We start from the raw sequence: 57,671 nt of genomic DNA on the forward strand, positions 1-57,671 counted from the left end.
TTGCTGTTGCTGTTGCTGTTGCTGTTGCTGTTGCTGTTGCTGTTGCTGTTGCTGTTGCTGTTGCTGTTGCTGTTGCTCGCGAGCCTGTGCTTGCTGCTCTGCCTGCGCAAGTAACTTTTCAAGTGGCTCAAGTTTATTTGCCTCAGGGGATTCAGTGATGACCGGCTTAGCTACCCGCCTAGGCTCTGCTTCTTCTTTAAGTAGCGCGCTGAGGTACTCCTTCATCACCTTTTCATTAGGGCCACTCATGCATCCACCTGCTTGTTTTGCAAATAGTCTAACAGCGCACGATAGGCTTGTACGCCTCGCGCCTTAGCACAGTGCTTACTAGGCACCTGCTGCGCAAGGCTGGCATCGCGAAACTTAGTATCAATGGGGATCACACCCGGCCAAACACTGTCATGATACGTAGCGCGCAGTTTTTTGTATGCATCCAAAGAGGCATTGGTGCGCTTATCATACATAGTCGCTACCACCGTGTATTGATAGCTATAGGTTTGTGCACTTTGCTGCATCAGCTCCATGGTGCGCATCATGCGATCTAGTCCTTTGAGCGCAAGAAATTCAGTTTGCACAGGTATGAGCACGCGCTCGCTTGCTGCCAACGCGTTCACCATTAACACCCCAAGTACCGGCGGACAATCGAGAATGGCATAGTCATAATGTTCGCTGATTTTCGCTAATACCTTTTTAAGTATTAACCCCATGCCGTTTTTATTACCCATGCTTCTATCAAGCGTGGCAATGGCCATGGTAGCAGGCAGAATATCAATATTTTCGACACCGGATGGACACAGCGATTGCAGTATTTCCTCGCTCGCCATATTTTTACCGCGAGTGAAAACATCGTAAGCACTCACTTCGATGGCCTCTGAATCAATACCAAAATAGTAGGTAAGCGACGCGTGAGGATCAGTATCAATTAATAAGACACGCTTTCCTTGTTCAGCCAATAGACCGCCTAAAGACACCGTTGTGGTGGTTTTACCCACCCCGCCTTTTTGGTTCGCGACCGTCCATACCTTCATTATTGCTGTTCCTCATTGCGCGTCGTAATACGAATACCGCCATGGGGTAGTTGTATTATTTTTATTGTATTGTCAGTGCTTGGCAGCTCTTGCTCCACTTCGGGCTCAACTGATTCAACGGCACCGTCTTGTTGCGAAGCCTCTTGCAGTGGCAAGGCAAACTTTGAAATTGCGATGACCACTTTACGATTTTGCGCCCGCCCTTGGGCAGTATCATTGTCAGCAAAAGGTGTGTACTGTCCATACCCTTCCAACGCCATTCGCGCAGGGTTTATGCCCAGGGTTTGCAACTCTTTGACTACGGCCGCTGCACGGGCCGCTGATAACTGCCAATTGGAGCGGAACATTTCGTTATTGATACTGCGGTCATCGGTATAGCCACGCACACGCAAGTAATTGCGCATTGGCGAAATAATCTCAGCAATACGAGCCACCACTTGTTCGGCGCGATTAGTCACTGTGGCGCTGGCGCTTGGAAAAAGCAGCCCCGAACTCATCTCAATAGTAAGCCAGTTCTCATTCAGTTGGAGCTGTGCATCACCTTGGCGAATTTCATTAAGCAAAGTACCAGTTAACTTATCTAACAAAGTTTCTAAAGGCTCTCCGAGCTCTTTTTGCTCGATAAGACTCACGTCTGCTTGCTCTGGAATCAACTTTGAGCCACGAATAGGCTCTTTGACAATACTTTCACCTTCTAACACATTCTCATTAACGGGCAGTGGTTGTTGCAACACTCCGTCCCCTGTAGATTGCTGCTGCTCAGTTAATATGGGTTGAGTCACTTGGGTAGCACGGTCAAAAAATTGCTCCAAAGTCTGCGAGAAAATAGCAAACTCTTCATCTTTTTTATTAATAGCAATCGCGTACATGACCACAAACAAGGCAAACATAATGGTCATATAGTCAGCGTAAGAAACGAGCCAACGGTGGGTATGTTGCGACTCCTTTACATGACCTCGGCGGTGACGAATGCGCATCATATTAGTACCCTGCACTAACATGGCGCTCAGCGCAGTAAGCCTCGAGTTTCAACTCTATATTTGCGGGCGTCTCTCCCTGCTGCATTGCCATGATGCCCTCAGCGATGAGCTCATGATAGAGCATTTTTTCTTCAATCACTTGCTTTAGCTTGTTGGCAACGGGCAGGAATAACAAGTTGGCAAAGCCCACACCATAAATCGTAGCCAAAAACGCGGTGGCGACCCCAGCACCCAATTTATCGGGTTCGCTAATGTATGCCATCGCCTGAATGAGCCCGAGCACAGCCCCTAAAATACCAATGGTCGGCGCATATCCTCCCATGGCCTCGTAAACCCGAGCTGCATCTAGCAACCGCTCGCGCTCTAACATAAGCTCGATTTCTAGGGTGTCACGCAAGCGCTGCTCATGAGAGCCATCAATCAGCAAGCTTAAGCCTTTAGCGGCATAAGGGTCTTCACTTACGAGTGCTTGTTCCTCAAGAGCCAGATATCCTTTTTGACGTGCGGTACTGGCCCACGATTTAATTTGCTCAATCCCAGCTTGAGTATCATAAAAAGGGGGAACAAATACCCACTTAAAGACTCCCAAGGCCTTTTTGAAGGTCGCTAGTTGCGATTGCAACATTACGGCACCTAAAGTGCCACCAAGGACAATGATCAGTGCCGGTCCATCAATCAGCCCTGAAACCATACCGCCCTCAAGGCTATAGCCTAAGGTAATGGCGATAATGGCAACAGCAAGGCCAATTATGGAAAGTTTATCCACAGCCGACTTCCTTGAGTAAATGCGCGGCAACATCGTCAAGAGCCACTTGGTGATCATTCAAACCGGCGCTGGCTATCGCTTGCGGCATGCCATACACGACACAAGACTGCTCGTCTTGTGCCCAAACCCGTGAGCCTGATTGTTTAAGCATCCGCGCACCTTCGCGACCATCAGCACCCATGCCGGTCAGCACAATGGCTAATACATCACCGCCGAATGCTTTTGCGCTACTGGCAAAAGTAACATCAACACTAGGTTTATAAGTAATTCTTGGGTTGTCGTCTTGAAATACCTTCAGGGTTTGCTGTTGAGCGCGGCCATCAAACATCATTTGCTGACCACCGGGTGCAAGGTACGCTGTTCCAGGTTGTAAACGGTCTCCCTGTTGCGCTTCTTTCACCTTGATTTTGCAAAGGTTATTCAAACGCTGCGCAAATGCAGGAGTGAATGCCGCCGGCATATGCTGAATAAGCAAAATAGGATGAGGAAAATTGGCTGGCAGCTTGGTCAGAATCGTTTGCAGCGCCACAGGCCCCCCGGTAGAGGTGCCGATAGCCACTAGCTTGTACTTTTTGCCGCTGGGCTTGAATTGGCTGGCGCTTTGAGGCCGAGTCGACGCTCCTTGGTTAAAGCTTCTATCAGGTTGCGCTGAACTGCGTGTCGTGACACTGGGGCGCGCTGGTGATGATGCCGTTGTCGAGGTCGTTGGGCGATTAAAACGCGAAAGGCGACGGCGTCCTAGCTCGCGCACCTTTTGTCGGAGTATCTCAATCGCATCTTGGTTGTTGCGCGCGATGTCTTCAAACTTTTTCGGTAAGAAATCCAATGCCCCAGCATCAAGTGCATCCAGTGTGGCGCTGGCTCCTTCACGCGTCAGTGAGGAAAACATAAGAATAGGTGTTGGCGATTTCGCCATGATTTGTTTCACCGCAGAAATACCATCTAACACTGGCATTTCCACATCCATGGTGATCACATCTGGGCGTAACTTAACTGCTTTTTCCACCGCATCGGCGCCATTGACAGCTGCGTCAATGACTTCGATATTGGCATCACCTTCAAGAATTTCAGTAACCCGGCGACGAAAAAAGCTTGAGTCGTCAACTATTAGAACTTTGACAGCCATTTAATACTCGATTTTAGTTAACGCTGGAGCGCCCAGCGTAATGTTTTAGCATGCTTGGCACGTCTAGAATTAAGGCTATGCCACCGTCTGAGGTAATTGTCGCCCCGGCCATACCTGGTGTGCCTTGCAGCAGCGCATCCAGAGGCTTTATGACTACTTCCTCTTGACCAATCAGCGAATCCACCACAAAGCCGACCTTTTTAGTACCAATTTGAACGATGACGACATGGCCTTCGGCTTTACGTTGAGTGCGGTCCGCTCCTTTGACTAACCAATGCTCTAAATAAAATAGTGGTACAGCTTTTTCACGCACAATAATGGTGAGCTGACCATCAACAATGTTGGTTTTGGTCAAATCAAGGTGGAAAATCTCACTAACAGCCGCCAATGGCAGAGCAAAGGTTTGTTCACCAACAATCACCATCAGCGTTGGCAAAATAGCAAGCGTCAACGGTACTTTGATATCTAGACGGGTACCAACACCGAGCTGTGAGTCGATATTAATGGTGCCGTTAAGCTGGCTGATCTTGGTTTTCACCACATCCATACCCACACCACGCCCAGAAATATCAGAAATTTCCTCTTTGGTGGAGAATCCAGGGGCAAAGATAAGGTTATAGGCTTCCGTGTCACTCAACCGAGCGGCTTGGTCGTGATCAATAACCCCTTTGCTAATAGCGATTTTCTTCAGTTTTTCGGCATCCATCCCAGCGCCATCATCGTGGATGCTCAGGAGAATGTGGTCGCCTTCTTGAGAAGCCGATAAGCGTACCGTTCCGATGCGAGGTTTACCTGCTGCTTCTCGAACATCAGGCATCTCAATACCATGGTCCACTGAGTTACGTACTAAGTGCACAAGTGGGTCAGCGAGGGCTTCGACAAGGTTTTTATCTAAATCAGTCTCTTCCCCTTCAAGGACCAAGGAAATATCTTTTTGTAAGCTGCGGGCAAGATCACGTACCACACGTGGGAAGCGGCCAAATACTTTCTTAATTGGCTGCATCCGAGTTGCCATCACCGCACCTTGTAGGTCGGCGGTGACCACGTCAAGATTCGAGATAGCCTTACCCATAGCTTCACTGTTGTTATTATTCGCTAAGGTAATAAGACGATTACGCACCAATACCAGCTCACCCACCATATTCATGATCTGATCTAGTCGTTTGGTATCGACACGCACTGTCGTTTCTGCTTGTGGCGGTGGTGCGGCTTTAGGTGCCGGTTTTTTGGCATCCCCACTGCTAGGCGGGGTGCTCCCCTTAGCCGTGCTTGGCGCTGGTTTTGCGGCCGCTGGTGCTTGACTAGGCGCTGGCGTTGCCGGCGGTGTATCTTTAGCTTTACTTTGGCTTACTGGCGCTGCAGGCTTTTCAACCGGCGCTGGCGAAGCGTCTGCCGAGCTTGCTTTAGGCGCATTGCCTTTACCATGCAGCTCATCAAGTAGCGCATCAAATTCATCTTCGGTAATGTCTTCATCATCACCACTGGCCGACTCTGATTGGCCCGATGCAGTCGGTGCACTCTGCTGTGCAGTCCCCTGCTCGTCGGCGCTCGGCGCGGAACCATTATCGCTAATGGCACCAAAGCTGCCTGCGCCATGTAATTCGTCTAGTAGCGAGTCGAACTCATCATCGGTAATATCTTCATCATTACCGGATGCTCCAGCATCCGCTGAGCCTTCACCCACAGACGGGCCTTTGCCTTGGCCGTGTAATTCATCGAGCAAGCTTTCGAATTCATCTTCGGTGATTTCATCAATCGCTTCGCCTTCGTCACTGCCAGCACTTGGCGCATCGAACAAAATATCATCGCCAAAATCATCGGCCCCTGATGCGTCATTTTCAGGCACGGGTTCGGGTTCAACAACAGGTTCACTGGGAGTTGCGGCAGGTTCAGGCACTGCAATAGGTGCCTCATCTTCGGATTCAGGTTCGCTCAGTTTATGCAATACAGCAAGTAACTCAGGGTCTGCAGGTTGCGGCTGCTCTCGTGCTTGAATAAGCGCAAACATATCGTTAATTGTATCGAGCGCTTGCAGGATCACGTCCATCAGTTCTGAAGTAACCTGGCGCTTACCTTGGCGCAGAATATCAAACACATTCTCAGCACCATGGCAGGCATCCACCAGCTCATTCATGCCGAGAAACCCAGCTCCCCCTTTAACAGTGTGGAAGCCCCGGAAGATAGCGTTGAGCAAGTCTTTATCATCAGGGTTATTTTCAAGCTCTACTAACTGCTCAGAGAGCTGCTCCAATATCTCACCTGCTTCGACTAAAAAGTCCTGTAAAATATCTTCATCTACTTCAAAGCTCATGCAGCCGCTCTCCTCTTTAGAAGCCTAAACTAGACAACAAGTCGTCTACTTCATCTTGGCCTGAGACCACGTCATCACGTGATTCTGTGTCTATAATTGGCCCTTCTGGACCTTCTGCGTTCACAGCTGGTTTTGCTTTTTGTTGTTCAACCACCGGTTCTTCACCTTCGTTGCCCGCAAACACAGTTAATAAATTAATAAGGCTGTCTTCTACCTCGCGCACCAGCTCGATTACGCGGCGAATTACTTGCCCTGTTAAATCTTGGTAATCTTGCGCCATCAGCACATTGTTAAGTAGATCGTGCAGCTCCACTGTGCTGCCTTGAGAGCGGTTCATAAAGCTATCGAGCTGATGACACAACTGCTTGAACTCACCTAATTCGAGATCACGACGCATCAATTTATCCCAAATGGGTTTAATTTGATGTAGTTCAGTGGATAGCTGCTCAGCGATGGGCAAACTGGCTTCCACGGCATCCATGGTTTTGTTTGCCGCCTGCTCGGTCATTTCCATCACATAATTAAGACGCTGCTTAGCATCGGGAATGGCTTCTTGCGTGAGGTCGTTCAAGCGCGTATCGAGTTGGAAATTCTTCAACGACTCGTGAAGCTGCCGCGTCAACTTGCCAACCTCAGCAAACAGTTCGGACTGTTCCTTGGAAGCAGCATCGAGGATCAGCTGATCGGCTTTCTCCTGCTCACCTTGCTCAAGAAACGATACAAGCTGTTTGGCTTGCTCTAGGGTAATGTGAGGTGCAGCGGGAGCTGACATAAACCTCTCCTTCTCGGTTAACCTAAGCGCTCAAATACTTTATCCAGCTTGGTTTTTAATGTAGCTGCGGTAAAGGGCTTAACAATGTAACCGTTCACGCCAGCTTGGGCAGCGGCAATGATTTGTTCTTTCTTCGCCTCTGCAGTTACCATCAGTACTGGAATGTGCTTTAAGCTGTCGTCGGCGCGAATTGCACGGAGCAAATCGATACCCTGCATACCTGGCATGTTCCAATCGGTAACCACAAAGTCAAACTCTTGGTTTTGCAACATGGGCAGCGCGGTACTACCATCGTCCGCTTCTTGCACGTTGGTAAAGCCTAAATCACGCAATAGGTTTTTAATGATTCTTCTCATAGTGGAAAAGTCATCGACCACGAGAATTTTCATGTTTTTATCCAAAGTATCCTCCAGTGAGGTATGAACCTTTATTCTTACTACTAATTGACCCAGTCATTGACTTTCGCTTTGAGCTTAATCATTGCCTGACCATGTATCTGACTCACACGGGACTCACTTACGTCCAGTATTTGCCCAATTTCTTTTAAATTCATTTCATCGTTATAATACAACGATAATACCAATGCATCACGCTCGGGGAGAGAATTAATTGCCGCTACTAATGCTTGGTTAAAGCGTTCATTGTGAACGCTGATGTAGGGCCGCCCCGTTTGAGATTGTTCACAGCTCGGGGTGAGTACATCTTCATCGACACCTAAGTCTTCGATACCGAGCACTTTAGAGCAATTAACATCGTTTAAAATATGATGGTATTCATCGAGCGAAATATCAAGTTTTTCAGCTACTTCAACATCCTTTGGTTCCCGACCTAGGGAGGTTTCTAATTCATGTACAGCGGTAGCTACAGCGCGGCTATTGCGATGTACCGATCGTGGAGCCCAATCTCCTCGTCGTACTTCATCAAGCATCGCACCACGAATACGAATACCAGCAAACGTCTCGAAACTGGCGCCTTTACTGGCGTCAAAGGTTTTTGATGCTTCAATGAGGCCAATCATGCCGGACTGAATGAGATCATCGAGCTGCACACTCGCCGGCAGTCGAGCCAGCAAATGACATGCAACACGCTTGACCAGCGCGGCATGGCGCTCGACCAGAGTGTTTAATTGTAATTGATCTTGATATCCAGCCACTTTATTCATAAATCCGAACAACAGTTAATTATTGACCAGCTTTTCAATGAAGAACTCCAAATGCCCCGATGGTTGATTCGGGGTTGGCCACTTTAATGCCTTGCCAGCGAGACTTTTCAACGATACCGAAGCGGGTGAGTTAGGGAATAACTCCACAACGGCTTTCTGGCGACGCGTTGATTTTCGCATGTTTTCATCATAGGGCACGGTGGCCACTAATTCGAGCGCCACATCTAAAAACCGGTCGGTTACTTTGGAGAGTTTGGCAAATAAGTCTTGCCCTTCACGCTGGCTGCGTACCATATTGGCAACGACTTTGAATTTGTATACGCCATGTTCACGACTAAGCACCTTGATCAACGCATAGGCATCGGTAATTGAGGTTGGCTCATCACAGACCACCACCACAACATCTTGCGCAGCACGCGAGAAGCTCAGTACCATATCGGAGATACCGGCGGCGGTGTCGACAATAAGGACATCAAAGTCGTTATCGAGCTCGCTAAACGCACGGATTAAACCTGCATGCTCTGCAGCACTCAGTTCAACCATGCTCTGTGACCCCGATGTTGCCGGAGCAATACGAATGCCCGCAGGCCCAGTTACCAGTATATCGCGCAGTTCGCACTCACCGCTTAGAACATGAGAAAGGTTCTTTTCAACACGCAGACCAAGCATAACGTCACAGTTTGCCAGTCCTAGGTCAGCATCTAACACTAAGACACGTTTGCCTTGCTGACCCATGGCAATAGCTAAATTCAAAGAGACATTGGTTTTACCGACGCCCCCTTTGCCACCGGTCACGGCGATTACTTTTACGCCTTGGCTATTGTTTTGATTCATTTTTCGAAGGCCACTTGCTTGATCGTGCACTGTGTTAATCATACATTCCTACTGCCTGAGACGCCACTGTTTGGCGCCCTGCTGGTGCCGCTGATTTTTGTGTTTTTTGGCGTTTGATAAACAATTGTTCAGCTTTTCTAACCATTTTTTCTGAGTTAGCAACGCGAATATCTTCTGGAACGCGTTGACCGTTAGTAAGATACCCTATTGGTAAGCGATTTTGAATCGCTACACTAATAATCTCGCCTAAACTTAGACTTTCATCAAGTTTGGTGAAAATACAACCACTTAAGTCAACTTTTTGGAAGTGCCTTACGGTTTCTTGAAGCACTTCATGTTGTGCTGTGGCACTGAGCACTAAATAGCTACGAATATCGACTCGCGTACTGCGCATGAGCGTGTTTAATTGCTCACTTAAACGTAAATCGCGCTGGCTCATTCCCGCAGTGTCAATTAATACTAGACGTTTATTGCGTAATTGATAAAGCACATCGGCCAATTCATTGGCATCTTTTACTTGCTTCACAGGGCAACCAATGATGCGTCCATAAGTTGCTAGCTGCTCGTAAGCACCGATACGATATGTATCCGTGGTGATCAGCGCAACCTTGTCAGCGCCGTATTTTTGCGCCCCTAATGCGGCCAGTTTTGCAACCGTCGTGGTTTTGCCTACGCCGGTAGGACCGACTAACGCATAGACGCCGCCATGACGTAAAATTTCATTATTGGTGGTGTGTAGCTGCTTTTGCACCATATCCAGGGCTGCACTCCATGCCTGCTTGCGCGATACATCGTCTGGTACATATCGCACTAACTGCTCAGCCACTTCAGTGTCGATACCCATGCCCTGCAAGCGCTCGATGAAGCAGGCACGAGTTGGGTCACGGCGCGCTCGGTCCTGATGTAATAAGCCGGATACTTGATGTTCAAGAAGCTGACGAATGGCATTCATCTCATCGCGCATGGCACTGATCTCTTCGCTGTCCATGCCCTCTTGCTGTACAGAATCATTGGGCTGGCGGTGTGGCTCATCAAAACCGTCACCGTCCAAATCATCACCCATGGACTGCGCTGCAGCGCGGGCTTGCGTTGGCTCTGCTAGCGTTGGCTGCGGAGCGTAGTGATTGGCCGGCGCAGCGCGACGCTGAGGCTGCTCAACGGGCTCTTCAGGCGCGCTCATATCAATACCTGATTGCGAAAACATGTCGGCGAGAGCAGCATTCTTTGGTTTTGGGCTCTGACGCTCTAACAACGCCTGTAATGAATCGGCCACACCATTGTGGCTTTGCGGCTCAGGACGTTGCGTACGTGTTTGTGGGCGTACCATACGCTGCTCAGTGGCGCGGGGCTGCATTTGCTGCTCGGGAGCGCTTTTCGGTGCGGCTGCTGGGCGTTCATGGTCAATAGCAGCAACGATTTCAACGCCATCTGCAAGCTTTTTGTTCGACATGATCACCGCGTCAACACCCAGCTCATCTTTTACTTCTTTCAGTGCTGTACGCATATCTTTAGCAAAAAAGCGTTTGATTTTCATAATATTACCCTCTCACAACCGGCTTTCCGATCTATTGCTGTCCAACGGAGCTAACAATCTTAATTTGACGCTCATCGGGCACTTCTTGGTAAGACATCACCTTCAGCCCTGGGATGGTGTGCTTCACAAAACGTGATAACACTGTACGAAGCATCCCGGAGGTCAATAAGATGGAAGGTTCACCCGACATTTCTTGGTTCTGGTGGGCTTCGCTTAAAGAGGCCTGTAGCCGCTCTGCCAAGCCTGGCTCAATGCCAGCACCCTCATCTCCTGCGTTCTGAAGCGACTGATGCAACATCTGTTCCAACTCAGGCGCCAATGTTATGACAGGAATTTCTGGCGTAGCGCCAACCGCATCTTGCACAATCAAACGACGCAATGAAATACGTACCGCTGCGGTTAATACATCAGGGTCTTGGCTGCGCGGACCATACTCTACGAGTGTTTGCACTATGCTGCGCATATCGCGAATAGCAACGCCTTCATTGAGGAGATTTTGTAGCACTTTCACTATGGTCGTCAGCGGTAACACATCTGGTACTAGACCTTCTACTAGACGCGGATGGCTTTTCGCTAGCATATCAAGCAGACTCTGAACTTCTTCGTGACCTAATAGCAGTGAGGCGTTATTAGTGAGTAACTGGCTAATGTGGGTCGCTACTACCGTAGCAGCATCAACCACGGTGTAACCTAAAGACTGTGCTTCATCTTTTTGCTCTGGCTTGATCCACACCGCATCCAGACCAAAAGCCGGATCTTTGGTCGCCACACCATTGATTGGGCCAAAGACTTGACCCGGGTTGATGGCCAGTTCATCACCATGACTGAGTTCACCATCACCGCTGGACACGCCCATTAGCGTAATGCGATAGGCATTAGGGTCTAACTCTAAATTATCGCGAATATGAACAGGCGGCACTAAAAAGCCCAGTTCCTGTGAGAGCTTCTTACGGACCCCTTTAATGCGGCTTAACAATTCTCCACCTTGGGCCTGATCCACCAGCGGGATCAAACGGTAGCCTACCTCCAAACCGATGACATCGACTTGCTGCACATCGTCCCAGCCCAATTCTTTTGGTTCGTCGTGGGTGGCAACATTGCTGCCAGGGCCCTGCTCAGCTTCTTGTTGCTCCTGCTCAGCAGCAAGTTTTGCCTGCTTTTGCGAATAATAAGCAACAAAACCAAGTAAGCCACCCAAGCCTAAAAACGCCACATGGGGCATCCCCGGTACCAATCCCATAGTGATGAGAATACCGGATGCTATCCACAGTGCTTTGTCATTGCCAAGCTGGGTTTTAACTTGCTCGCCCATATTGTGTGATTCATTTTGGCGAGTTACGACGATGGCAGTACCGATTGATAGCAACAGCGATGGCAGCTGTGCCACGAGGCCATCACCAATGGTGAGTAAGGTGTACACTTCCATGGCCTGAGAAAAGCTCAAGTCATGTTGGATCATACCGACAAATAACCCGCCAACGATATTAATCACTAAGATAACGATACCCGCAATGGCATCGCCTTTTACGAACTTACTGGCACCGTCCATCGAACCGTAAAAGTCCGCTTCACGGGTGACTTCTTCACGCCGCTCCCGCGCTTGCTCGGCGCTGATAAAACCCGCGTTCAAATCGGCATCAATGGCCATTTGTTTACCGGGCATCGCATCGAGGGTAAAGCGGGCAGACACTTCTGATATACGTCCGGCCCCTTTGGTGATAACCACGAAGTTGATAATAATTAAGATCAGAAAGACAACCAGACCCACGGCATAGTTACCGCCGATCACCACCGAGCCGAAGGCTTCAATTACTTTACCGGCCGCGTCCCCGCCTTGGTGGCCTTCTAATAACACCACCCGCGTACTGGCAACATTGAGCGCCAGACGCATAATGGTCGCGACTAAAAGCACCGCTGGGAACATACCAAATTCAAGCGGTTTCATGGTGTAGACCGTAACTAACAGCACCACCAAGGCCAGCGCAATATTAAACGAAAACAGAATATCCAGTAAAAATGGCGGCATAGGTAATACCACCATTGCCAGTGCGGCGAGCACCAACAACGGCGTACCTACGCCTTTTGCATATTCTTTTTTATCGCGATTAAGCTGGGTGAGAACGGCCTTAAAATCCATAAATGCTACAGCAATAAATTGACACTGCAGTCATCAAAGCAAGGAGTAGGCCAGTTTTTTATATCTTATATTTCAGTTGGTTAATACTTGAATTCATCAGGAATAGGTAGTTTGTCTGCCAGTTTAGACGGCCGGCGACCGCGTCCTTTTTCAAAGCGTTTCAGCTGATACACATAGGCCAACACTTGCGCGACGGCGGTAAATAGCTGCTCAGGAATTTGTTCGCCTACTTCAGTGGTATGATAGAGCGCCCGGGTTAACACTGGAGACTCTACCAGCGGGACGTCATTCCCCTTGGCTATTTTACGAATTTGTAAGGCCATTTCATCGGCCCCTTTCGCCAATACTATTGGCGCACCGGCTTTTTCAGTATCGTATTTTATCGCTACCGAGAAGTGTGTCGGGTTGGTTACCACCACATCCGCATCAGGCACATCTTGCATTTGCCGACGTTGTGACATTTCCCGCTGGGTTCGCCGAATACGCGCTTTGATCTGCGGGTCACCTTCGGAGTTTTTATACTCGTCTTTAACTTCTTGTAAGGTCATCTTCAACTGTTTGTGGTGGTTATGCGCCTGATAAGGCACATCCACCGCCGAGACAACAATCATGGTGCAACTCAATGCTAGAAACATCCAGGCAATAATTTCCAACGCGTGAGCTATATTGTTCGGTGGCGTTTCGATACTCAAATGCAGGATTTCGTAAAAATACATTTTGATCAGAAACACCGCACACGCTGCAACTAGCCCGAATTTGAGCAGCGCTTTTATCAGTTCAACTGCTGCTTGCGGCCCAAGTATACGTTTGAACCCTTTCATCGGCGACATCTTACTGGCTTTGGGTGCCATCGCTTGCCATGAAAAGTTAAACCCGCCAAGCATGGTATTACCAATAAACGCGGCGATAACTATAACCAGTACAAACATGCTCATGGGATAGAGCAATGAATCCGCTACCGCCCCCCATGCCGCAAACATCTTGGTGGTGTCATAAGTTTCGTTGCGACTCAGCGATAGCATTCGCTTCATCACTGTGTGTAAACCACGACCAATATCGGGGCCATAAATGAGCAAAGAAACCGCCGACATAATCAATACAAAGGTGGTACCCAACTCTTTTGAGCGTGCTATTTGGCCCTTTTTCTTCGCCTCTTGTAGCTTTTTCGGCGTGGGCTCTTCGGTACGTTCTTGACCTGAATCTTCTGCCATAACAACTCCTAAGGACTACAGCCTGCCATCGAGCAAAGTAGCTCAACCATGCGTAACCACTGCGCCTCAAACTGCGCCATGAAGTTTCCTAAGGTTGCCCAGATAATGGTTAACCCCGCCACTAGGGTGAAGGGAAAACCAATTGAGAAGATATTTAATTGCGGTGCCGCTCGCGTCATCACGCCAAAAGATAAATTAATGACCAACATCGCAGTCAGCGGTGCCAACGCCAATACCAAAGCGGTGGTAAACATCCACCCGCCCCAGGTAACGATATCCCAGTAGTGATCAACCGCCCACCAAGTGCCGTCGATAGGGACCGCGATAAAGCTGTGTACAATCATTTGGATCATCATCAAATGACCGTTAAAAACAAAAAATAATAAGGTGGTGAGAATTAAATAGAACTGCCCCACCGCCGGCACGCTTAGGCCATTTGAGGGGTCAACCACCGAGGCAAAACCCAAGCCCGTTTGCATTGCTAAGATTTGCCCGGCGAGAATGAAGGTATTCAATAATAACTGCGAGGCAAAGCCCATAGCCACACCAATGAGCAGCTGTTGCAGCACCACAAACACCATTTCCAACGAAAACAGGTTGGTGAACTGAGTAGGAGGTAATACCGGCACCGCAACAAAGGCAATCACCAAGGCCAAGCCAAGCTTAATACGCGAAGGGACATTACGTGCCCCTATCCCTGCCATGACCATCAACATTGCCAGTATACGGACTAAGGGGAGTAAGTAGTCACTTAGCCACTGAACAATGACGGCAAAGGGGTATTCCATGGTTACCCCGCGATTTCAGGTATCGACAGCACTAAGCGGTTAAAGAAGTCCATAAGTTCCTGCGTAAACCAGTGGCCACCGATAATAAGTGCACTTAGGGTGACGAGCAAACGAGGTAAGAAGCTCAAGGTTTGCTCATTGATTGAGGTCGCCGCTTGGAATACCGCAACAATCAAACCAACAATCAAACTAGGGACAATGATCGCCGACACCAGCTTTATCACCAAAAATAAAGCATCACTGAGAATATCGACAAAAATGCCCGGCTCCATTGTTACACTCCCAACCCAAAGCTACGTGCCAAGGTGCCCATTACCAGTGACCACCCATCCACTAATACAAATAGCATAATTTTAAAGGGTAAGGAGACAATCATTGGCGAGAGCATCATCATACCCATGGCCATCAAGACACTGGCCACCACCAAATCGACGATCAGAAAGGGAATGAAAAACATAAAGCCAATGATAAACGCGGTCTGCAATTCGCTGGTGACGAAGGCGGGAATAACCACGATAAAAGGCGTGTCCGCAGGCGAGTCTAGTTTCTCATAACCGGCTATTTGCGCAAAAGTTTCTAGATCTTTTATCCGTGTTTGTGAAAGCATAAAAGCCTTCATCGGCTGCTTAGCGGCTTCCAGCGCCTGCATAGAGGACATTTCTTCGTCTAGGTAAGGCTGAATCGCTTGGTCATGCACCTGATTGTATATCGGTGCCATAATAAAAATACTCAGAAACAAAGACATGCCCAGCAGCACTTGGTTCGAAGGAGTTTGTTGCAAGCCGATGGCTTGGCGCAATATCGCCAACACCACAATAATACGGGTGAATGAGGTCATCATAATAACGGCGGCAGGGATAAAGCTCAGCGCCGTCATAATCGCTAATACTTGCAAGGTGACTGAGTAATCCTGCGTGCCGTCGGCGTTGGTGGTTACGGTCACGGCGGGAAGCCCTTGCTCTGCAAAAGCAGTCGGGCTTAAAAGCATAGCAAAAAGAAGTATTAGCCAGTATTTCATTATCTTAGGTCTTTTTTTTAGTATTGAGTATGTGGCTGAGTTGCTTTGCCAGTGGCGCCATCTCGCGCTCTTTAAGCGGCGTTTCCAGCTCATATAAGTAATTGATGGCACCTGGCGTGACGCCCAATAAATGTTGCTTATTATCGATTTCTACCACCAGTAGCCGCTCTTTAGTCCCCAGTGGCAAAGTGCGTATAACTTTAAAATCGTCATTATTGGCCATATTCGGATTAAAGCGCTTAAGCATATAAGCTAATGCGATAATTGTCCCGACCACCAACAACAGCGACAACAACATAGACATAACATTGAGATTAAGCCCCGCGCCAGGCTGGGCAGCACCATTTTGCGCATAAACGGGAAGCGCCACGAGGGCAAAAAGCGAGGCCAATGCTCTCATCGTAGTTTTTTGATCCGCTCTACTTGGCTAATCACGTCGGTTAAGCGAATACCAAACTTATCGTTCACCACCACCACTTCACCGTGCGCAATCAAGGTGCCATTCACTAATACATCCAGTGGCTCGCCAGCAACGCGATCAAGTTCAACCACTGAGCCTTGGTTAAGCTGTAGCAAATTTCGGATATTGATTTTAGAGCGGCCCACTTCCATAGAAATGGTCACCGGAATATCTAAAATGGTATCCAGCTTACGCTTTTCCTCTGGCGTGACCTCATCACGCTCTTCGGAGAGCTCGTCTAGCTCTGCAACCTGGGCATCGTCGCCACCGCCTTGTTCACCTTCTTCGGCTTCGGCTAGGGCTGCGGCCCATTCATCCATGGTATCTTGATCATCACTCATTACATACAACCTCTGTTGCTAGGCGCGCATGCGCGCACCTTTTTACCAATCTAAATCTACGCCTTCACTTAAATGCAGATCTTCCTCAAGCTCGGCTAATTCAGCATCTGAGTCGAGCTTCTTACCGCCTTTCGTAAACACATGAAGTTCCGACTTCACCGATTCTGGGCGTTTAATCTTTTCACTAATTTGCAATGCCACCATATCCCGAGAGCGGCCCATCTTCGCGCGGAAGGTCGGTAAGTCTTCAACAAACACAGTGATATGCTCAGGCATTTCTACTGGAATAATGTCTCCAGCTTTGAGCTCCATAATCTGCTCAAGACTCAAGTCTACCTCTAATAACCGTGTCGATAAGTCGACTTCAACATCCATGATTTCATCGCGCAGCGCTTTAGACCAGCGTAAATCAGTGTCTTCAGTATCAGACTGTACACCGGCATCAAGCAGCTCACGGATAGGTTCCAACATGGAATATGGCAGGGCAATATGGAAGTCGCCACCGCCACCATCAAGCTCAATATGGAACGAGCTGATCACCACCACTTCAGTGGGGCTGACAATATTGGCCATCGCCGGGTTTACTTCCGAGTCTAAATACTCAAACGACACATCCATCACCGGAGCCCACGCTTCTTTGTAATCCTCAAAGATGATTTTCAGCAGCATCTGTACAATACGGCGTTCGGTAGGGGTGAATTCACGACCTTCAATTTTGGCATGATAACGGCCATCACCGCCAAAGAAGTTGTCTACCAATATAAATACCAGCCGCGCTTCCATAGTAATCAGCCCGGTGCCTTTTAACGGGCGAAAGCGCACCATATTCAAACTGGTGGGAACAAACAAGGTGTGAATATATTCACCAAATTTAATCATTTGCACGCCGTTGATGGACACTTCAGCGGTGCGACGCATCATATTAAATAAGCTGATGCGCATATGTCGGGCAAAGCGCTCATTGACAATCTCAAGCGTTGGCATACGCCCACGGACAATACGATCTTGTGAAGAAAAGTCATACTGCAGCGCGCTCTCGCCACTGGCACTAGCACCCTCGGAGGTATCCTCTTCTTCGACATCGTCTACCCCGTGCAGTAGCGCGTCAATTTCGTCTTGAGATAATAAGTCGCTCACATCTACCCCTTACTGCATTACAAAGCCGGTAAAGAGCACTCGCTCTACGACTTTAGAACCCTCTACACCTTCGAGGGCTTGTTGTACTTGCGTAAGCGCTTCGTCACGCAAAGATTCTTTACCTGCTGCAGTGCTTAGCTCATCGGCATTAGTACCGGCGAACACACTTAATAATGTGCCTTCAATAAGTGGAATATGCTTTTTAGCGGCCTCTTCGTTCCCTTCGCCACGCACTAATAGCTGTACTTTAATTTGTACTATGCGGTCACGTGCAGCGCCTGGCACATTGAATACGAAAGGACGAGGCATGCCCACATACAATGCACTGCCAAGCTGTGCACTCGGTGCTGCACCACCTTGCTCTGATGCACCACTTTGCTCTTGTTCCAGTGTCGCAGGCGCCGGATCGTCGCCCCCAGCAAAGAGGAAATAGCCTGCTCCACCACCGACTAATAGCACTACAACAGCAATGATTATAATCAGTTTTTTCTTTGAGCCGCCGCCTTCTTCTATTTGCAGGTCGGTTTGCTTGTCATCGGCCATAGGTTGCCTCGAATAGAATCACTTAACTGTATAATAGCAATAGTTATTACGCATAGAAATCAATTCCTTGTTCCATTGGCGCGTTTTTCTGCTGTTGCTCTAAGCCATGGTTTTCATCATTGCTTGCTTGCTCTGCCAGTGGGCCATGCTCGCTGCCTTGACCTTGCTCACCATCGTGCTGCGCACTTTGCTGATTTTGCTGCTCGACGTTGGTATCACCCAAAGATAACCCCTGCTGCGCTAGTAGATCTCTTAATCGCGGCATCGCCTGCTCTAGCGCTTCTTTAGCTTGTTGATTTTGCACTACAAAATTGACGTGTGCTTGCTCTCCCTCACTGCGTACCCGCACTTGCATACTTCCTAGCTCCGGTGGATCAAGGCGGATTTCGGCTTCTTGGTTATTGAGGTTAAGCATCATATTAACGCGCTGCTGTATTTGCTGCGCGGCGTCGTTTTTAGTGATATTAATTGCTTGCAGTAGTGCAGGATCCAGCGCCATACGCTGAGTTTGCCCTTGAGCTTGGCTGTGCTGCGTACTTTGCATGGCGGCTTGTTGCACCTGTTGCCAATGTGCAAGGTCCGCCTCAATTGCACTGCTGAGCTCGGTATTGCCTTGCGCGTGCGCCACTAAGGCACTGGCAAGCTGGGTCACTTTAGACTGAGCGCTCAAAGCACTGGCTGAAGGTTGAGCGCTCTCTCCTTGAGTACCTTTACTTGGCGAAACCGCTTTATCCCCTGACTCAGCCATAGGCTCGGCGCTGAATTTACTCGCTGATAGATTAGTTTGCTTGTCCCCTTGTGGCTGAGCCGCTTTCATTTGTGCATCGCTCAACATTGGATTAACCGCTGCTTGAGTCGTTTTGCTGGCACTGGGCCCGCTTTGGTCGGCTTCAACTTTGGCTGCTGCCAATATATGCTGGGATTGGCGTTGCTGTTGCTCTGGGTTTAATGACCCTGGCACCGCGCTCGCGGTACTATTTTTTGCATCAGACTTAGCAGCCTCTGCACCAAGGGCTTTGCCATCAGCGAGTACTTTATTCAGTTCTTGCTGAACATCACTGGCAACCTTAGTTGAATTGTTTAGTTTGCTGGCATCCTCAGCACTGCGTGCTGCTACACTCTCGGCTGGACGCTGCACCTGTTCACTGGCTTTTGCCATGGATAACTCTTTGGCTTGCGCAAAGGTGTGAATTCCTTCTTGTCTACGGGAGCCTCCCTCACTTTCCAAACTAAGGATCTTTTCTCCCTCTTTTGCCAAAATTACGTTATTTTTTTTCGGCATTGCAGGTTTACTGTCTTCACCTGCTGGACGCTGCACCTGTTCACTGGCTTTTGCCATGGATAACTCTTTGGCTTGCACGGCAATACGTTCAGCATCGCTCAGGCCTGACTGCCCTGGGGTGGCCACTAACTGATTCAGTTGTGTCTCTATGCTAGCCAAGGCTTTTGCGTCTATCCCTGCTGCCGAGGCCATTTGCTGTAGTTGCACACTCAACTCACTGCGCTGTGCCGGCGTTAAACGGGCAAGCGATTGTTTAAGCTCGATTGGCAGCTTAGCAATAAAGTCGACATCAATATCATCACTGAACCCGGTACCATTAAGAGCACTGCCCACTTCTTTGGCAACCGCAGAAAGCTCCGTGCTCATCGATAATTGCGCAAAAAGTTGCTGATAAAAGTCATCTTCACTAGCCGCTATGAGAGTCGTCTGCGCCACCTCTTCGCTAGGCTGCGCTGCATGACTAGGCGGCTCAGCGCCATCAGCTGCATCACCCTCGCCATCCAAGACGGTTGCTGATGGTTCTTTATCACTACTTTGCTCGTTAACCTTTTCCGCTGATTTATCAACACTTTGTTCGGTTTCTTGAGTATTTTTTTGGGGCTCTTTTGAATCACTTTTTTGACCCACAAAGCCACCAATGGCCTGCTTTTCATCCTCTGGGGAGCGCTTCACACGGTCTTGGCGTTGCTGCTCTTGAGAATAGAATTGCGCAAACTCTTTCTCACCAGAGTCGTAAGTGGATGAAGCACCCTTATCTTGGCTCTGTCCCGATTGGGGAAGGACAATTACTGATTCTACCTGTGTCATCATATGACCCCTTCAAAGGTGGCAAAGCAGTGCCGCTTTGCAAGGTTAACTAAGCTTTTAGAAAATTACAGCAAGTTACATACCAGTTTCGCCTGAACGCCGTCGGGCATAAAACTGATTGGTAGCGAATTCATCCAACATTTTTTGCTCTGCTTTCGCTAACTTCGCTTGTTGCTTAAGTTTTTCTTTTTCAATTAACTTGGCTACGGCTTCAGTACGTACCCGCTGTTGACGCCATTGTGATTGGCGCTGCTCCGTGACTCTGTGGGCAGTTTCAACCACCTGTGTTTGCTGCTCAATGGCTTGGTCTATTTTGCTGATGAAGTTTTGGTAGTGACTAAACCCAGCGCTGGATAGACCGGCCTGTGCCTTTTGCGTCAGTTGTGCAAAATACTCTTGGCGAAACTGGTTAAGTCCATTGAGCTTTTGCTGATGAGACTGCCAGTGCTGTTGCGCGCCTAGAAAGTCAGCACGCAGTTTTTCTTCTTTGTCCGATTCAAGTTTATAAAGCAGCGCCAGCTTAGCCATGGTTGCCTCCCTGCCCTAGTAAATTGGCTAACGACGTTAAGCACTCATCGTAAGGCACCACATCCTTCATTCCCTGGCGTAAAAAGTTATTAATACGCGGCATCATATCAATGGCTTGATCGAGTATCTGGTCGGTGCCTTTTTGGTATGCGCCCAGGGTGATCATGTCTTTGTTTTCATTGTACATTGCCACTACTTGCTTGATTAACCGCGCTTGCTGCATATGTTGCTCTGAGACCACTTGCGGCATGACTCGACTAATCGATTTTTCGATATCAATGGCCGGGTAATGGCCACTGTCGGCAAGCTCTCGTGAAAGCACAATATGGCCATCTAAAATAGCTCGGGCGGCATCAGCAATCGGGTCTTGCAAATCATCCCCCTCTGACAATACCGTGAAAAAGGCAGTAATGGCGCCTTGGCCTTCACCGCCATTACCCGCACGCTCAATCAGAGCAGGTAGCTTGGCAAACACCGAAGGGGGATAGCCTTTAGTGGCGGGTGGTTCACCAACGGCGAGCGCTATCTCCCGTTGCGCCATGGCATAACGAGTGACCGAATCAAGTAATAACAATACATTGAGGCCTTGGTCGCGAAAATATTCGGCAATAGTGATGGCGCTTTCACAACCTTTTAGACGCATCAATGGCGATGCATCAGCCGGCGCGGCCACCACCACAGAACGACGACGCCCTTCTTCACCCAGGATTTCCTCAATAAATTCTTTAACTTCACGGCCACGCTCACCCACCAAGCCAACCACAATAACGTCGGCCGCACTGCCTCGGGTCATCATCCCTAACAACACCGACTTACCCACGCCACTACCGGCAAACAAGCCCATACGTTGGCCTTGACCTACGGTGATAATAGAGTTGATAGCACGCACGCCTACGTCCATGGGTTGGCTTATTTGTCGCCGTGCTAAAGGATTGATGGTGTTTTTGGCAAAGTGAGTAAACTCCTCGCAGCGCAGTGGCCCGAGTCCATCTAAAGGGCGCCCCAATCCATCGACCACACGTCCGAGTAAGTTCATCCCGACGGGCAGCCCTTGCTGCTTGTGTTGAGGGATAACGCGGGCTCCTGGCAACACCCCAGAGATACGGTCATTGGGCATTAAATAAAGCACGTCGTCGTTAAACCCCACCACTTCGGCATCGACTAAGCCTTGGTTCGTTTCGACCTGACACTGGCTACCCAGCGGTGCTTGCAGCCCTTTTGCTTCAAGGGTCAGGCCAACAACGCGGGTCAAGCTCCCCGCTACCGCGACCTGAGGCTGATGGATGTGCTTACGCTGCTGGTGCAAACGCTCACTTAATGAAGTTGTCATGATTTTCGCTCATCACGCACATGGACACCGCTGTCGTGCAAAAACGGTTCCAGTACTTGTTGGATTCGCAACCCTAATGTGAAATCGATAGATGAACGCTGTTGCTTGATTTTACAATCACCGCGCGCCAAAGTCGGCTCACCTAGTAGCTGCCAATGACGATTATCCAACTCGGTATCACTGAAGTGTGACGTCACTATCGCTAAATCATCTGGATGGAGGCTGATTTGGCACATTGCCTCATTACTTGGCAAGGCTTCGGTTGCCGCGCGAAGCGCATTTAAAATAGTGTCGGGGTTGGTTTTTAACTCACTCAAGGTAATGGCTTTGGCTAACTCGCTGGCGAGAAAAATCAGCTCATGTTCAACCTGCTCATCAATGTGTTTGGCGGGTTCATCAAGCGCTTCTAACGTGCTTTTTAACGCCTCCAGTTGTTCGTCAATAATGGGCTTCGCATCTTCGAGCCCTTGCTCTTTGCCTTGCTTTAGCCCTTCTTGGAACCCCGCTTCTTTGCCTTCACTGGCACCTTTATCAAATCCATCAACGTAGCCTTGTTCATGCCCCTGTTTGAGGCCTTCTTCGTAGGCGTCTTGGCGAATTTGCTCTAACTCTTCAAGGGTTAGTTTAGGAAAGTCGGTCTCCTCAGGAGTCTGGATCTCTTCGCCATCGCGGTGCTCATCTTCCTCGACATGCTTTTTGTATAGCTGTTCGAGCGGTGTCCCAAAGGCGGTTGAACGCCCTTGGTATTTCTTTGGGTCTGCACTGACATCGGGAATAGGCCAGTTCTCCAGCAGCTCATCGGCTGCCTCACTGGCGTCTAATCGTTGCCCACGACGTAATTTTGACTCACTCATGGCTTAGAGGAACTCCTCGCCACCACCACTACCAAGCATAATTTCACCGGAGTCGGATAAGCGTCGCGCCGTAGAGAGAATCTCTTTTTGCGCCGCTTCCACTTCGCTGATACGCACAGGACCCATGGCTTCAAGGTCATCACGCAGCATATCGGCTGCACGTTTGGACATATTGGTGAAGATTTTCTCTTTCAGTCCGTCATCGGCACCTTTGATTGCCTTCATCAGCACATCTTGCTGTACTTCGCGTAGAATAGCCTGAATGCCTCGGTCATCGACATCCATAAGGTTCTCGAAGACGAACATAAGATCTTGAATTTGCTGCGACATTTCTTCGTCGTGCTCGCGAATAGAGTCCATTAACTGGCCTTCGACATTGGTATCGAGGTAGTTCATGATATCGGCCGCCGCTTTCAGGCCGCCCATCTTCGCAGCTTGTGCCCCAGCTTGACCTGCAAACTGCTTCTCCATAATCTCGTTGAGCTCTTGCAACGCTGCTGGCTGCACCTCTTCGAGATTGGCAATCCGCATGGTTAAATCCAAACGTACTTTCTCTGGGAACTGGGCCAGAATTTCTGCACTTTGCTCTGGCTCCAGGTAAGATAAAACGATGGTTTGAATCTGCGGGTGCTCGTTGCGAATAATGTTCGCCACCTGTTTGGAGTCCATCCATTTTAACGAATCAAGACCTTTTGCACCTGAGCCCATCACAATTTGGTCAATCAGGCTTGCCGCTTTATCTTCACCTAATGCGGCTGTCAGAGCTTTCTTAATAAAGTCTTCTGATTGGAAGCCAATGGTGCTGAACTGCTGAATTTGCTCAATAAATAGGTTGTGCACGGCGCTGATCTTATCCTGACTAAGGTCATCAAGCGCGGCCATGGTCATCCCCACCTTTTGCACTTGTTTGGGCTCAAGGTGTTTAAGAATTTGCGCGGCATCCTCTTCAGACAAGCTCAGTAGCAGAATTGCTGCTTTCTCTACGCCTTCGAGTTTATCAACATCGAAGCCGCTAGTTAGTTGCTGTTGTTCTTCAGTCATCTTCACTCAACCATGCTTTAACTACTTGCGAGGATAGTTCAGGCTCATTGGCAACCAAGGCGCGAACCGCTTTTAGGAGATCTTCATCACCATGTAAGTCTGGCAACTGCAGTGTCCCGTCGGAGGAGAAGCCCACCGCTGCCGAGTCGAAATCTTTGTTTAGCATCTCTAATGTACTATCACCGATATCCACACCCGAACTCAACGCATCTTCATTGTATTCTTCCAGTGTATCATCTGGGTAGATAAGTCGTTTAAGCATGGGGCGAACCACGGCAATGATCAACACGATTATCACTAATGCGCCCAGTGCTAAACGCACTATCTTCATAAACCAATTTTGCTCCCACAGTGGCAGTTCAGCAACCGCGCCCAGATCTTCACGTACAAAGGGGACACTCACGACTTCTAAGGCATCACCACGCTGCATGTCGAAACCCACGCCTCCTTGTAATAGGCGACGAATATTGTTGAGCTCCTCGGCACTGCGCGGTGCACTGGTGGTTTGCCCATCCGCACCAGCCGTTTGTGTGTAATCCACAGCCACGGAAACACTGATACGACGGATCACCCCAGTCTGCTTACGTTTGTGAGAAATAGTGGTATCAAGCTCATAATTACGGGTCGCTTCTTTGTGGCTGCGCGACGGTGAGCGAGTTTGCGCACTTTGCTCGTCCAACGCATTCTCTGGAATGTTAGAGTTCACTGGCGGTTGATTTGTTAAGGCGCCAGGAATACCGACCGCTAAGCCACCAATGTTATTCTCTTCTAATGTGGTTTCACTGCGAACCGCTGGCAAATCTGGGTTGTAGCGCTTTTGAGTCTCTTCTACTGCGCTGAAATCCATGACCAAGTCGACCTGCGCAGTATAGTTACCCAGTCCGACCACCGGGATCATGATGCTATCAATTTTTTCTATATATTCCTGCTCTCGTTGACGCTCAATCTCATACTCTTTACGTGAGCGCGCCGATAACGAATTTTGTGAACCGGAGTTAAGCAGACGACCATTTTGATCGGTCACCGTGACTCGTTCAGGAGACAGTCCTTGTACGGCCGAGGCGACAATATCGACGATAGAGTCTATTTCTTCACTGTTGAGGTTTCGGCCGCGTTTAACCGTAGCAACAACCGTGGCTGAAGGCTTCTTCTCAATACGAGCAAATACGTTTTCTTTAGGAATAGCCAGTAACACTTTGGCGCGCGATACTTTATTAAGTTCTTCAATAGTACGCGCAAGCTGCTGCTCGCGAGAATGCTTGAGACGTTCACGTTCAAGACGCTGTGATACGCCAAACCCCATGTCTTGCATCAAGATATCGGTACCCGATTGCGGGCCTTGAGTAAGCCCCTCTCGGGCCATATTTAGTTTTATATCTTGATAGGCATCTTCGGCAACCATGATCACGTTGCCATCGAGTTCATAATCGATTTTTTGCGCGTCCAAGAAATCCAAGGTCTGAATCAATTCCTCGGTAGGCATTTTGCCTAACGGGCGCATATCAGGCTGACGCGCCCAAATAATGATAAAAATAGCGATGGCCAAGCAAATAGCCAAAGCGATGATCAGCGTCACCTGTCGAAGCATATCCACGCCATTGAGGGCGCTTAAATAGCCAGACTTTTGTTCTTGCTGTTCACCCGAGGAGTCGGTGTTCATGTCAACACCGCCATCGGCAAGGGCTAAATCTGTTGATTGGTTTGCTTGTGCCACAACTGTTCTCCGCTATCCGTTATACAGGCATGTTCATAATGTCTTTGTAGGCTTCCACTAGCTTGTTACGAACCTGCACAGTGGCCTCAAATGCGACAGAGGATTTTTGCGATGCGATCATTGCTTCGGCAAGAGAAACGCGGCGATCACCCATCTCCACAGCAACCACTTTCGATTTAGCATCTTGCTGTAGGTTATGAACATTATCGATTGCGCTACTTAGTAGCTCACCAAATTGGCTGGTCGATGTTTGCGGCACTTGGTTTTGTGCCTCTTTCAATGGGTTACGAGCTTGCGCTTCTTGCGCGAGCGACTGCATTTCTTGAAATAATGAGTTGGCTTGGACTTTCATCTTGGGCATCACTCAGTTAATTAAACTTACCCTGAATAATGCACAAGTCGTGCCAATAAAATATTGTTATTTAACAAAGAGTTATTGCGCTTTTAATTTTGACACTGAAGAATTAGATAAGCTATATTTTTGACGCCCACAAGAAAGCCCGAGCATATCCCGGGCTGAAATAGAGCACTATGACGAGACTATGCAGGAAGGTGGATCCCCTGCTCGCGCATTTGCGCTATTTTGTAGCGCAAGGTACGCGGGCTGATCCCTAAGGCATCAGCAACATCCTTACGTTTCCCGTTGAAGCGCGCTAAGGTATCGAGAATTATTTTGTGCTCTTTGTTTTTAAGCTCATCTTTAAAGTTATGGGCTTGGTCTACACCTTGGGGTGATGCCACTGGCAATTCATCGTAGTGTTGATTGAGCGCAGCGGGCATGTCTTGATGCGCATTGAGCTCAACTTCATCATCAGAGACGAACTCTTCGATATAAATGGCGCTGGCGTGCACCTCGTCACCGGATTTTAAGATCAGCGCACGCTGAATAACATTATCAAGCTCACGCACATTTCCCGGCCAAGTATGCGCCATTAAGCGCTCTTTGGCATCGGCACTGAGCGAAGCAGTCGCTTGTTTGCTAGCTTGGCAATGACGCTCTAATAAATGTTCAGCCAGTGGAATTATATCCCCGGGGCGCTGATTGAGCGGCAACCAGGTCAGCGGGAACACGTTGAGGCGATAATATAAGTCTTCCCGGAATATACCGGCTCTGACCGCTTCTTTGAGATCACGGTTTGAAGTAGCCAACACCCGCACGTTGAGCTCGATGGTTTTGCGACTCCCTAAGCGCTCGACCTCACGCTCTTGCAATACACGTAGCAATTTCGCTTGTAGGCCTAAATCCATCTCGGTAATTTCATCAAGTAAAATGGTGCCATTTTGTGCTTGCTCAAATTTACCTGGGCAGGCGTTCACAGCCCCGGTGAACGCGCCTTTCTCGTAACCGAACAAAGTCGATTCAAGCATATTTTCGGGAATGGCTGCACAATTGATAGCGATAAATGGCGCCTCTTTGCGTGGCGATTGGTCGTGAATATAGCGCGCCAATACCTCTTTACCACTCCCACTTGGGCCCATCACCATAACACTCGCGTCACTGTCAGCCACTTTATTGGCTAAATCAAGTAGCGCCAAACTTTTGGCATCGGCAACCACTGGGCCACTTTGGCTAGCCGTCTCATTAGGTAAATAACGACTCACTAAATTCAGTAAGACCTCGGGGGCGAATGGCTTTGCCATATAGTCGATGGCGCCCAAACGCATGGCTTCGACCGCGTCATCAATAGTGGCATAGGCCGTCATCATTAATACCGGCATGTCTGGGTAGTTAAGCTTGATGCTTTTTAGTAATTCAATGCCATTAATACCGGGCATCTGCACATCACTGACCACTAAAGCAACATTATGCTCTTTTAGCATCATGATTGCTTCTTCACCACTTTTTGCTGCGATGCAGCGAATATCTGACAGTGTTAATGTATCGATTAGGGCTTCGCGTAACCCCTTGTCATCCTCGACAACAAGTACATAGTTATTCATTGCTCTGCTCCTGGGTATTGCTGTGCAAAACAGGAAGCGTTAGCGTAAATTGCGCGCCACCGTTTTGAAGGTTCTCTACTTTTATTTGCCCCTTATGGGCATTCACCACTGAGGCAACCACAGCTAGGCCTAAACCTGTGCCCTGACGCTTAGTGGTAAAAAAAGGCTCAAAAATTTTGTCAATAATTTCTTCGTTGATCCCTGGGCCATTATCGCTAATGATGATATCGACATAATCACTGTTCGTGCGTTGACGACGTGCCTGCATCTTAATATGCGCACCACTGCCTATCACCTGTAAGCTATTGTGCACCAGGTTATTGATGGCACTGGCCAACGCTGTACGATTGCCCATGACTTCAATATCGGGCTCAGGAAGCTGGACTTGTAGATGCGCTTCATGCTCGCTGAGCATGGCTTCACTGCCAGAATTTACATCATTGAGTAACTGCCCTAATGACATCGGCTCAACGACTTGCTGCTCACCACTTTTGGCAAACAACAGCATATCATTCACTTGGTTTTCTAAATCTTTCAAACGCGACATCAGTTTGTCGTGACAGTGGGCACGCGATTGATTATTCAGTCGCGACGAACCCAGATTGGCCCCATATAACATGGCTGCCGAGAGCGGTGTACGCACTTGATGCGCTAAAGTAGCGACCATTTTGCCAAGCGCGCTTAAACGTTGCATGTGCGCCACTCTTGATTGCAAACGACGCGTTTCCGTTAAATCGGTCATTAAAATAAGCTGCCCGGGCTCGGGCGTAAGCGCGCGAATTTCTAGTTTTATACGCCGTCCATCGCGCAACGACACTTCATGGCCATCATCCTGTTGCGGGCGGAATGAGCGCTGGATCACCGCGAACCACTTCTCGCCTTCGAGCGGCTCGCCTAACATATCACTGGCAATTTGATTGGCTTTGGCTATCATTCCCTGTCCATCAAGCACCACCACACCCGCAGGCATGGTATCGACTAAATGACTCAGCCAGCTGGCTTGTAGCCGTAAGTCGCTCAGCTCTCCAACGTAAGCTTCTTGCGCTAATGCCGGACTAAACTGCCCATGATGAAGGATTTGTGGGTTGATAACGCTCGCTAATGCCATGATTTTCACTCTTAAACACAAGGTCTAATCCACAAAAGCACAAAACGTACCAACTTTATTTTATTTAATATTCATTAAGTTACATTATTTTTTTGCTATCAAAAAAATGACACTGTATAAAAACACAGTTACCTGATACATTAGTTGATAACGCTTTCTACAAGGAGTTTTTATGTGTATTCGCTGCGCCTGGGTGGACTTGAGCAAGCCCGATTACGTTGCCTACCATGACGATGAATGGGGTGTGCCTGTTTATGATGATCAACGCTTATTCGAGTTTATTACTCTCGAATCGGCACAAGCTGGTTTGAGCTGGTATACCATTTTAAAAAAACGAGACAACTACCGCCGTGCTTTTGCTGACTTTGATATTCACACTGTCGCCGCTTTTGATGGCGAAGACATCACGCGCTTGCTCAATGATGCCGGTATTGTGCGCAATAAGTTAAAAATTAATGCCGCTATTAATAACGCCCAACGCTTTATTGAGATTCAACATCAGTTTGGTAGCTTTAGCGCGTATCAATGGCAATTTGTGAATGACAGACCGCGCGTCAATAGCATCGCGAGTCCTGAAGATTACCTAGCAACCAGTGAACAATCCGATATTTTTGCCAAAGATTTGAAAAAGCGTGGCTTTAAATTTTTAGGATCCACTACAGTATACGCTCATATGCAGGCTTGTGGCATGGTTAACGACCACCACAACCAATGCTTTCGCAAAGAGCAAGTGATTGCTTTGTATTAGCTTGGAACCTGAGTTAACCGCTTAAGGGGCGCTGGCACCGCTTGTGTTACTGCGGCAAAGCTAATCGCGGTTGAGATTATATTTCTTCATTTTCTCAACTAAGGTGGTGCGACGCACTCCCAGCACCTCAGCAGCACGGGCAACAACATAGTCATAGCGCTCAAGCGCTTGCGTGATAAGACTCACCTCTAACTCTGCAAGGTGCTCTTTGAGGTTGACTCCATCATCAGGCAGCACCCCAATATTGTCCGCTGCAGATTCATGCTCAGCAGGTAGTTGCTCATCATCATCAACAAAGCCTTCACCGAAAATATCATTCAGGGCTTGGCGCTCTAATAGCTCTTCGGGGTACTCTGGAACAAATGCTTCAACATCGAGATGCTGATACTTCTTCGGTAAGTCTGGTACATCAACCACTTGATCCGGAAACATAATCACCATGCGTTCGACAAGATTACCGAGCTCACGAATATTTCCGGGCCACGTATGGCCTTTTAAACTTTCAATGGCACGATCGGTAAACTTAACGCTTTGACCGCTTTGCTGGGCTGTTCGCTTAGTCAGCTCTTTGAGCAATAAGCCAATATCATCGCCACGTTCACGCAACGCCGGGTTCTCGATGGGGAAAACGTTCAAGCGGTAGTATAGATCCTCACGGAAATCTCCCGCTTCAATCATTTGCTCTAGGTTTCGGTGTGTCGCTGCGATGACTCGAACGTCGGCTTGAATGGCTTTGGTACCACCCACTCGCTCGTAAGTGCGCTCTTGCAATACACGCAGTAACTTAACCTGCATTTGCAATGGCATATCGCCGATTTCATCCAAGAACAAGGTACCACCTTGAGCCAACTCGAAGCGCCCCTTACGCGCTGATATGGCGCCAGTAAATGCGCCTTTTTCATGGCCAAACAATTCGCTTTCTAATAATTCGCCGGGGATAGCGCCACAGTTTACCGGCACAAATGGGCCTGAACTGCGTCCCGAAAGAAGGTGTACGTTACGAGCCACCACTTCTTTACCCGTGCCCGACTCTCCAAGAATGAGCACATTTGCTTCCGTTTTCGCCACCTGAGAGATCAAAAAGCGAACATGATTGACGGCTTCGGTATCCCCCACTAAGCCATTGAAGGCTTTAGGATTGTGCGCACTTTGGGTGGGCTTCATGCGCGCATACTGCTGACAGTCATGGAGCAATTGGGTGGTTACATCATGGTGAAAAGGCTCGGTTATAAGGCCAATGACGTTAGCGATATCTAATAAGGGTTTTAACGTTTCACCAATTAACAAAAATGGTAACTCTGGATGCGCTTTAATTAATTGCTGATGTTCGCCGTTATTGAGTGCCCCGAGCACAATAATGGGTTCGTGGTGCTTATCAATATTTGCACACAAATCACCTGAGGTGGTCAGTTCATTAGCCTCACCCACAAAGGTTAGTGCTGAGCTCAACCCTTGGGCTCGAGTCGTATTGTCATCTAGAATCAGGATCATCGCGCCGCCAAATACTAAGCGATTGTTATAACTCTAGATTGTATTGCAGTTCAGGGAGGATTCAAGGAAAAGCGGCATGTTTTTGACGTTAATGCCAAAAATCAGACGCTTTTCCTAGTTTTGTTTGATTCAGCGCATAGTGAACCACCATTACAGCAGTCCTAAAATTGCGGCGGCGTTTTGGTTAGCTTGGCCGCGCAGCGCGATAGATGCTTGGTTAAGGATGTCATTACTGGTGCGCTCGCTCACCGCTTTTGCATAGTCGGTGTCAGCAATGCGGCTTTGACTTGCTGCAACATTCTCGTTTTGCTCACCAAGCGAACGAATTTGACTGCTTAGGCTATTCTCGAAAGCGCCCAGCTGCGCTCGCTGCTCGTTCACCTGCTCTGCGGCTTGCTCAGTCACATCTAACGCTGAATTAGCGCCTGCTTGAGTGCTGATGTCAATAGCATTTACGGCACTAAGGAAGTCGCTATTAGGCTGTTTAAGGGCGTTTGTTTGATTCGCATCAGCGCCAATTTGGAAGCTGACACTTTGGCCATCAAATAACGGCTTCCCGGCAAAACTGCTTTGCTCTAACGTGTTGGTAATTTCGCTTTGCAGTTGCACGACCTCTTCTTGCAAAGCCTGGCGGTCGCTATCGGAAAGTGCACCATTACCAGCTTGTATGGATAGCTCGCGAATACGGCCAACAGAATCATTGACGTTACTCAATGCTGACTCACTCACTTGCGCATAGGAAATACCGTCATAGGCATTACGGCTGGCCTGTGTAAAACCATTTTGCTGCGCCGTTAAGCGGTCAATAATTTGAAGCGCTGCTGCATCATCAGCCGCAGAATTAACGCGCTTACCTGTAGCGAGTTGCTGATCTTGGTTACGAATACTCGATAACGTTGACTGCAGCTGCTGTTCTGAATTTTGCGAGTTAATTTTCATACTAGGCTCCAAAGAGTAAGTAACTTAATACTTAATTATAGGAGTTCTCAGCTTGTTGTCACTGTTGTTACATTGCGTTTTTGTTAGGCTACCGCAACGCATTTGCCATTCTATACCTGTATCACCATGACTTTATTGGCATAATTACTGCTTCATGCGCTAGAGTATAGACAGAGCGTCAAATTAACGTTAACTATTAGCTTATTATCTAACCTACGGCGGGTTTGGTTTATGTTCGACAACAAGTCAATTCTAATCACAGGTGGTACCGGATCTTTTGGTAAAAAGTATGTAGGTACCTTATTAAAGCACTATAAGCCCAAGAAAATCATCATCTACTCACGCGATGAGCTGAAACAATTCGAGATGCAGCAAGAGTACGATGCGCCCTGCATGCGTTATTTTATCGGCGATGTGCGAGACAAAGAACGGCTGCGCAAGGCGATGCGAGGCGTCGACTTTGTAATCCATGCCGCAGCACTCAAACAAGTGCCTGCAGCAGAATACAACCCAATGGAGTGCATTAAAACCAATATTAACGGTGCCGAGAATGTGATTGATGCGGCATTGGATAACGATGTAGAAAAAGTCATAGCATTGTCTACAGATAAAGCAGCGAGTCCAATTAACTTATACGGTGCGACTAAATTAGCTTCCGATAAACTTTTTGTCGCTGCAAATAATATATCCGGTGGTCACAAGACCCTATTTTCTGTGGTGCGTTATGGCAATGTCGTGTGTTCGCGAGGGTCGGTTGTTCCAGTCTTTCAAAAGTTCATTGACCAAGGATATGACCACATCCCCATCACTCATGAAGAGATGACCCGCTTTTGGATAAGCCTGCAACAAGGCGTTGACTTTGTGCTGAAAAATTTTGAGCGCATGCAAGGCGGCGAAATATTTGTGCCGAAGATCCCCTCAATTAAGATCACGGATCTCGCTACGGCTATGGCACCGAGTTTAGAACAGAAAGTGGTTGGCATCAGACCTGGTGAAAAAATACATGAAGTGATGTGCCCTGCTGAGCTAAGCTTAGACACCTATGAGTATGATGATCATTTCGTCATCGCCCCAGGTATCAAGTTTTTTAGTCGTAGCAACGACTTCACGATTAACGCTTTAGGCGAGCGAGGTAGCGCTGTTGAGTATGGATTTGAGTACAACTCATTCAACAACGAGCATTACCTCACGCCTGAGGAAATCACCGAATTCAACAAAAAGGCTATGCTATGAGGTCATACGGGCGTCAAAGTATCAGTGATGTGGATATTGACGCAGTTGTTAATGCGCTTCGCTCTGACTTCCTCACACAGGGCCCGGCGGTCACTCTTTTTGAACAAGCACTAAGCGACTATACAGGTGCAAACTATGGGGTGGCCGTTAATAGTGCCACTTCAGCTCTGCACATCGCTTGCCTAGCACTTGGCGTGGCACCAGGTGATCAAGTTTGGACTGTCGCTAACACCTTTGTCGCTTCCGCCAATTGTGCTCGTATGTGCGGTGCCGTTGTCGACTTTGTGGATATTGATGCCTCAACAGGGAACCTTTGTATCTCGAGCCTCGAGACTAAGCTTGAACAAGCCGAACTTACCGGGCACTTACCTAAGGTATTAATTCCCGTTCACTTTGCAGGCCAAAGTTGCGATATGGAAGAAGTGAATCGCCTTGCCAAAAAGTTTAAATTCCATGTCATCGAAGATGCCTCCCATGCACTTGGAGGGAGTTACAAACGCAGTAAAATCGGTTGTTGTCGCTACAGCGATATTACTGTTTTTAGTTTTCATCCGGTGAAAATGATCACCACGGCAGAGGGCGGGATGGCCGTTACCAATAACGAGGAATTAGCACATAGAATGCGCAGTTATGCTTCTCACGGTATCGAGCGGACGCCTTTGTCTGCTGAGGAACCCTGGAGCTATTCACAAACGGATTTGGGTTACAACTACCGCATGCCGGATATTTGCGCAGCATTAGGACAGTCACAGTTGCAACAATTAGATAGCTGGGTAGAGCGGCGAAATATGTTAGCAACGCGCTATAATGAGACTTTTACCGCCTCGAGTGTACAGCCACTGACGGTGTCAGAACACAATCTATGCAGTTATCACATTTACGTAGTTAAAGTACCGCCAAAGCAACGTCTGAGGATTTTTAATACACTTAAAGCCGAGGGTATAGGTGTTCAGATACATTATGTACCAGTCTACAAACAACCCTTTTATAAGTCCTCATTCAATGGCCCTTCTTTTTCTTTAGAGCAAACAGAAAATTATTACGCGTCTTGTCTCACTTTACCTTTATACCCGTCTTTATCAGAACATGAGCAAGATACAATTATTAATAAACTCCTTAACGTATTAAATAGTAATTAGGTTGGTTGGAGCTCCTTTTGAATATTGCACTCATCCCGGCTCGCGGCGGTAGTAAAAGAATCCCAAGAAAAAATATTAAGCCGTTTCTCGGTAAACCACTGATTGCTTATTCAATAGAGACAGCTCTCGCCAGTGGTTGTTTTGACCATGTAATCGTTTCTACCGATGACGAGGAAGTCGCAACAGTTGCTAAACGCTATGGAGCGAGTGTACCCTTCATGCGTCCAAAGCAGCTCGCCGATGACTTTAGCCCCACTCTCGCGGTTATTCAGCACGCAATTGCACAGTTAGACCAGCAATACGAATTTGACGCTGTTTGCTGCATCTACGCGACAGCACCACTGCTTCGTCCAGAAGACATACAGAAGGGGCTCAAGGTGCTAACGAGCGACAACCCTACTTATACTTTCTCTGCAACTGAGTTTGACTTTCCGGTGCAGCGTGGCTTTACCCTGGATGGGGAGTTAAGCTTGCTGATGCCTGAACACCAAAATACTCGCTCGCAAGATCTTCCCACTGTTTATCATGATGCGGGACAATTTTATTGGGGGAAGAAGTCGACATTTGCTGCTGGCACCGCCATATTTTCACCGCAAAGCCGCCCAATAGTGCTTCCTAAATTACGCGTTCAGGATATTGATACACAACGGGATTGGGATTTCGCAGAAGCGCTATATAAGTATGCAACGTCATGAATATTGCTATTCGCGTCGACTCCTCGTTAATAATCGGCAGTGGTCACTTAATGCGCTGCCTGAGGCTGGCTGATGGCCTCACTGACAATGGCCATAAGGTATGCTTTTTCTCACGCGATCTACCAGGGAATAAGGTTCAATTACTGCAATCTCGAGGCTATCAGGTCGACTTACTACCTTTACCTGATGGCTACCAAGCAAAAGCGGATGACTACAAGTCCTGGTTGGGCGTGACGCAAGCAGAGGATGCGCTTGCATTTTCAATGTTGGTGCAAGACTGCGACCTAGTCGTGGTTGATCATTACGCCCTCTGCAAACCTTGGGAGCTTGACGTGGTCCGTCGTTTAGGTTGCCAGGTAGTCGCGATTGACGATTTAGCGAGAGAGCATCATGCCGCCTTGGTGATAGACACAACTCCAAATAGATCGTCTGATCTCTATAAAGTGGATCACAGTCACACAAAACTGCTTGTCGGCAGTGATTACGCTTTATTGGCGCCGGAATTTGTATCGCTAAGAGAAAAGTTAAATACCCAACCAGTTCAAGACCCCGAGCACCGTTTACTGCTATTTATGGGCGGTGGAGATGTTCATGGTTGCACTAGTTTAATCGTTCGCGCCTTACTTAAACAAAACACCGAGTTGCCGATAACTGTGCTGCTTGGTGAAAATACTCCAAGTTTCAAGAGCGTCCAGGCCCTAAGCCAAAACTACGAGAAACTAACACTGATTACCCACAGCAATGCTATGGCAGAACTCATCGGTGCGCATACTCTCGCTATCGGTGCACCCGGCGTTTCAGCACTGGAGCGTTTATCGCTAGGGATACCCAGTATCCTTGTTCCCGTGGCGGATAACCAGACTGGTAACCTCGATGGATTGAGAGACAATGAAGCAATAGAGGTCGTTACTTTAGATGAACTGGATAAACTCACAGTGTGCTTACGACGCCTTATGCAAAACTACATGCAAAAGCGCCTGGCTGCGATGTCAATGTGTGATGGATTAGGGCTGTTTAGGGTTGTGGATGAAATACAAAGAATGCCCTGCAATTCAAAAGGACAGATACAACTGCGGCCAGCCACAAGTGCGGATATAAATCTTGTTTTTAATTGGCAGCAACTACCACAGACCCGCCGCTACGCACTGACACCACGAGCGCCTAGCTGGGAAGAACACCAGCAATGGATGAAGAGAAAGCTTAGCAGTGCGTGCGACTATATGTATATCATAACCACGTATTTTGAAGAGCAAGAACACAGCGTAGGTATGGTTCGCCTTGATAATGCAGGAGACAATCGCGTTATTATCTCGATACTCATTGATCCGCAATACTACGGTCTTGGTATCGGATATGCGGCATTGAATGAAGTGGCCACGAGGCACAGCGATAAGACGATTGAGGCTACGGTCAAAAGCGAAAATAAAGCATCACAAAAGCTGTTTACAAAAGCAGGATACATACAAAGAGAGCGTGAACTTTTCATCTTAGAGGCAAAGAACAGCTATGAGTAGTCATAAAGAAGTAGTTATAGACGGGAAAAGTATAGGGCTGCATCACAAGCCGTATATTATCGCAGAGATGTCAGCAAATCATAACGGTGACATTGAGAACGCCTTTAGAATAATAGAGATGGCAAAGCGCTGCGGTGCAGATGCTGTTAAAATTCAAACTTACCGCGCCGATACTATTACCATGAAAAGTGATAATCCAGAATTCACTATTAATGGTGGGCTGTGGGACGGAAAAACACTTTATGACCTATATGAGCAGGCGCATTTACCTTGGGAATGGCATAAACCCTTATTCGCTAAAGCTAAAGAACTAGGAATCACAATTTTTAGCTCTCCCTTCGACTTTACCGCCGTGGATTTGCTTGAAGAGTTAGACGCACCCGCCTATAAGATTGCTTCATTCGAAGCCATCGATATTCCGTTAATAGAATATGTCGCGAAAACAGGCAAACCGATGATTATTTCAACCGGTATGGCCAACGAGCAAGAAATAAAAGAGGCTATTGAAGCGGCGCAAAAAGCTGGCTGTAAAGACCTAGTCGTACTTCATTGCGTCAGTGGTTACCCAGCCCCAGCGCAAGATTATAACCTAGCCACCTTAGCCGACATGGCGCAACGTTTTAATGTACTAACAGGCCTCTCTGACCACACTATCGACAATACCACCGCCATTACCTCTGTTGCTTTAGGTGCGTGCTTAATCGAAAAACATGTAACGCTCGATCGCAATGGTGGCGGACCGGATGATAGCTTTTCTTTAGAAGAACCAGAGTTAGCGCAACTGGTCAAAGACAGTGATGTTGCATGGCAAGCGCTTGGCCATGTAAATTATCAGCGCAAAGAAAGTGAAAAGGGTAATACGATTTTCCGCCGCTCTTTGTATGTCGTGAGAGACATCAAACAAGGTGAGAAAATCACTGCGGAAAACGTACGTAGTATTCGTCCTGGCTATGGTATAGCGCCCAAGCACTATAAAGAGGTTATAGGTCGAACTGCATTACAAGATATAGAAAGAGGCACACCACTAAGCTGGGAGCTTTTCTCTACAGAGTAGATAGTGTAGGGCTTGACCCTACACTATCTACTAGTTAAAAGCCTTCACACCGCTCCCGCCAAGCCGTTTTAAAGTCGCTTTTTATTGTGACTAGAAATTCGTGCCAAATTGAGAATGCCTGCTGAAAGTACTCCATATTCTTCTCTTCATCTTCATATTGATAAAGCAACGTAATTAAAGGGCAATGCATGTACAACATAGTTCCTTTAAAAACATGGAAAAAGTGCGGATGCGCAGACTTTCTGTAAGCATAAATAAGCCGTTGCTGTGCCTTGAGAATAGCCGCAGCCTCAGCTCGAGTAGAAAACTCTCGCTCACCGATTTCGATTAAATAATGGCACAGAGATTCAAATTCAGCTATATCCACAGCTTGGTCATCTGTTGATAATTCGACTTGCTTGAAAAACCCAGATTTGATCTTGGATTGGACACTTGCTTTATCAAGTACGGGGCAGTCCTCTAGCCATACATCCTCTGCTCGCAACGGCGCTGCTCCATTTATTTTTGCGCCAGAACCAATATTATAATATTGACGATTCGGATAATGAGCTATCAACCCTTCTAGCATATCTTTAGAGGTTAACAGCAAATTCGTCGCTTTAATTTTTTCTCCGAAGTTACCCTCTATTTCATGCCTTGGGTTTTCATGTGCTTTGTACTTACCTTTGAGCTTATCATCGCGATAAATACTGAGTTTAGAGTGGCTCACTCCTTGAGCGACATAGCCATTGTCAACTCCAGCAAAGTAAGTTGTATTAAAACCAAACATACTGGCGAAAGAGAACGCCGTATTAGAAACCAATGGACCAGCGTTAGGAAGGCTGTTCATTAAAATTCCATACTTTTTTTGTGTTTGACTTTGAATCATCACACTCGACGCTTCAGGACCTTTAAGTCCCATTCCTGTCCAACCATATAAATCAGGAACTTCAGGGTACATAACATCAACCATCAATAGGTTTAAGTTGCTGTAACCTTCTTCTGGCATGACATCAACGAGTACATCGTAAGTATTTTTCGGACGTTCCACTAGCACATGAAAGTCGGGGGTTATTCCCGCTTTCAACAATGATTGAAGTGCAGTACCGGCCGCTAGGATAATCACACGATCTTGATATTTCTTCAGAATTGGCAGGGCTTCATCTAATGAAGGACCGTTCCCAACTACAAAAACAGGAATATCTTGAATTTCCTGCGTCGAGGAGTCTGACTGGAAGAAAAAAGGAATATTGGATTCTATATTATCCATCGCATGCGCTAACCCAGTCGTCGCATCGTTGTAGAACCCAAACCCTTCTTGAAGCTCATAATAACGCTCAAAGAACCCCTTAATCGCAGTATTTATACGCTCAGATGGATAGTGTTGGTAGCAATAACTATTAATTAATGAGAAAGCGCCAATGTCTTGAGCCGTTCCTTTAAGGCCTTTAAAAAAATCATCAACTTCTACACCGATATAAAGAAACAAACACCCATCTCTTTTATCTATATCCCTGATAATCTTGTCCCAATCAATACAAAATAAGCTGGCGTAAAACAGCTCGATTTCAGGCTCGCAAATAAAGAGGTAATCAAATTGGTGATCTTCCAGAAGAACAGGAAGATGGTAACCCAGCCCCAAACCAAACATTAAGCAAGTTGGATAGCTCTCGGGTAACGCCTTCAATACCGCTTTGTCTTTCTCGGAGATGTCATGCAACTTGTTATATAGCTTACACATATATTGCATGTGAATACGCTCATCAGCTTCGGCTAAACGCCCTCTGTATGCTGTCTTCCCAAAATAAGGTTGTTCGGTGTACCTTTTTACCTGAGCTTTTGCTTGGGCCAAGGGATCATCGCCGTATAATGGCATCACTTGATCTTTCATGTAAAAATTAGCATGGCCAGAGCGAGTGACATGCAGGCAAAAATCTGGCCTCGGCTCAAAGTCGATAATTGCTTGATAAAGGTCTGGATAGTATTTCTCAAAAGCTGACAAATTTTTGGCGAAGCGCAGGTTCGCCTCTTCTGCAAATATGGCTTCTCGTTGTGTTACATCTCGCGCTGTTTCTAGCTTTTCCTCTGCTTCTCGCAGCAAGTCTTCTATGGGAGCATTCTTATCTTGTGTCATGAAGCAATCCGACAAATAAAATTAAGTACCTTTGCGATCAGTTTAGCAAACTACGTACCAATTTATATCTTAGGATTCAATATTTAACGGGGGATTTCGTAGGCTTTGAGTTTATTTTGATTGGTCGTAAAGTTTGACAAGTCTTTTCTTGTCTTGTCACGAGCGGTATTAATTTCTTGAGCTAGATTGAGAAGCTTGGTGTGAATAGCCGACAGTGCTTGTTGGTTGTCTATTATTTCCTGTTTCGATAGCGCACGTATTTGCTTGTCTATCTGCTGATATAATTCAGCCCCATCGGCGTAATCACCAGAGGATAGCTTTTCCTCTAGTGAAGTTAATTGCTCTTGAATAGTAATGACCTTAGCCAAGCTGAGCCTCTTTCGTACTTAAGGTTTGTTCTCTCACATCCACGGGAATACTATCCCAAGCAGACTTTATTTCTTTGAGTAGAGTGATAACCTCGTCCACTTTATCAACGTTATTTTCCACGCTAGCATCGATTAACTGATCAAGCATGTATGAATAAAGAGCGTATAAGTTTTCAGTCACTTCCCCGCCGACTTCAAAATCCAAACACCCACGCAGCGCTTCGATAATCGAAGAGGCTTTACCTAAATGTTCAGCTTTTGCTTCAAAGTTTTTATGCTCTATGGCCACTTTTGCATGAACCATTTTCTCTACGGCGCCAGCCATAAGTATCTGAATAACTTCATACCGGTCAGCGCCTGCTAAACGAGTTTTAAGTGCTTCTTTTTGGTAGTTTTTAACTTTTGCATTATACATAATTCATAGCCTTACTGAGATGATGATTTGCCGCCACCGAAGCCCGGTAAACTGGCTAATTGAGCGCCTAGGTATTGCTGAGTCGAACTCATTTGTGCCAATAAAACATCTAGATTGGAGTATTGCTTGCGTAGACGCTTTTCCAACTCGTCCATTCTATACTGATGGTCTATTACATCTTCTTCCAGATCATCAATCTGATTATTAATGTCTTCTTCGCGGGTTTTTAGAATGCCACCCGAATCAACAAACGACCCAAGCAATTCGTCAAGCTTCTTTGCCACACCGTTTTCACCTGCAAAAGCCTTGCCAATATCATCATAATTGGTATCCATAGCTTCATCCAAGCTGCGAACTAAGCTGGACTTTTCTAAATAGCCTTTGTCATCTACACCCAAACCAATATCAAATATACTGGTAAATGGCCCTGCATCGGTCAGCTCACTTGATAGTGTACTAACGAGTTGGTCACCCAAGGAGCGCATTGTTGCATCACCGCGCAACCCTACTTGACGTGTCTCATCGTAGCTTGTGTGATAGGCGATGGTGCCAACTAAGTTGTTATAATCTTCAATAAATTTGTTTACTAGCTTACTGACGCTTTCTCTATCAACGCTTACATTAATGCCTGCACTTTCTCCGGCCTCACTTACCTGCTTAGCGGTGATAGTCATGCCTTGCACGGCATCTTTAAACACATTGCTGTCGTTAACAATCTCGATACCATCTACGGTGATTTTAGCGTCTGTCGCTTCGTCTCCCGCCGCAATGCTCATGCCTCCTGCACCGCCACCATTAGCGACCGTTGAGACAGCGTCAAGTTCGGCATTGTCATTGGTAATAACAAGATCATTACCCGATCCAGTTTCGTTTGAAGTCAGCACTAATTTAGCTTCACTACCCGTGTTGATAATGTTTGCAGTTACGCCAAAGTTCGTGTCTGAATCGTTAATAGCGTCACGTAAATCTGATAGCGTGGCTCCAGCATCCAAGGTTACATCAAAGCTTTTGTCACCAGCTCCGAAGCTCAACGTACCACCGGATGCACTGACTACGGCCGTATTGTCAGCAAAAGCATTGGCCGCTGACATGGCACGGCTGCCTTGAGCAAGCTGCTGAACCTGCACATCAAAGTTACCTGGTGTTATGTCACTTGAAGGGCTAACCGAGATAATATCGCCACTAGGGGGCTGTGAAATATCAGCTAATCGCTTGTTGAAGTTATCAGGATCACTCAGTTTCTCCATGGTGTCTTTTAACTTAGACAATGCTGACTTAACGGCACCAATAGAAGATAGTTCAACTTGAAGGCGCTCGTCTTTTTGGATGAACTTCTGCATTTTAGGAACATTTTCAGCCTCTATAGACGCACTGATAATGCTCTCGAGGTCGAGACCCGAGCCAATGCCCGCCTGTGTGATTAATGGCATAAAAACCTCCTAATTCTGTTTTCGTTACGCAGATTGGTCAAAGAATACACCGCGATTATCAAGTTTATCGGCAAATTCTTCTAAAGCTTTAGCTATGTCGCGGAACTCTTTCGGAGGGATTTCCCGAATAACCTCCTCACTTTCACGATCCACAACCTTTACAACGGGTGGGTCGCCAAGCTCGTCAAATTCAAAAATCAAATTAGTTGATCTAATTGGAACAAATTCATTTAATTTTTCTAAACTTTCACGTAGCTCTTCACTTTGCTTTTGCTGCTGTTCAAATAACTGCTCTGCAACTGATTGCGATTGTTCACGCGGCACGTCACTGGTTGATGACTCTTCAGCCTGCACCTGTGACTGGGGCGCTAAATCAGGTTTCTGAACCGTTTGTTCAGACGCCTTATTTTGATTTTTCGTCACGTTACTTTGCAAAATACTTGCCGTATCTTGACTAAGATTTATTTCAGCCATGAGTTCTCTCCAACTTCACATAGTAGAAGTATAAGCCATAACCGACTAATGGTCAGTTATGGCCCAACTCTATCAATTAGCCAAGTAGCGATAGAGCGACCTGAGGACGCTGGTTCGCTTGGCTTAGAATTGACTGACTTGCCTGTTGCAAGATTTGGTTTTTAGTCAGTGCGGCTGTCTCAGCAGCAAAGTCGGTATCTTTAATACGCGAACGTGCAGCACTTAAATTTTCCGAGATATTCGCTTGGTTACGAATCGTTGATTGGAAACGGTTCTGTACTGCACCGAGCTCGGCTCGTTTCTTATCAACTACCGCAATCAACGAGTCCATACCTGCCATCACTAATTGTGCATTCGCTTGAGTAGATACAGACAGCGATGAAGCTGCTGCGAACACTGCGCTAAACTGCATATCAGCAAGAGTAACCGTAGAGTCCATACCTGAGATGGTACTTACATCCCCTGCGGTATCTAAAACACCATTTGTACCTTGAAGCGTTTTACCGGTTACCGCTGAAGCAATCGCTGCAATACCCGAGAGCGTAAAGCCACCATTTGCTGTTAGCGAGTTATCACCATTAGCCGATGTGCCTACTTCCTTCATACTGAAACCGATGGTTTGCACCGCATCAGCACCTACTTGGAAGCTCGCTTCATAAGAACCATCAAGAAGATTTTGCCCACCAAACGTGGTATCGGAAGCAACTCGGTTAGTTTCTTCCATCAAAGCACGGATTTCTTCTTGTAGTGCTAAACGGTCTTCATCAGTGTTTGAACCGTTCGCAGCCTGTTGCGCTAATGTACGAACACGCTGGAACATGCTAGTTACTTCATCCATCGCACCTTCAGCAGTTTGTGCTAAAGAGATACCATCATTGGCATTTCGGTTACCTTGGGTAAGACCATTTACTTGGCCTGTCAAACGGTTTGAGATTTGCAAACCCGCTGCATCGTCCGACGCGCTGTTGATCCGAAAACCAGAAGACAAGCGCTTGAAAGATGTATCAAGCTCATTACCCGAATTCATTAACTGACGCTGCGCATTGAGCGAGCTAACGTTCGTATTTACATATAAAGCCATATTAGCCTCCGCTTTATCTTAATTTTATGAACCTAAGCGAAATACCCCTATTCAGCTTAGATTCACGATAAGAACTAGAGTTACAGTTCTCTAGCTCTGTTATCGACAGATTAAACGAAGGCTTTAATAACTTTTTTAAAAATACGAATAAAGTATCAACTTATCCTTGCAGCAAGCTCAGCGCTGCCTGCGGACGCTGGTTCGCTTGACCAAGAATCGTCTGACTTGCCTGCTGCAAGATTTGGTTCTTGGTCAGTTTCGCAGTTTCCATAGCGAAGTCTGCATCTTTGATACGTGATTTTGCAGCACTTAAGTTCTCAGAAATATTTGCTTGGTTGCGAATGGTCGCTTGGAAACGGTTTTGTACCGCACCTAATTCCGCCCGTTTTTTATCTACAACAGCAATAAGCGAATCCATCCCTGCCATGACCAACTGCGCATTTGCTTGCGTAGATACAGAAATAGATGTGGCTGCAGCAAATACCGCACTAAATTGCATATCAGCGGTAGTAATGGTGGAGTCCATACCTGATAACGTACTCACATCAGCTGCTGTGTCTAATACACCATTGGTACCTTGAAGAGTTTTGTTAGCAACAGCCGAAGCAACTAGCGCGATCCCCGATAGAGTAAAACCACCGTTAGACATCAATGAGTTATTACCTGCGGCCGAACTTCCTACCTCTTTCATACTGAAACCAATTACTTGCACGGCATCCGCTCCCACTTGGAAACTAGCCTCATAACTACCATCAAGTAAATTTTGGCCACCAAAGGTAGTATCAGAAGCAACGCGGTTAACCTCCGCAGATAGCTGGCGAATTTCTTCTTGAATAGCAAGCCTATCTTCGTCAGTGTTAGAGCCGTTCGCTGCTTGTTGAGCAAGTGTTCTCATACGCTGGAACATGGATGTCACCTCGTCCATCGCACCTTCAGCGGTTTGCGCTAAGGAGATACCATCATTGGCATTTCGGTTACCTTGGTTTAAACCGAGGATTTGTGACTGCAAACGGTCAGAAATCTGTAAACCTGCCGCATCATCGGCAGCACTGTTGATACGCAAGCCAGAAGACAAGCGTTTGAACGAGGTATCTAACTCATTACCAGAGTTCATTAACTGACGCTGTGCATTAAGCGCACTGACGTTGGTATTTACATATAAAGCCATAATAGCCTCTCTTTCACTCTCAATTAGGTTATTAACCGCTGCTTGCGGCGAATTGTTTCCACACTAGGGCGGATCCTTTACGCCGCTTTCAGAGGGGGCTTGGCAATTATTTGCCGTTAAAAACCCGCGCTAGCCGCGTATAAAAGTAAGTGAGCAATAAGTGGGCCAATATGAAAAAAGGGCCGTAACGGCCCTTGTGTTTGAGAGTGAAATCGACTGCCAAAAAATTGTTATACTTTTTGGCATAATAGCTGCTTATACTGAATGAAGTTGGGAGGGATGTAGCACCCTGCCCAACTTTGGGATTTTTTTAGCAATTAGCTTCCGCTTTAAAATCCAACTTTGCGCCCTTGCTAATACCCCATCAGCAAGGGCGCTTTTCATTTTACCTATCCAAGAAGACTTAATGCTGCCTGTGGACGCTGATTTGCCTGGCTAAGAATGGTCTGACTTGCCTGTTGCAAGATCTGGTTCTTAGTTAGGTTAGCGGTCTCTTGAGCAAAGTCTGCATCTTTAATACGTGATTTCGCCGCATTCAAGTTTTCAGAGATGTTCGCTTGGTTACGAATCGTTGATTGGAAACGGTTTTGTACTGCACCGAGCTCGGCTCGTTTCTTATCAACTACCGCAATCAACGAGTCCATACCTGCCATCACTAATTGTGCATTCGCTTGAGTAGACACAGACAGCGATGAAGCTGCTGCGAACACTGCGCTAAACTGCATATCAGCAAGAGTAACCGTAGAGTCCATACCTGAGATGGTACTTACATCTCCTGCGGTATCTAAAACACCATTAGTACCTTGAAGCGTTTTACCGGTTACTGCTGAAGCAATCGCTGCAATACCCGAGAGCGTAAAGCCACCATTTGCTGTTAGCGAGTTATCACCATTAGCCGATGTGCCTACTTCCTTCATACTAAAACCGATAGTTTGTACCGCATCAGCACCTACTTGGAAGCTCGCTTCATAAGAACCATCTAGAAGGTTCGTACCACCGAATGTGGTGTCAGACGCAACGCGGTTAACTTCATCCATCAAGGCACGAATTTCTTCTTGCAGTGCTAAACGGTCTTCATCAGTGTTTGAACCGTTCGCAGCCTGTTGCGATAGAGTACGAACACGCTGGAACATGCTAGTTACTTCATCCATCGCACCTTCAGCAGTTTGTGCTAAAGAGATACCATCATTGGCGTTTCGGTTACCTTGATTCAGGCCCATGATTTGTGAACCTAAACGGTTACTAATTTGTAGACCTGCCGCATCGTCAGCTGCGCTGTTGATACGAAAACCTGATGATAAACGCTTGAACGAGGTATCTAACTCGTTACCTGAATTCATTAACTGACGCTGGGCGTTCAGTGAACTTACGTTAGTATTTACATAAAGTGCCATGTCATTTCTCCCACAGTAAACTTTGAATTTACTCTCAAACTGTCAATTACTAAGCGAAAGCTTGCTTTTTGACGTTTTGCTAAGTTACTTAGGTTATCGGGCGAGCACTTTTTTCCTTTAGTATTTTTTTATACTTTTTTTCAACACTATGAATTTAAATATAAAAATTAATAACTTTACTTATAAGTTGATAACTTTGAGGCAGGAGAAGAGCGAATAGTTATAGGAACAAAAAATAAAAAAGGGCCTTGCGGCCCCAACCACAAATAGCAACCTCAACTAACCGATATAGTCAAATAAGGATAAGTTCGACAAGCGGTTAAAAGTGGCCTGCGAAGCCTGCAGTGCAGTCTCATGACGAGTTAACTCAGTCACCGCTTCAGCCATATCCACTTCAACAAGATCAGCTTTAGCCTCTTTGTTATTAATATCAACATCGGCATTGGAGAACTCAATGCGCTCGGCCGTATTTAAGCGCCCACCTAGGCCAGCTTGAGTCAGAGACACTTGATTTTGAGCGCTGCCCAACTGTACTAAGCCATCAGCTAGAACTTGATGGTAGTCCTGCATAGCCAAACCCGGGGTGGTAATGTTATTAATCAAATCCTCAAGGGTATTAAGCACGTTGTCTCGCCCCGGCGGGGCCAAATCGAAGGTCGCCTGTCCAGGAGCTGCGCCTTGAATATCAATTTCCATACCGGCAAACTTAATCGGCTCACCGGGAGTGTAGGTCCCAGTAACCGCAGGCGTTAATGGCGCCCCGTCTTGCAGTATTTGATAGCTATCAGGAGGACCGGCCGTGATATCTACCGTCATCGTATTGGCGGTTGCGCCAGCGGCTGGGTCTGAGTTGTAATTTTGTTTATGAAATTGGTCAAAAGCGTTTTGTTCGTTCACATACACCGTTGCCGAAGTCACACCGCCGCCGGGTGTTGCTGTATTGCTGTCAACATTTAAACGCGTGGGTACTTTTTCAAAAACATCGAAACCGTTGTCTGATGATTTAATGCTCACCCCTTCGGCAACCGTAACTTTATGTTGGCCTTGGTCGCCACCATACTCGTAACGCCCACTTGCACTATTAAACTGGTAACTCTGGTTGTTATCTTGATAACCAGAGAAGATAAACTTACCGTCTTCAGACTTGGCATTCATCAAATCAAGCAAGTTAGCCTGGATGGCTTTTAACTCTTCCGCTAAACCTTTACGGTCTTGCTCTGTTAATGCACCATTACCAGCCTGTACGGTAAGCGTATTAGCACGTTGAATAGAGTCTTTAATGTTTTTAAGGACACTGTCTTCTGTCTCTAAACGACTGTTGAGCAAATTAAGGTTCTTGGTGTATTGCTCGTTACTGGCAATAGCATCACCATATAGCATGGCTCGCGTTGTCGCAGATGGATCGTCGGATGCAGTTAACACGCGCTTTTGCGTATTGATCTGCTCTTGTGCTTTGGCAACCTTAACCTGGTTTTCTAAAATACTGGTTAAGCCTTTTTGATAAATTTGATTATTGGATAAACGCATATTACTTACCTCGCGGAGCTAAGCAGGCTATCAAACACCGTTTGTGCTGTAGAGAGCACACGCGCTGATGCCGCATAACTTTGTTGAAAGCGCAGTAAATTAGCCGCTTCCTCATCTAAATTGACACCTGACATCGACTCATACCAAGCGTTCGATTGCTCCTCCAACGCAGAGAAAGCCGCATGACTGGTTTGTGCTTGGCTAGTTACAATCCCTATATCAGTCACTATACCTGCGAATGCCTGGTTGAATGTTTTGAGATTATCGGCGCTGCCGCTGCTGAGCACATTTTCTCGCACTAACTCTTCGCTTTGTAGCCCAGCGAGTGCCAGGCCATTACGGTTATCGTCAAAACCCCCGGTGTTAAACTCGAGGCTAAACGTATCACCTGCAGCCGGGTTGCCTTCAATATTAAAGTCAAAGCCATAGTTAGCGTACGGTGCTCCTGCTTGAGCGAGCATATTTTCAGCAGGCGGTGTAATGGTAAAAGTCGTTGTGCCATTGCCATCGGTAATCGTGTACTCGTTAGGATTACCTGTTTTTTGCAAGCTGATTGGCCCGTTCGTTAAGCTTGGCGGCGGGCCCACAGTGATGCCGGTTGAGTTGGCAATATCAGTCACCGATCCGGGAGAAATTGCCGCTTCACTGACATTATTTAACGCTGTTTCGGTGCGAATTGGCGACGCTAATGCCAGCTTTTCTGGCCGCGTGGTTGCCAACCCAACATTACTGGCTGCAAAGGCATTTAACTTGATATCAAAGCTATCTCCCGCCGCTGGCGCACCAGTTACATCAATATCTAAGCCATAAGACTCGCCACTTGTTACTGTGGTTGAGTCTATCACTCCAGCCGTTACGTTGGCCGTCGACGGCGTACCGATAGGCTCACCTTTATTATTAAGGGGCACTATCTCTACGGTTGTTGGCGAAGTAAAGGTAACACGGAAATCCGTTGCCGGAATCTCTTTGCCCATTCCCTGCTCTAAACCAGCCTGCAAATTGCCCGACCCCGCATTAGCGGCAAATGGTAAGCCGTTGACGGTGGGCAAAGTGAACAGATCACCGCCTATTTCACCGTTGGCGTCCATCCCCAAGCGGTTTTGCTGATTGAAGGCGTCGGCTAATGATAAGCCCATTTGTCCTAGCTGATTTTGCGCCGGTATAAGTACCTCATCTCGATAAGCCAACAGGCCACCAATCTCGCCTTTTAAGCTGTTGGTATCAATCTCTAAGCTATTGGCTTGCCCGGAGGTCACATCAAGGCGAAGTTCCTTAAGGTTCGGATCTGGGTCGCCATTTAACGAGAACAAGTTAAAGCTACCATTTTCCATAACCAAGGCTTCACCTGTGGACATGAACACCAATTTTTCACCGTGAGGTCCGTCAAGTGTTTCTAGGTTCATTAGCTCTGAAAGATCTTTAATCGCTTTGTCGCGCTCGTTATAGACCGAGCTGGCATCAGCTTGATCTTTCTTGCCATGAACAGCGGTAATTTGGTTGTTCAGCTCACTAATTTTCTCAATTAAGCCATTGGCTTCATCAGCAAGGATCCCAAGCTGATCATTCACCACACTCTTTTGTTGCGACACAATCCCTGACAACCTATCCATCTGATTAACAAAGTTTTCCGCGTTGGTGAAGAACAACGAGCGGGTAACATTGTTAGAGGGCTGATTCAGCGCCTCTTGCAAATTATTAAACATGCCATTGATTTGCGTAGACAGGCTATTGGACTCCTCAGAGAACTGGCTATCAATACGCTGTGCTTCCTCCATAAAGCGCTCAAAGAAGGAGCGATTAGAGGTATCTCTATTGAGTTGCTGTTGTGCAAACTCATTGAGCAAACGATAGGTTTGCCCACGGCCGACCTGATTGTCGAAGGTGGTGCCATGCTCTGTACGCTCGCGCACGTAGCCTTCGGTATTAATATTGGCAATATTTTTACTGGTAGTATTAAGCAGCTCGGTATTGGCACGAATGCCTGAACTGGCAATGTTTAGTAGGTTAAATGACATGATCTACTCTCCTTGCCTTAGCAGATCACCGGCTAGGGCGCGTAATTCGCTTTGTCCTAACACACGTTTAATTTTCTCTGCATACTGTGGATCGGTGGCGTAGCCAGCTTGTTGTATAGCGTCGATAAACTGATGAGGCTTATCGGCCACATCTAAAGCCTGCTGGTAACGGGGATTAGTTTTTAAAAATGAGACAAAATCATCGAAACTTTGTTTAATAGAGTCATACACTCGGAACGGTTCTTTACGCTGAACCGCAACTCCTCCTTCATACTCTAATGTTGGTTTAACAGTCGCTTCCCCCTGCCAGTCACGGTGCGCTTTGATATTAAATAAATTGTTCGAACTTTCGCCGCTCGCAGTTTTAATAATGTGCTTGCCCCAACCAGTTTCCAATGCTGCTTGAGCAACCATAACACCGGGGTGCACACCGATTTTACCAGCTGCTTGACGGGCAACGTCCCACACCCCTTCGACAAACTCCTTGGCATTGGCGAAATCGGCTTTGTGAGCGATAGGAGATGCCTCAGTGTATTGTTCTTGAGTTTTCACTTGCGCGTTGTTTAACCGCGCATCACGCAAAGCTGACGCAGGCATATAGCTGTCTTTTTGTGGCGATAACTGTTGCACAATCAAATCGGCCAAGCCCAGTGAGCCATTCGCCGATAACTCACTGGAAAGCTGCTGATCATGCATGTCTTGGAAGTATTTAACGCTGCTGGCATTAAACGGACTGTCTTCGTCTTCGAAGGCTTCATTGGCTTTGCGCATGCTTTTGAGCAGCATTTGCGTAAAGATAGACTCAAACTGCTGCGCTGCTTGCTTTAGGGCCGCGCGCTCGCCGTCGCTGCCGGCTGGCTGTTTTAACGCATCTTGACGAAGCTTATCTAAGCTATTGAGATCGAAGACGCTTTGCGTTTGCAGTTGGTTAGCATCCATAAGACTGACAAAGTTATGACTAGATGCAAAAACTAAAGCAAAAAACGTACCACTGACTTTATAGCTCTGATTAACAAGAACTTAGATGGCTATAAAAACAGCAAACCCCAAGGCTTTGGGCACTTGGGGTTTGCTGTTGCAGTATCAGATTTAAATGACCACCAACTGACCATTAATAGCACCAGCCTCTTTTAACGCCTCAAGAATGGCCATTAAATCTCCCGGTGCGGCGCCCACTTCATTAATTGCGCGCACAAGATCATCTAAACTCACCCCGGGGTCAAAAACAAAGGCACGCGAGTCGTCTTCACGCACATCAATAATACTTTGATTGGTAACCACCGTCTCACCCTCGGCCAATGCATTAGGCTGCGACACTTCTGCATTTTCGGCGATGGTCACCGTGAGCCCGCCATGAGTAATAGCCGCTGGCTGCAACTTAACATTTTTGCCAATCACTATGGTACCGGTACGGGAGTTGACAATGATTTTCGCAGCATTATCGGCAGGAGTGAATTCAAGGTTCTCCAGCGTCGATAAATAAGCGACTCGTTGCGAAACATCACGTGGGGCAGTTACGCGCACTGACGCCGCGTCCATTGCCATTGCGGTATTCGGCCCGACGAGATTATTAATGGTATCGGATAAGCGCTTCGCGGTAGTAAAGTCAGGACGATTAAGGTTAAAGGTAATGTAATCCCCTTGGGTAAAGGGGCTTGGGATCGCGCGCTCGACAATGCCGCCATTAGGAATTCGCCCCACAGTTGGCGTATTGACCACCACACGTGAGCCATCAAGCCCTTGCGCGCCTAATCCACTGACAACTAAACTACCTTGAGCAATAGCATAAATATTACCATCGACACCTTTCAAGAAGGTTTGCAATAAGGTACCACCGCGTAGGCTCTCAGCACTGCCTACTGAAGAGACAGTGACATCCATACTCTGGCCGGGTTTGATAAACGCCGGCATATCCGCATGAACGGCAACCGCTGCAACATTATTAATCTTTGGCTTGAGGTTGGCCGGCAAAGTAATGCCAAAGTTATTCAACATCGCTTTAAAGCTTTGTTCGGTAAAGCGGCTCTTCTCTCCCGTGCCAGGCAGACCCACAACCAGACCATAACCCACTAACTGGTTACTACGTACGCCCTCAACCATGGCCACATCTTTGACACGCTCGGCAAAACTTTGCCAGCTAGTCAACGCCATGCAGAACACGATAAGGTTTAACCATTTCATGACTGGACTCCTTAGAATGGGAACAAAGTGCTCATAAAGAACCGTGATAGCCAACCGGCACTTTGCGTTTCTTGCAGCTCGCCTTTGCCAGAATATTGAATACGCGCATTAGCGATACGGCTACTTTCTACGGTGTTTTCGGAGCTCACATCAGCTGGGCGAACAATGCCTTCTAAGCGAATAAACTCCTGCCCAGTATTAAGCGTTAACCATTTTTCGCCACGAATCACCAGGTTACCATTGGGCAGCACACGCATCACATTCACGGAAATATTGCCTGACAAACTATTGGATTGATTAGATTTAGCGTCGCCGGTGAACGAAGCATCTGAGTTCACACCCATTTGAATGCTATCTCCACCGATATTGACCGGATTGCCGCCTAAACCAATAACCGGCTCTAACCCCAGCTCGGTCTCCCTGTCTGTTTCCGTTTTTGCCGTTTTTGATGCTTGCGTTGACTCACGCAGTACCACAGTAATGATATCTCCAGTACGCAACGCTTTCTTATCGGCATACAAATCGTTCGCCAATACGGGATTGAAAAGGCCGCCACTTTGGGTCATGTTTTGTGTTGCTTCCTGCGGATACATCGGCGCATAGTAAGGGTCGTTTTCGACAACATGGGAGTTTTGTGTAGAAACACACCCTGTAGCAAGTACAAAAGTAATTGATAGTGCAATTGGCCTAATCATAATGCCCCCACTTATAGCTGCTGATTAATATAGCTGAGCATCTGGTCTACAGATGAAATCACTTTAGAGTTCATCTCATAAACACGCTGTGTTTCAATTAAGTTGACCAGCTCTTCGGTCACATTAACGTTCGAGGTTTCCAATGCTCCTTGAACAATAATACCCAAGCCGTCTACTCCCGGGTTACCTTGCACCGGAGCGCCACTGACGGCAGTTTCGGTATACAGGTTCTGGCCCATGGGCTCAAGACCCGACGGATTAATAAAGTCACTGATCACCAACTGACCAATCACCACATTGTCCGCCTGCCCGGCTACGCGCACCGAAACCTCTCCGTCTTGCGACACAGTAATAGACTGCGCGTCATCGGGCACGTTCATTTCTGGTTGCACCGGAAAACCAGCACCACTGGTGACGATACGACCGTCTTCGTCGGTCGTGAATTGACCATTACGGCTGTAAGCAATATTGCCATCAGGGAGCAACACCTCAAAAAAGCCTTGTCCTTGAACCATCCAGTCGAGGGAGTTCTCCGTGCTTAGCATATTGCCCTGGGAGAAATTCTTCTGGTTAGCAACCACCTTGGCACCGGCGCCAAGCATCAACCCCGAAGGCATCTCTGTATCTTGTGAAGAGCGCCCGCCAGGTTGGTTGATATTTTGATACAACAAATCTTCAAACACGGCGCGGCTTTTCTTGTAACCGACCGTGCTGGCGTTGGCCAAGTTGTTGGAAATAACCGAAATATCGGTCTGTTGGGCGTCAAGCCCGGTTTTACTGATCCACAATGCTGGGTTCATAGTAGTGACTCCTCGCTAATGTTACATAATCCGTAGCAATGACTCAGCACGCTGGTCATTTTCTTCGGCGGTTTTCATTAGCTTGACTTGTAATTCAAACTGACGTTGATGGCTGATCATATCGACCATCTCATGTACAGGATTGACATTCGACATCTCGAGAGCCCCTGACATGATTGATACATTTTCAGAAACATCAAGTTGTTGGCCATTTACGGGCCGAAACAGACCGTCGTTGCCCTTTTCCACCTGATGCCCTGTGGCCTCAACAATTTGCAATCTGTCCACTTCTTCAAGAAAGTTGGCCGGTGCGCCTTGAGGGCGAACTTGAATGGTGCCGTCTTTGCTGAAACTTATTTTCTCAATCGGAACAGGCAGGATAACAGGCCCCCCTTCGCCAACAACTTGACGGCCATCTCTATCGAGTAGCATCCCCTCTTGGGTCATTTTCAATGAACCGGCTTTGGTATAGGCCTCGTTACCAGCATCATCTAATACCGTCAGCCAACCGTGCTCACTCATAGCAATGTCTAAGTCGCGACCGGTTTCAGAAATACCGCCAGCTGTGGTGTTGGTCCCTGCGCGTTCTTGTAGAGCAAAAACGCGTGTCGGCAGCCCTTCACCAAAGGCCTGCATCGAGCGTGCCTGAGCGATATCGGCTTTAAAGCCTGTGGTGTTAGCATTGGCAAGGTTGTTACTTTTGACCCCCATCCCCAATAGGCTTTGCTTAGCTCCTGAGGTGGCAATGTACAGCATCTTGTCCATTGGCTTGCTCCTTAAAATCGTCGTTATATTGACTAAAGCAAGATTGATACCAAAAAAGGGAGTTATTAAAAAGGAGAGATTAGAGAGATGAAAAAAGGCCACCCAAAGGTGGCCTAGTAGAATTTTTCTTATCGGATCTGCAGGATATTCTGTTGCAGCGTTGAGTTCACCTCTAACGCCCGAGAGTTAGCCTGGAAGTTTCGTTGCGCACTGATTAAATCAACTAGTTCATTAGTAAGGTTGGTATTCGATTGCTCCAACGCTTCGGAGTTTACCGTGCCCAGCGTTCCTGTTCCTGGCTCACCGGCGATGGGCTCACCAGAGTCTAAGCTTTCTTTCCAGCTGGTATTGCCTACCTGCTGCAAGCCTTGAGAGTTAGGGAAACGGACCATCGCTACCTGACCTAAGAAGGTAGAGTCGCCATTACTATACGAGGCAACTAACTTACCATCACTACCGATTTCAATATTAGATAAGCGGCCCACGGTCGAACCATCTTGTTCCAACGCCTTCACCTCGAAGCGGCTAGAGAATTGGGTTGGGAGCTTGTTACCCGTCGCGGCTTCATCGCGCCAATTAAGAGTAATGTCGTTAAATTGAGCACCATTATTTAAAATGCCGCTGGTACTAAGGTTAGCACCTGATAATGTTAGAGGGTTAAATGTTGACCCAGTATTAGGCGTACCATCTGTTTGTTGTGGTAAACCCGCAGCGTCAAAAGTAAATTGAGTGATGGGGCCTGCACCTGCATTACCGCCGCTATCGACCTCAGTGCCATCCACAGTGGCGCGCACATCCCATTCGTTGGAAGCCGTTTTTACAAAGAAAAACTGCAGCACGTGAGGCTCACCCAAAGAGTCATAGACCGTTGTTGATGTCGACGAATTATAAGTAGCTGAGTCTGTCGCACTAAATGGAGTAACTGCAGGCACTGCAGCTCCAGCATCTAAGTTAAAAGAGCTGTAGACATTATCGGTCGCGTTTGGAGAACCCGATGAATCAGGTATTTGAATCGGGTTGGCCGTACTCAAGCTCACCGAAGTGGTATCACCGGTTACCGCATCCGTTGGAAAACCCTGTAAAAAGTTGCCCTTAGCATCGACTACGAAGTTATCATCATTAAGCTTGAATGCCCCAGCACGCGTATAGGTAAAATCTTGCGAGGCCAAATCGTCAGTCATTGCAAAATAACCTTCACCGGTAATCGCTAAATCCAGTGCATTTGACGTGAACTTTAAAGAACCTTGGTGAAACTGCTGCGCGACCATAGTGGTTTGTACACCATCACCGTTCTTCGTTTTACCGCCACTGAATACTGATGCCGCATACACATCAGCAAACTCTGCGCGGGATTCTTTAAAACCTGTGGTATTGACGTTCGCAATGTTGTTTGCGGTCACATCTAAGTCTTTTTGGGCTGCCGCCAACCCTGTTAAAGCGATATTGAAACTCATGTTTCACCTCTTCGTAATAACTGCCCGCAGGCAAATGCTTTACACTGAAATCTCAGCCACCTCAGCGAGCTTCACTGCACCCTCTTTGGTGTTCACGATGATCCCATTCGCGCCGTTGATATTAACGCTTTCAATATTTTTGAATGTTGCCATAGGTAAAGAGCTGTATTCACCATTGATGCTGCCCTCTGCCACAATGTCGTACTCACCAGGAGGAAACGGATTGCCGTCCTTGTCGAGACCGTCCCATTCAAAGCGAATTGCACCAGCAGGTTGCGAGCCTAAATCAACCACCTCAACCACCTGACCTTTATCGTCTTTAATAGTGAGGCTTAAATTATCGACGGGCTCTTTAGCAAGAACAGTCCCTTTACTCACTTCACCGCTATACAACTCGATAGTTTCAGACTCTAACAACGCCTTTTTCCCGACTAGCGTTGACGCCTGCAGCGCCGAGTTAGATGTCATTGACGCTGCCAAAGAGTTAAAATTCTCATTGAGCTTTGAGATCCCCTCAGCCATAGTGAAATTAGTCATCTGCGCAATCATCTGGTCATTATCCGCAGGTTTGCTCGGATCCTGATAGGACAACTGCTGAGTCAGCAGGCTGAAAAAATCTTCCTGGGTGAGCTCATCGCTCTTTTCTTCCGGCGCCTTATTTTGGTTATCCCAATACAGGGAGCCTAGACCCGTTGCTGATTGCACATTATTGTTCATGCTCTATCCTCGCTTTAACCCTTACCAAGCTGCAACGTTCTCGTTAGCATTTGCTTAGCAGAGTCGGCTATTTGCACATTCGTTTGATAGGAGCGTGACGCCGAAATCATGTTTGCCATTTCCTCAACCACATTGACATTGGGTTTATAGATATAGCCGTTCTCATCCGCCATCGGGTGACCTGGGTTGTATTCAATTTGCAACGGTTTGTCACTCTCAACTACACCCAGGACTTTCACTCCTACAGACTCACCTTGCTGTTTGCCTACCGCTTGCTGCAACTGAGCAGCGAAAACGGGTTGGCGAGCGCGATATGTCTGCTCCACTGAGGAGCTAACCGAGTTTGCATTTGCTAAGTTGCTGGCAGTGGTATTTAAGCGCACGTTTTGTGCACTCATGGCCGAACCAGAAACATCAAAAACATTAAATAAACTCATGATTATGCTCCTTGACCACCTAGGGCTTTCTTAAGACCGGAAATCTTGCCGTTCATAAAGCGTAAGCTGGCCTGATACTCTATAGCGTTCTGTGTATACAAGTTCCGTTCCACCTGTACATCAACAGAGTTACCATCGCCTGTATCTGGTTGATTTGGAACACGAAATTTTGCTTCACCCATACTCATTTGGGTACTTGCTTGGAGGTGTTCCGGATGGGTGCGAGCTAAGCTATTGCCGCTTAACTGCCGATTGTTTGCCGCTTTTAATGCGCTGGCAAAATCAATGTCTTTCGCTTTATAGCCAGGGGTGTCTGCATTGGCAATATTCGACGCCAATAGCTCAGCCCTTTGCGAGCGAACGAGCATTGCTTGGGGATGAATACCAAATGCTTTATCAAAACTGATAGCCATAGCCTCTCCAAATTTTTGACTCTCTTGGAGGGGCTACAGCAATTTTTAGACCATAGATTGTAAGGCTATGTATTTAATACTTTTTTTGGTAGATGATACCGGGATTACAACGGATCATATCGAACTCGGTACTCAAGCCTGTCATTGATTCACTCGCTCCTAAAAACAAATATCCCTTAGGGTTAAGCGCTTGCGCGAATTGACCAATGATCTTGGCTTTTACTTCCGGAGAAAAATAAATAAGGACGTTGCGACAAAAGATAATGTCAAACTTACCCAGCAACGCATATGAATCCAGTAAATTCAAATGGCGAAAGCTCACCATACGTTTTACATTGTCATTAACTTTAGCCATACCGTTGCCGCTATCGCTAAAAAACTTTTTGCGTCTTTCAGCACTGAGCCCTCGAGCCAATGCCAATGAGTCATACTCAGCATTTTTACAAATATCGAGCATGGTATTAGAGATATCCGTACCGATTATTTGCGCTCCCGAGGACAGTTGACCTGGGCGGGACTGTTGATATTCGGCCACTGACATCGCTATTGAGTAGGGTTCTTGCCCTGAAGAACTGGCCGCCGACCAAATTTTTACCGGCCGACGTAAATCTTTGCACTCAGGTAAGAGCTTTGTCTTCAATAATTCAAACGGATAAGA

57 protein-coding genes (1 of these 57 running past the window's edge) are annotated in these 57,671 nt (G+C 47.3%); 6 read left to right on the forward strand and 51 right to left on the reverse strand.

From position 1 onward, the window contains the following. The 29 genes from EXT46_RS18795 to EXT46_RS02840 all read right to left on the reverse strand — a co-directional run. Positions 1–249 (reverse strand): hypothetical protein (locus EXT46_RS18795; RefSeq protein ID WP_205988203.1); only part of this gene is annotated, 249 nt, incomplete at its 3' end. Further along, positions 246–1,028, reverse strand: a complete 783-nt coding sequence (locus EXT46_RS02705; RefSeq protein WP_022946899.1) for a ParA family protein — start codon at positions 1,026–1,028, stop codon at positions 246–248. The genes EXT46_RS18795 and EXT46_RS02705, both read right to left, overlap by 4 nt. Beyond that, positions 1,028–2,008 (reverse strand): OmpA family protein, encoded by a 981-nt coding sequence (locus EXT46_RS02710; RefSeq protein WP_130145077.1) that lies wholly within the window; start codon positions 2,006–2,008, stop codon positions 1,028–1,030. The genes EXT46_RS02705 and EXT46_RS02710 overlap by 1 nt, the downstream gene beginning before the upstream one ends. A 1-nt stretch (position 2,009) precedes the next feature. Then, positions 2,010–2,774 carry a flagellar motor protein gene (locus EXT46_RS02715; protein ID WP_045978608.1) on the reverse strand — a complete coding sequence of 255 codons (765 nt, stop codon included), beginning with the start codon at positions 2,772–2,774 and terminating at the stop codon, positions 2,010–2,012. Further along, positions 2,767–3,900: a chemotaxis response regulator protein-glutamate methylesterase gene (locus tag EXT46_RS02720; protein ID WP_130145079.1), complete on the reverse strand. Its 1,134-nt coding sequence runs from the start codon at positions 3,898–3,900 to the stop codon at positions 2,767–2,769. Before EXT46_RS02720 ends, EXT46_RS02715 begins: the two co-directional genes overlap by 8 nt. Positions 3,901–3,913: 13 nt before the next feature. Beyond that, positions 3,914–6,211 (reverse strand): chemotaxis protein CheA, encoded by a 2,298-nt coding sequence (locus tag EXT46_RS02725; RefSeq protein WP_130145081.1) that lies wholly within the window; start codon positions 6,209–6,211, stop codon positions 3,914–3,916. 16 nt (positions 6,212–6,227) lie between these two features. Further along, entirely contained in the window at positions 6,228–6,983 is a 756-nt protein-coding gene (locus EXT46_RS02730) for a protein phosphatase CheZ (protein ID WP_022946904.1), read from the reverse strand. A 17-nt stretch (positions 6,984–7,000) separates the two neighbouring features. Beyond that, positions 7,001–7,384, reverse strand: coding sequence for a chemotaxis response regulator CheY (gene cheY / locus EXT46_RS02735; RefSeq protein ID WP_010560568.1), 384 nt, complete (start codon positions 7,382–7,384; stop codon positions 7,001–7,003). A 38-nt stretch (positions 7,385–7,422) separates the two neighbouring features. Next, a complete protein-coding gene (locus EXT46_RS02740) occupies positions 7,423–8,145 on the reverse strand; it encodes an RNA polymerase sigma factor FliA (protein WP_053911142.1) in 723 nt (240 codons plus the stop codon). 15 nt (positions 8,146–8,160) lie between these two features. Beyond that, positions 8,161–9,021, reverse strand: coding sequence for a MinD/ParA family protein (locus EXT46_RS02745; RefSeq protein WP_022946906.1), 861 nt, complete (start codon positions 9,019–9,021; stop codon positions 8,161–8,163). Then, positions 9,014–10,513, reverse strand: coding sequence for a flagellar biosynthesis protein FlhF (gene flhF, locus EXT46_RS02750; protein WP_130145083.1), 1,500 nt, complete (start codon positions 10,511–10,513; stop codon positions 9,014–9,016). The genes EXT46_RS02745 and flhF overlap by 8 nt, the downstream gene beginning before the upstream one ends. Before the next feature lie 31 nt (positions 10,514–10,544). After that, on the reverse strand, positions 10,545–12,650 hold the full coding sequence (gene flhA, locus EXT46_RS02755; RefSeq protein WP_022944827.1) for a flagellar biosynthesis protein FlhA: 2,106 nt from the start codon (positions 12,648–12,650) through the stop codon (positions 10,545–10,547). Between the two features lie 80 nt (positions 12,651–12,730). Next, complete coding sequence (gene flhB / locus EXT46_RS02760; RefSeq protein ID WP_022944828.1) at positions 12,731–13,861, reverse strand: flagellar biosynthesis protein FlhB; 1,131 nt, start codon at positions 13,859–13,861, stop codon at positions 12,731–12,733. Positions 13,862–13,869: 8 nt separating this feature from the next. Further along, a complete protein-coding gene (gene fliR / locus EXT46_RS02765; RefSeq protein ID WP_022944829.1) occupies positions 13,870–14,649 on the reverse strand; it encodes a flagellar biosynthetic protein FliR in 780 nt (259 codons plus the stop codon). 2 nt (positions 14,650–14,651) lie between these two features. Then, the gene (gene fliQ, locus EXT46_RS02770) at positions 14,652–14,921 is read right to left on the reverse strand and encodes a flagellar biosynthesis protein FliQ (protein ID WP_022944830.1); all 270 of its coding nucleotides are present in this window, start codon (positions 14,919–14,921) and stop codon (positions 14,652–14,654) included. A gap of 2 nt (positions 14,922–14,923) precedes the next feature. Next, the gene (gene fliP, locus EXT46_RS02775; RefSeq protein WP_022944831.1) at positions 14,924–15,667 is read right to left on the reverse strand and encodes a flagellar type III secretion system pore protein FliP; all 744 of its coding nucleotides are present in this window, start codon (positions 15,665–15,667) and stop codon (positions 14,924–14,926) included. 4 nt (positions 15,668–15,671) lie between these two features. Then, positions 15,672–16,067, reverse strand: coding sequence for a flagellar biosynthetic protein FliO (gene fliO, locus EXT46_RS02780; RefSeq protein ID WP_022944832.1), 396 nt, complete (start codon positions 16,065–16,067; stop codon positions 15,672–15,674). After that, complete coding sequence (fliN, locus tag EXT46_RS02785; protein WP_022944833.1) at positions 16,064–16,468, reverse strand: flagellar motor switch protein FliN; 405 nt, start codon at positions 16,466–16,468, stop codon at positions 16,064–16,066. Before fliN ends, fliO begins: the two co-directional genes overlap by 4 nt. A 42-nt stretch (positions 16,469–16,510) precedes the next feature. Next, a complete protein-coding gene (gene fliM, locus EXT46_RS02790; RefSeq protein WP_022944834.1) occupies positions 16,511–17,605 on the reverse strand; it encodes a flagellar motor switch protein FliM in 1,095 nt (364 codons plus the stop codon). A gap of 9 nt (positions 17,606–17,614) precedes the next feature. Then, a complete protein-coding gene (gene fliL, locus EXT46_RS02795; protein WP_130145085.1) occupies positions 17,615–18,148 on the reverse strand; it encodes a flagellar basal body-associated protein FliL in 534 nt (177 codons plus the stop codon). Positions 18,149–18,194: 46 nt separating this feature from the next. After that, on the reverse strand, positions 18,195–20,240 hold the full coding sequence (locus EXT46_RS02800) for a flagellar hook-length control protein FliK (RefSeq protein WP_130145087.1): 2,046 nt from the start codon (positions 20,238–20,240) through the stop codon (positions 18,195–18,197). Positions 20,241–20,312: 72 nt separating this feature from the next. Continuing rightward, positions 20,313–20,765: a flagellar export protein FliJ gene (gene fliJ / locus EXT46_RS02805; protein ID WP_130145089.1), complete on the reverse strand. Its 453-nt coding sequence runs from the start codon at positions 20,763–20,765 to the stop codon at positions 20,313–20,315. Beyond that, complete coding sequence (gene fliI / locus EXT46_RS02810) at positions 20,758–22,095, reverse strand: flagellar protein export ATPase FliI (RefSeq protein ID WP_053911136.1); 1,338 nt, start codon at positions 22,093–22,095, stop codon at positions 20,758–20,760. Before fliI ends, fliJ begins: the two co-directional genes overlap by 8 nt. Then, entirely contained in the window at positions 22,092–22,949 is an 858-nt protein-coding gene (fliH, locus tag EXT46_RS02815; RefSeq protein ID WP_130145091.1) for a flagellar assembly protein FliH, read from the reverse strand. Before fliH ends, fliI begins: the two co-directional genes overlap by 4 nt. 3 nt (positions 22,950–22,952) lie before the next feature. Next, positions 22,953–23,990 (reverse strand): flagellar motor switch protein FliG, encoded by a 1,038-nt coding sequence (gene fliG, locus EXT46_RS02820; RefSeq protein WP_022944841.1) that lies wholly within the window; start codon positions 23,988–23,990, stop codon positions 22,953–22,955. Then, positions 23,983–25,704 (reverse strand): flagellar basal-body MS-ring/collar protein FliF, encoded by a 1,722-nt coding sequence (fliF, locus tag EXT46_RS02825; protein WP_022944842.1) that lies wholly within the window; start codon positions 25,702–25,704, stop codon positions 23,983–23,985. The genes fliG and fliF overlap by 8 nt, the downstream gene beginning before the upstream one ends. Before the next feature lie 19 nt (positions 25,705–25,723). Further along, positions 25,724–26,056, reverse strand: a complete 333-nt coding sequence (gene fliE, locus EXT46_RS02830; protein WP_026111098.1) for a flagellar hook-basal body complex protein FliE — start codon at positions 26,054–26,056, stop codon at positions 25,724–25,726. Between the two features lie 188 nt (positions 26,057–26,244). Further along, positions 26,245–27,645 (reverse strand): sigma-54 dependent transcriptional regulator, encoded by a 1,401-nt coding sequence (locus tag EXT46_RS02835; protein WP_130145093.1) that lies wholly within the window; start codon positions 27,643–27,645, stop codon positions 26,245–26,247. Then, the gene (locus EXT46_RS02840; RefSeq protein WP_022944845.1) at positions 27,638–28,753 is read right to left on the reverse strand and encodes an ATP-binding protein; all 1,116 of its coding nucleotides are present in this window, start codon (positions 28,751–28,753) and stop codon (positions 27,638–27,640) included. The genes EXT46_RS02835 and EXT46_RS02840 overlap by 8 nt, the downstream gene beginning before the upstream one ends. 172 nt (positions 28,754–28,925) lie before the next feature. On the opposite strand from EXT46_RS02840, the gene EXT46_RS02845 reads away from it, so the two are divergent. Beyond that, positions 28,926–29,501 (forward strand): DNA-3-methyladenine glycosylase I, encoded by a 576-nt coding sequence (locus EXT46_RS02845; RefSeq protein ID WP_053911133.1) that lies wholly within the window; start codon positions 28,926–28,928, stop codon positions 29,499–29,501. 60 nt (positions 29,502–29,561) lie between these two features. Here the strand turns inward: EXT46_RS02845 and EXT46_RS02850 are convergent, their stop codons facing one another. Together EXT46_RS02850 and EXT46_RS02855 are read right to left on the reverse strand one after the other, a co-directional pair. Continuing rightward, positions 29,562–30,992: a sigma-54 dependent transcriptional regulator gene (locus EXT46_RS02850; RefSeq protein WP_130145095.1), complete on the reverse strand. Its 1,431-nt coding sequence runs from the start codon at positions 30,990–30,992 to the stop codon at positions 29,562–29,564. Between the two features lie 150 nt (positions 30,993–31,142). Beyond that, positions 31,143–31,931 (reverse strand): flagellin, encoded by a 789-nt coding sequence (locus EXT46_RS02855; protein WP_130145097.1) that lies wholly within the window; start codon positions 31,929–31,931, stop codon positions 31,143–31,145. Between the two features lie 231 nt (positions 31,932–32,162). On the opposite strand from EXT46_RS02855, the gene pseB reads away from it, so the two are divergent. The 5 genes from pseB to pseI are packed head-to-tail and all read left to right on the forward strand — an operon-like array spanning position 32,163 to position 37,566. After that, positions 32,163–33,164, forward strand: coding sequence for a UDP-N-acetylglucosamine 4,6-dehydratase (inverting) (gene pseB, locus EXT46_RS02860; RefSeq protein ID WP_130145098.1), 1,002 nt, complete (start codon positions 32,163–32,165; stop codon positions 33,162–33,164). Beyond that, complete coding sequence (pseC, locus tag EXT46_RS02865; RefSeq protein WP_130145100.1) at positions 33,161–34,303, forward strand: UDP-4-amino-4,6-dideoxy-N-acetyl-beta-L-altrosamine transaminase; 1,143 nt, start codon at positions 33,161–33,163, stop codon at positions 34,301–34,303. The genes pseB and pseC overlap by 4 nt, the downstream gene beginning before the upstream one ends. A gap of 17 nt (positions 34,304–34,320) precedes the next feature. Further along, the gene (pseF, locus tag EXT46_RS02870; RefSeq protein ID WP_130145102.1) at positions 34,321–34,998 is read left to right on the forward strand and encodes a pseudaminic acid cytidylyltransferase; all 678 of its coding nucleotides are present in this window, start codon (positions 34,321–34,323) and stop codon (positions 34,996–34,998) included. Continuing rightward, positions 34,995–36,512: a UDP-2,4-diacetamido-2,4,6-trideoxy-beta-L-altropyranose hydrolase gene (gene pseG, locus EXT46_RS02875; protein WP_130145104.1), complete on the forward strand. Its 1,518-nt coding sequence runs from the start codon at positions 34,995–34,997 to the stop codon at positions 36,510–36,512. Before pseF ends, pseG begins: the two co-directional genes overlap by 4 nt. Beyond that, the gene (gene pseI, locus EXT46_RS02880; RefSeq protein ID WP_130145106.1) at positions 36,505–37,566 is read left to right on the forward strand and encodes a pseudaminic acid synthase; all 1,062 of its coding nucleotides are present in this window, start codon (positions 36,505–36,507) and stop codon (positions 37,564–37,566) included. Before pseG ends, pseI begins: the two co-directional genes overlap by 8 nt. 34 nt (positions 37,567–37,600) lie before the next feature. Here pseI and EXT46_RS02885 read toward each other — a convergent pair whose 3' ends face one another. The 20 genes from EXT46_RS02885 to EXT46_RS02980 form a co-directional block, all read right to left on the reverse strand. Further along, complete coding sequence (locus EXT46_RS02885; RefSeq protein ID WP_130145108.1) at positions 37,601–39,679, reverse strand: 6-hydroxymethylpterin diphosphokinase MptE-like protein; 2,079 nt, start codon at positions 39,677–39,679, stop codon at positions 37,601–37,603. A gap of 83 nt (positions 39,680–39,762) precedes the next feature. Next, on the reverse strand, positions 39,763–40,047 hold the full coding sequence (locus EXT46_RS02890; protein WP_130145110.1) for a hypothetical protein: 285 nt from the start codon (positions 40,045–40,047) through the stop codon (positions 39,763–39,765). Continuing rightward, on the reverse strand, positions 40,040–40,462 hold the full coding sequence (gene fliS / locus EXT46_RS02895; RefSeq protein WP_022944856.1) for a flagellar export chaperone FliS: 423 nt from the start codon (positions 40,460–40,462) through the stop codon (positions 40,040–40,042). The genes EXT46_RS02890 and fliS overlap by 8 nt, the downstream gene beginning before the upstream one ends. An 11-nt stretch (positions 40,463–40,473) precedes the next feature. After that, positions 40,474–41,892 (reverse strand): flagellar filament capping protein FliD, encoded by a 1,419-nt coding sequence (gene fliD / locus EXT46_RS02900; protein ID WP_022944857.1) that lies wholly within the window; start codon positions 41,890–41,892, stop codon positions 40,474–40,476. Positions 41,893–41,916: 24 nt separating this feature from the next. Then, the gene (locus tag EXT46_RS02905) at positions 41,917–42,366 is read right to left on the reverse strand and encodes a flagellar protein FlaG (protein ID WP_130145112.1); all 450 of its coding nucleotides are present in this window, start codon (positions 42,364–42,366) and stop codon (positions 41,917–41,919) included. Positions 42,367–42,442: 76 nt separating this feature from the next. Beyond that, positions 42,443–43,447, reverse strand: a complete 1,005-nt coding sequence (locus EXT46_RS02910; protein WP_130145114.1) for a flagellin — start codon at positions 43,445–43,447, stop codon at positions 42,443–42,445. A 160-nt stretch (positions 43,448–43,607) separates the two neighbouring features. Further along, on the reverse strand, positions 43,608–44,615 hold the full coding sequence (locus tag EXT46_RS02915) for a flagellin (protein WP_022946272.1): 1,008 nt from the start codon (positions 44,613–44,615) through the stop codon (positions 43,608–43,610). Between the two features lie 389 nt (positions 44,616–45,004). After that, positions 45,005–46,009 carry a flagellin gene (locus EXT46_RS02920; RefSeq protein WP_130145116.1) on the reverse strand — a complete coding sequence of 335 codons (1,005 nt, stop codon included), beginning with the start codon at positions 46,007–46,009 and terminating at the stop codon, positions 45,005–45,007. 279 nt (positions 46,010–46,288) lie between these two features. Next, complete coding sequence (flgL, locus tag EXT46_RS02925; protein ID WP_130145118.1) at positions 46,289–47,536, reverse strand: flagellar hook-associated protein FlgL; 1,248 nt, start codon at positions 47,534–47,536, stop codon at positions 46,289–46,291. Between the two features lie 5 nt (positions 47,537–47,541). Next, positions 47,542–49,551 (reverse strand): flagellar hook-associated protein FlgK, encoded by a 2,010-nt coding sequence (gene flgK / locus EXT46_RS02930; protein ID WP_130145120.1) that lies wholly within the window; start codon positions 49,549–49,551, stop codon positions 47,542–47,544. Between the two features lie 3 nt (positions 49,552–49,554). Further along, positions 49,555–50,490 (reverse strand): flagellar assembly peptidoglycan hydrolase FlgJ, encoded by a 936-nt coding sequence (gene flgJ, locus EXT46_RS02935; RefSeq protein ID WP_130145122.1) that lies wholly within the window; start codon positions 50,488–50,490, stop codon positions 49,555–49,557. A gap of 150 nt (positions 50,491–50,640) precedes the next feature. After that, positions 50,641–51,732, reverse strand: coding sequence for a flagellar basal body P-ring protein FlgI (locus tag EXT46_RS02940; RefSeq protein ID WP_022944051.1), 1,092 nt, complete (start codon positions 51,730–51,732; stop codon positions 50,641–50,643). 11 nt (positions 51,733–51,743) lie between these two features. Further along, positions 51,744–52,424 (reverse strand): flagellar basal body L-ring protein FlgH, encoded by a 681-nt coding sequence (gene flgH, locus EXT46_RS02945; protein WP_026110987.1) that lies wholly within the window; start codon positions 52,422–52,424, stop codon positions 51,744–51,746. 14 nt (positions 52,425–52,438) lie between these two features. Continuing rightward, entirely contained in the window at positions 52,439–53,227 is a 789-nt protein-coding gene (gene flgG / locus EXT46_RS02950) for a flagellar basal-body rod protein FlgG (RefSeq protein ID WP_022944053.1), read from the reverse strand. Positions 53,228–53,248: 21 nt separating this feature from the next. Beyond that, on the reverse strand, positions 53,249–53,992 hold the full coding sequence (locus tag EXT46_RS02955; RefSeq protein ID WP_022944054.1) for a flagellar basal body rod protein FlgF: 744 nt from the start codon (positions 53,990–53,992) through the stop codon (positions 53,249–53,251). A gap of 128 nt (positions 53,993–54,120) precedes the next feature. Continuing rightward, the gene (gene flgE / locus EXT46_RS02960) at positions 54,121–55,446 is read right to left on the reverse strand and encodes a flagellar hook protein FlgE (protein WP_130145124.1); all 1,326 of its coding nucleotides are present in this window, start codon (positions 55,444–55,446) and stop codon (positions 54,121–54,123) included. Between the two features lie 39 nt (positions 55,447–55,485). Continuing rightward, positions 55,486–56,163: a flagellar hook assembly protein FlgD gene (locus EXT46_RS02965; protein ID WP_022944056.1), complete on the reverse strand. Its 678-nt coding sequence runs from the start codon at positions 56,161–56,163 to the stop codon at positions 55,486–55,488. Between the two features lie 14 nt (positions 56,164–56,177). Then, entirely contained in the window at positions 56,178–56,600 is a 423-nt protein-coding gene (gene flgC, locus EXT46_RS02970) for a flagellar basal body rod protein FlgC (protein ID WP_045978575.1), read from the reverse strand. A gap of 2 nt (positions 56,601–56,602) precedes the next feature. Next, complete coding sequence (gene flgB / locus EXT46_RS02975; protein WP_045978574.1) at positions 56,603–57,013, reverse strand: flagellar basal body rod protein FlgB; 411 nt, start codon at positions 57,011–57,013, stop codon at positions 56,603–56,605. 73 nt (positions 57,014–57,086) lie between these two features. Beyond that, positions 57,087–57,671, reverse strand: partial view of a protein-glutamate O-methyltransferase CheR gene (locus EXT46_RS02980; protein ID WP_130145126.1) — the 3' portion only. Its footprint extends 249 nt past the window's final position; the window shows 585 of its 834 coding nt (coding positions 250–834); its start codon lies off the right edge, out of view; it ends in the stop codon at positions 57,087–57,089.

It is taken from the genome of Pseudoalteromonas sp. CO325X, from assembly GCF_004208955.1.
In the GTDB taxonomy this organism is placed as follows: Bacteria; Pseudomonadota; Gammaproteobacteria; order Enterobacterales; family Alteromonadaceae; genus Pseudoalteromonas; species Pseudoalteromonas ruthenica.

What these genes read in the sequence shown, in the direction of transcription:
- EXT46_RS02730 (WP_022946904.1), bottom strand. Translation starts at nt 6,983, where the DNA reads ATGTCAGCTCCCGCTGCACCTCACATTACCCTAGAGCAAGCCAAACAG.
- EXT46_RS02915 (WP_022946272.1), bottom strand. Translation starts at nt 44,615, where the DNA reads ATGGCTTTATATGTAAATACCAACGTCAGTGCGCTTAATGCACAGCGT.
- fliG (WP_022944841.1), bottom strand. Translation starts at nt 23,990, where the DNA reads ATGACTGAAGAACAACAGCAACTAACTAGCGGCTTCGATGTTGATAAA.
- flhB (WP_022944828.1), bottom strand. Translation starts at nt 13,861, where the DNA reads ATGGCAGAAGATTCAGGTCAAGAACGTACCGAAGAGCCCACGCCGAAA.
- fliR (WP_022944829.1), bottom strand. Translation starts at nt 14,649, where the DNA reads ATGGAATACCCCTTTGCCGTCATTGTTCAGTGGCTAAGTGACTACTTA.
- fliQ (WP_022944830.1), bottom strand. Translation starts at nt 14,921, where the DNA reads ATGGAGCCGGGCATTTTTGTCGATATTCTCAGTGATGCTTTATTTTTG.
- EXT46_RS02905 (WP_130145112.1), bottom strand. Translation starts at nt 42,366, where the DNA reads ATGGCTGAAATAAATCTTAGTCAAGATACGGCAAGTATTTTGCAAAGT.
- EXT46_RS02940 (WP_022944051.1), bottom strand. Translation starts at nt 51,732, where the DNA reads ATGAAATGGTTAAACCTTATCGTGTTCTGCATGGCGTTGACTAGCTGG.
- pseG (WP_130145104.1), top strand. Translation starts at nt 34,995, where the DNA reads ATGAATATTGCTATTCGCGTCGACTCCTCGTTAATAATCGGCAGTGGT.
- flgG (WP_022944053.1), bottom strand. Translation starts at nt 53,227, where the DNA reads ATGAACCCAGCATTGTGGATCAGTAAAACCGGGCTTGACGCCCAACAG.
- EXT46_RS02850 (WP_130145095.1), bottom strand. Translation starts at nt 30,992, where the DNA reads ATGATCCTGATTCTAGATGACAATACGACTCGAGCCCAAGGGTTGAGC.
- EXT46_RS02705 (WP_022946899.1), bottom strand. Translation starts at nt 1,028, where the DNA reads ATGAAGGTATGGACGGTCGCGAACCAAAAAGGCGGGGTGGGTAAAACC.
- EXT46_RS02745 (WP_022946906.1), bottom strand. Translation starts at nt 9,021, where the DNA reads ATGATTAACACAGTGCACGATCAAGCAAGTGGCCTTCGAAAAATGAAT.
- EXT46_RS02740 (WP_053911142.1), bottom strand. Translation starts at nt 8,145, where the DNA reads ATGAATAAAGTGGCTGGATATCAAGATCAATTACAATTAAACACTCTG.
- fliJ (WP_130145089.1), bottom strand. Translation starts at nt 20,765, where the DNA reads ATGGCTAAGCTGGCGCTGCTTTATAAACTTGAATCGGACAAAGAAGAA.
- flgB (WP_045978574.1), bottom strand. Translation starts at nt 57,013, where the DNA reads ATGGCTATCAGTTTTGATAAAGCATTTGGTATTCATCCCCAAGCAATG.
- fliS (WP_022944856.1), bottom strand. Translation starts at nt 40,462, where the DNA reads ATGTATAATGCAAAAGTTAAAAACTACCAAAAAGAAGCACTTAAAACT.
- fliP (WP_022944831.1), bottom strand. Translation starts at nt 15,667, where the DNA reads ATGAAATACTGGCTAATACTTCTTTTTGCTATGCTTTTAAGCCCGACT.
- EXT46_RS02845 (WP_053911133.1), top strand. Translation starts at nt 28,926, where the DNA reads ATGTGTATTCGCTGCGCCTGGGTGGACTTGAGCAAGCCCGATTACGTT.
- fliL (WP_130145085.1), bottom strand. Translation starts at nt 18,148, where the DNA reads ATGGCCGATGACAAGCAAACCGACCTGCAAATAGAAGAAGGCGGCGGC.
- EXT46_RS02840 (WP_022944845.1), bottom strand. Translation starts at nt 28,753, where the DNA reads ATGGCATTAGCGAGCGTTATCAACCCACAAATCCTTCATCATGGGCAG.
- EXT46_RS02910 (WP_130145114.1), bottom strand. Translation starts at nt 43,447, where the DNA reads ATGGCTTTATATGTAAATACGAACGTTAGCTCGCTCAATGCGCAGCGT.
- fliE (WP_026111098.1), bottom strand. Translation starts at nt 26,056, where the DNA reads ATGAAAGTCCAAGCCAACTCATTATTTCAAGAAATGCAGTCGCTCGCG.
- fliN (WP_022944833.1), bottom strand. Translation starts at nt 16,468, where the DNA reads ATGAGTGATGATCAAGATACCATGGATGAATGGGCCGCAGCCCTAGCC.
- flgJ (WP_130145122.1), bottom strand. Translation starts at nt 50,490, where the DNA reads ATGGATGCTAACCAACTGCAAACGCAAAGCGTCTTCGATCTCAATAGC.
- EXT46_RS02710 (WP_130145077.1), bottom strand. Translation starts at nt 2,008, where the DNA reads ATGATGCGCATTCGTCACCGCCGAGGTCATGTAAAGGAGTCGCAACAT.
- EXT46_RS02920 (WP_130145116.1), bottom strand. Translation starts at nt 46,009, where the DNA reads ATGGCACTTTATGTAAATACTAACGTAAGTTCACTGAACGCCCAGCGT.
- EXT46_RS02965 (WP_022944056.1), bottom strand. Translation starts at nt 56,163, where the DNA reads ATGAACAATAATGTGCAATCAGCAACGGGTCTAGGCTCCCTGTATTGG.
- fliI (WP_053911136.1), bottom strand. Translation starts at nt 22,095, where the DNA reads ATGACAACTTCATTAAGTGAGCGTTTGCACCAGCAGCGTAAGCACATC.
- flgK (WP_130145120.1), bottom strand. Translation starts at nt 49,551, where the DNA reads ATGTCATTTAACCTACTAAACATTGCCAGTTCAGGCATTCGTGCCAAT.
- EXT46_RS02725 (WP_130145081.1), bottom strand. Translation starts at nt 6,211, where the DNA reads ATGAGCTTTGAAGTAGATGAAGATATTTTACAGGACTTTTTAGTCGAA.
- flhF (WP_130145083.1), bottom strand. Translation starts at nt 10,513, where the DNA reads ATGAAAATCAAACGCTTTTTTGCTAAAGATATGCGTACAGCACTGAAA.
- fliD (WP_022944857.1), bottom strand. Translation starts at nt 41,892, where the DNA reads ATGCCATTAATCACACAGGCGGGCATTGGCTCGGGTCTCGACCTCGAG.
- flgE (WP_130145124.1), bottom strand. Translation starts at nt 55,446, where the DNA reads ATGAGTTTCAATATCGCTTTAACAGGGTTGGCGGCAGCCCAAAAAGAC.
- pseI (WP_130145106.1), top strand. Translation starts at nt 36,505, where the DNA reads ATGAGTAGTCATAAAGAAGTAGTTATAGACGGGAAAAGTATAGGGCTG.
- EXT46_RS02955 (WP_022944054.1), bottom strand. Translation starts at nt 53,992, where the DNA reads ATGGACAAGATGCTGTACATTGCCACCTCAGGAGCTAAGCAAAGCCTA.
- flhA (WP_022944827.1), bottom strand. Translation starts at nt 12,650, where the DNA reads ATGGATTTTAAGGCCGTTCTCACCCAGCTTAATCGCGATAAAAAAGAA.
- EXT46_RS02800 (WP_130145087.1), bottom strand. Translation starts at nt 20,240, where the DNA reads ATGATGACACAGGTAGAATCAGTAATTGTCCTTCCCCAATCGGGACAG.
- pseB (WP_130145098.1), top strand. Translation starts at nt 32,163, where the DNA reads ATGTTCGACAACAAGTCAATTCTAATCACAGGTGGTACCGGATCTTTT.
- fliH (WP_130145091.1), bottom strand. Translation starts at nt 22,949, where the DNA reads ATGAGTGAGTCAAAATTACGTCGTGGGCAACGATTAGACGCCAGTGAG.
- EXT46_RS02855 (WP_130145097.1), bottom strand. Translation starts at nt 31,931, where the DNA reads ATGAAAATTAACTCGCAAAATTCAGAACAGCAGCTGCAGTCAACGTTA.
- EXT46_RS02720 (WP_130145079.1), bottom strand. Translation starts at nt 3,900, where the DNA reads ATGGCTGTCAAAGTTCTAATAGTTGACGACTCAAGCTTTTTTCGTCGC.
- fliO (WP_022944832.1), bottom strand. Translation starts at nt 16,067, where the DNA reads ATGAGAGCATTGGCCTCGCTTTTTGCCCTCGTGGCGCTTCCCGTTTAT.
- flgL (WP_130145118.1), bottom strand. Translation starts at nt 47,536, where the DNA reads ATGCGTTTATCCAATAATCAAATTTATCAAAAAGGCTTAACCAGTATT.
- EXT46_RS02885 (WP_130145108.1), bottom strand. Translation starts at nt 39,679, where the DNA reads ATGACACAAGATAAGAATGCTCCCATAGAAGACTTGCTGCGAGAAGCA.
- EXT46_RS02835 (WP_130145093.1), bottom strand. Translation starts at nt 27,645, where the DNA reads ATGAATAACTATGTACTTGTTGTCGAGGATGACAAGGGGTTACGCGAA.
- pseC (WP_130145100.1), top strand. Translation starts at nt 33,161, where the DNA reads ATGAGGTCATACGGGCGTCAAAGTATCAGTGATGTGGATATTGACGCA.
- flgC (WP_045978575.1), bottom strand. Translation starts at nt 56,600, where the DNA reads ATGAGTTTATTTAATGTTTTTGATGTTTCTGGTTCGGCCATGAGTGCA.